The 54,323-nt window shown below is 73.1% G+C and carries 57 protein-coding genes (1 of these 57 cut by a window edge); 28 read left to right on the top strand and 29 right to left on the bottom strand.

Annotated features, from left to right (window positions below):
- On the top strand, positions 1-709 hold the 3' portion of the coding sequence (locus Ae331Ps2_RS20895; protein WP_075306925.1) for an acetamidase/formamidase family protein. 293 nt of this gene lie to the left of the window's left edge; only the last 709 of its 1,002 coding nucleotides appear in the window; its start codon lies beyond the left edge, outside the window; it ends in the stop codon at positions 707-709.
- Positions 710-724: 15 nt separating this feature from the next.
- Positions 725-1,489 (top strand): SDR family NAD(P)-dependent oxidoreductase, encoded by a 765-nt coding sequence (locus Ae331Ps2_RS20890; protein ID WP_075306927.1) that lies wholly within the window; start codon positions 725-727, stop codon positions 1,487-1,489.
- Positions 1,490-1,493: 4 nt separating this feature from the next.
- Here Ae331Ps2_RS20890 and Ae331Ps2_RS20885 read toward each other — a convergent pair whose 3' ends face one another.
- A complete protein-coding gene (locus tag Ae331Ps2_RS20885; RefSeq protein ID WP_175581804.1) occupies positions 1,494-1,856 on the bottom strand; it encodes a hypothetical protein in 363 nt (120 codons plus the stop codon).
- A 180-nt stretch (positions 1,857-2,036) separates the two neighbouring features.
- On the opposite strand from Ae331Ps2_RS20885, the gene Ae331Ps2_RS20880 reads away from it, so the two are divergent.
- The 3 genes from Ae331Ps2_RS20880 to ppk2 all read left to right on the top strand — a co-directional run bounded on the left by Ae331Ps2_RS20880 (position 2,037) and on the right by ppk2 (position 4,808).
- Positions 2,037-2,948, top strand: a complete 912-nt coding sequence (locus Ae331Ps2_RS20880; RefSeq protein WP_198932193.1) for an iron-siderophore ABC transporter substrate-binding protein — start codon at positions 2,037-2,039, stop codon at positions 2,946-2,948.
- Positions 2,945-3,778: a siderophore-interacting protein gene (locus Ae331Ps2_RS20875; RefSeq protein ID WP_075306929.1), complete on the top strand. Its 834-nt coding sequence runs from the start codon at positions 2,945-2,947 to the stop codon at positions 3,776-3,778. The genes Ae331Ps2_RS20880 and Ae331Ps2_RS20875 overlap by 4 nt, the downstream gene beginning before the upstream one ends.
- Before the next feature lie 61 nt (positions 3,779-3,839).
- On the top strand, positions 3,840-4,808 hold the full coding sequence (gene ppk2, locus Ae331Ps2_RS20870; RefSeq protein ID WP_020624198.1) for a polyphosphate kinase 2: 969 nt from the start codon (positions 3,840-3,842) through the stop codon (positions 4,806-4,808).
- Positions 4,809-4,823: 15 nt separating this feature from the next.
- Here ppk2 and Ae331Ps2_RS20865 read toward each other — a convergent pair whose 3' ends face one another.
- From Ae331Ps2_RS20865 to Ae331Ps2_RS20855, 3 genes are all read right to left on the bottom strand, one after another.
- Positions 4,824-5,870, bottom strand: a complete 1,047-nt coding sequence (locus Ae331Ps2_RS20865; RefSeq protein ID WP_075306931.1) for a class I SAM-dependent methyltransferase — start codon at positions 5,868-5,870, stop codon at positions 4,824-4,826.
- An 87-nt stretch (positions 5,871-5,957) separates the two neighbouring features.
- Complete coding sequence (locus Ae331Ps2_RS20860; RefSeq protein ID WP_075306933.1) at positions 5,958-6,188, bottom strand: DUF397 domain-containing protein; 231 nt, start codon at positions 6,186-6,188, stop codon at positions 5,958-5,960.
- A gap of 217 nt (positions 6,189-6,405) precedes the next feature.
- The gene (locus tag Ae331Ps2_RS20855) at positions 6,406-7,299 is read right to left on the bottom strand and encodes a helix-turn-helix transcriptional regulator (RefSeq protein WP_075306935.1); all 894 of its coding nucleotides are present in this window, start codon (positions 7,297-7,299) and stop codon (positions 6,406-6,408) included.
- A gap of 237 nt (positions 7,300-7,536) precedes the next feature.
- Here Ae331Ps2_RS20855 and Ae331Ps2_RS20850 point away from each other — a divergent pair, with 237 nt between their 5' ends.
- The 4 genes from Ae331Ps2_RS20850 to Ae331Ps2_RS20840 are packed head-to-tail and all read left to right on the top strand — an operon-like array spanning position 7,537 to position 9,984.
- Positions 7,537-8,361 (top strand): SAM-dependent methyltransferase, encoded by an 825-nt coding sequence (locus tag Ae331Ps2_RS20850; protein ID WP_075306937.1) that lies wholly within the window; start codon positions 7,537-7,539, stop codon positions 8,359-8,361.
- Positions 8,362-8,417: 56 nt separating this feature from the next.
- Positions 8,418-9,545 carry a serine hydrolase gene (locus Ae331Ps2_RS20845; RefSeq protein ID WP_198932194.1) on the top strand — a complete coding sequence of 376 codons (1,128 nt, stop codon included), beginning with the start codon at positions 8,418-8,420 and terminating at the stop codon, positions 9,543-9,545.
- A gap of 11 nt (positions 9,546-9,556) precedes the next feature.
- A complete protein-coding gene (locus Ae331Ps2_RS34335; RefSeq protein WP_337819510.1) occupies positions 9,557-9,688 on the top strand; it encodes a hypothetical protein in 132 nt (43 codons plus the stop codon).
- The gene (locus Ae331Ps2_RS20840; RefSeq protein WP_337819511.1) at positions 9,670-9,984 is read left to right on the top strand and encodes a VOC family protein; all 315 of its coding nucleotides are present in this window, start codon (positions 9,670-9,672) and stop codon (positions 9,982-9,984) included. Before Ae331Ps2_RS34335 ends, Ae331Ps2_RS20840 begins: the two co-directional genes overlap by 19 nt.
- 79 nt (positions 9,985-10,063) lie before the next feature.
- Here Ae331Ps2_RS20840 and Ae331Ps2_RS20835 read toward each other — a convergent pair whose 3' ends face one another.
- Positions 10,064-10,906 carry an IS5 family transposase gene (locus Ae331Ps2_RS20835; RefSeq protein ID WP_075305978.1) on the bottom strand — a complete coding sequence of 281 codons (843 nt, stop codon included), beginning with the start codon at positions 10,904-10,906 and terminating at the stop codon, positions 10,064-10,066.
- Between the two features lie 147 nt (positions 10,907-11,053).
- On the opposite strand from Ae331Ps2_RS20835, the gene Ae331Ps2_RS20830 reads away from it, so the two are divergent.
- Both Ae331Ps2_RS20830 and Ae331Ps2_RS20825 read left to right on the top strand, forming a co-directional pair.
- Positions 11,054-12,316, top strand: a complete 1,263-nt coding sequence (locus tag Ae331Ps2_RS20830) for an FAD-dependent oxidoreductase (RefSeq protein WP_075306939.1) — start codon at positions 11,054-11,056, stop codon at positions 12,314-12,316.
- A 20-nt stretch (positions 12,317-12,336) separates the two neighbouring features.
- Entirely contained in the window at positions 12,337-12,837 is a 501-nt protein-coding gene (locus Ae331Ps2_RS20825) for an Lrp/AsnC family transcriptional regulator (RefSeq protein ID WP_020626333.1), read from the top strand.
- On the opposite strand, the gene Ae331Ps2_RS20820 is transcribed toward Ae331Ps2_RS20825, so the two are convergent.
- The 5 genes from Ae331Ps2_RS20820 to Ae331Ps2_RS20800 form a co-directional block, all read right to left on the bottom strand.
- Positions 12,825-13,997 carry a DUF3500 domain-containing protein gene (locus Ae331Ps2_RS20820; RefSeq protein ID WP_075306941.1) on the bottom strand — a complete coding sequence of 391 codons (1,173 nt, stop codon included), beginning with the start codon at positions 13,995-13,997 and terminating at the stop codon, positions 12,825-12,827. The genes Ae331Ps2_RS20825 and Ae331Ps2_RS20820 overlap by 13 nt on opposite strands.
- 68 nt (positions 13,998-14,065) lie before the next feature.
- Complete coding sequence (gene acs, locus Ae331Ps2_RS20815) at positions 14,066-15,964, bottom strand: acetate--CoA ligase (protein WP_075306943.1); 1,899 nt, start codon at positions 15,962-15,964, stop codon at positions 14,066-14,068.
- A 52-nt stretch (positions 15,965-16,016) separates the two neighbouring features.
- On the bottom strand, positions 16,017-17,105 hold the full coding sequence (locus tag Ae331Ps2_RS20810; RefSeq protein ID WP_249265576.1) for a DUF3500 domain-containing protein: 1,089 nt from the start codon (positions 17,103-17,105) through the stop codon (positions 16,017-16,019).
- A 28-nt stretch (positions 17,106-17,133) separates the two neighbouring features.
- A complete protein-coding gene (locus Ae331Ps2_RS20805) occupies positions 17,134-17,829 on the bottom strand; it encodes a response regulator transcription factor (RefSeq protein ID WP_075306945.1) in 696 nt (231 codons plus the stop codon).
- On the bottom strand, positions 17,826-18,953 hold the full coding sequence (locus tag Ae331Ps2_RS20800; protein WP_075306947.1) for a sensor histidine kinase: 1,128 nt from the start codon (positions 18,951-18,953) through the stop codon (positions 17,826-17,828). The genes Ae331Ps2_RS20805 and Ae331Ps2_RS20800 overlap by 4 nt, the downstream gene beginning before the upstream one ends.
- Positions 18,954-19,185: 232 nt before the next feature.
- Between Ae331Ps2_RS20800 and Ae331Ps2_RS20795 the strand changes: the two genes are divergently transcribed.
- On the top strand, positions 19,186-19,455 hold the full coding sequence (locus tag Ae331Ps2_RS20795) for a hypothetical protein (RefSeq protein ID WP_075306949.1): 270 nt from the start codon (positions 19,186-19,188) through the stop codon (positions 19,453-19,455).
- 70 nt (positions 19,456-19,525) lie between these two features.
- On the opposite strand, the gene Ae331Ps2_RS20790 is transcribed toward Ae331Ps2_RS20795, so the two are convergent.
- From Ae331Ps2_RS20790 to Ae331Ps2_RS20775, 4 genes are read right to left on the bottom strand one after another with little or no spacing between them, the layout of a single operon-like run.
- Positions 19,526-21,877: an excinuclease ABC subunit UvrA gene (locus Ae331Ps2_RS20790; protein WP_075306951.1), complete on the bottom strand. Its 2,352-nt coding sequence runs from the start codon at positions 21,875-21,877 to the stop codon at positions 19,526-19,528.
- 23 nt (positions 21,878-21,900) lie between these two features.
- On the bottom strand, positions 21,901-22,320 hold the full coding sequence (locus tag Ae331Ps2_RS20785; protein WP_043280718.1) for a VOC family protein: 420 nt from the start codon (positions 22,318-22,320) through the stop codon (positions 21,901-21,903).
- A 5-nt stretch (positions 22,321-22,325) separates the two neighbouring features.
- Complete coding sequence (locus tag Ae331Ps2_RS20780; protein WP_139319021.1) at positions 22,326-22,727, bottom strand: helix-turn-helix transcriptional regulator; 402 nt, start codon at positions 22,725-22,727, stop codon at positions 22,326-22,328.
- A 38-nt stretch (positions 22,728-22,765) separates the two neighbouring features.
- Complete coding sequence (locus tag Ae331Ps2_RS20775) at positions 22,766-23,527, bottom strand: alpha/beta fold hydrolase (protein ID WP_075306955.1); 762 nt, start codon at positions 23,525-23,527, stop codon at positions 22,766-22,768.
- A gap of 73 nt (positions 23,528-23,600) precedes the next feature.
- Here Ae331Ps2_RS20775 and Ae331Ps2_RS20770 point away from each other — a divergent pair, with 73 nt between their 5' ends.
- The 3 genes from Ae331Ps2_RS20770 (at position 23,601) to Ae331Ps2_RS20760 (ending at position 26,224) form a co-directional block, all read left to right on the top strand.
- Positions 23,601-24,545 carry an NAD(P)/FAD-dependent oxidoreductase gene (locus tag Ae331Ps2_RS20770; protein WP_075306957.1) on the top strand — a complete coding sequence of 315 codons (945 nt, stop codon included), beginning with the start codon at positions 23,601-23,603 and terminating at the stop codon, positions 24,543-24,545.
- A 9-nt stretch (positions 24,546-24,554) separates the two neighbouring features.
- Positions 24,555-24,791, top strand: a complete 237-nt coding sequence (locus Ae331Ps2_RS20765) for a hypothetical protein (RefSeq protein ID WP_020626322.1) — start codon at positions 24,555-24,557, stop codon at positions 24,789-24,791.
- Positions 24,792-24,958: 167 nt separating this feature from the next.
- Complete coding sequence (locus Ae331Ps2_RS20760) at positions 24,959-26,224, top strand: DUF222 domain-containing protein (protein WP_075306958.1); 1,266 nt, start codon at positions 24,959-24,961, stop codon at positions 26,222-26,224.
- A 27-nt stretch (positions 26,225-26,251) separates the two neighbouring features.
- Here the strand turns inward: Ae331Ps2_RS20760 and Ae331Ps2_RS20755 are convergent, their stop codons facing one another.
- From Ae331Ps2_RS20755 to Ae331Ps2_RS20725, 7 genes are all read right to left on the bottom strand, one after another.
- Complete coding sequence (locus Ae331Ps2_RS20755) at positions 26,252-27,256, bottom strand: ABC transporter ATP-binding protein (RefSeq protein ID WP_020626320.1); 1,005 nt, start codon at positions 27,254-27,256, stop codon at positions 26,252-26,254.
- Positions 27,253-28,227, bottom strand: coding sequence for an ABC transporter ATP-binding protein (locus tag Ae331Ps2_RS20750; RefSeq protein ID WP_020626319.1), 975 nt, complete (start codon positions 28,225-28,227; stop codon positions 27,253-27,255). Before Ae331Ps2_RS20750 ends, Ae331Ps2_RS20755 begins: the two co-directional genes overlap by 4 nt.
- The gene (locus tag Ae331Ps2_RS20745) at positions 28,224-29,162 is read right to left on the bottom strand and encodes an ABC transporter permease (RefSeq protein WP_083695821.1); all 939 of its coding nucleotides are present in this window, start codon (positions 29,160-29,162) and stop codon (positions 28,224-28,226) included. The genes Ae331Ps2_RS20750 and Ae331Ps2_RS20745 overlap by 4 nt, the downstream gene beginning before the upstream one ends.
- Positions 29,155-30,081 (bottom strand): ABC transporter permease, encoded by a 927-nt coding sequence (locus Ae331Ps2_RS20740; RefSeq protein WP_075329777.1) that lies wholly within the window; start codon positions 30,079-30,081, stop codon positions 29,155-29,157. Before Ae331Ps2_RS20740 ends, Ae331Ps2_RS20745 begins: the two co-directional genes overlap by 8 nt.
- A 75-nt stretch (positions 30,082-30,156) precedes the next feature.
- Entirely contained in the window at positions 30,157-31,767 is a 1,611-nt protein-coding gene (locus Ae331Ps2_RS20735; protein WP_083695820.1) for an ABC transporter substrate-binding protein, read from the bottom strand.
- 797 nt (positions 31,768-32,564) lie between these two features.
- Positions 32,565-33,875 (bottom strand): dienelactone hydrolase family protein, encoded by a 1,311-nt coding sequence (locus tag Ae331Ps2_RS20730; protein ID WP_233147578.1) that lies wholly within the window; start codon positions 33,873-33,875, stop codon positions 32,565-32,567.
- A 189-nt stretch (positions 33,876-34,064) separates the two neighbouring features.
- Complete coding sequence (locus tag Ae331Ps2_RS20725; RefSeq protein WP_075306962.1) at positions 34,065-34,916, bottom strand: helix-turn-helix transcriptional regulator; 852 nt, start codon at positions 34,914-34,916, stop codon at positions 34,065-34,067.
- A gap of 108 nt (positions 34,917-35,024) precedes the next feature.
- Between Ae331Ps2_RS20725 and Ae331Ps2_RS20720 the strand changes: the two genes are divergently transcribed.
- Together Ae331Ps2_RS20720 and Ae331Ps2_RS20715 are read left to right on the top strand one after the other, a co-directional pair.
- Complete coding sequence (locus Ae331Ps2_RS20720; RefSeq protein ID WP_075306964.1) at positions 35,025-35,975, top strand: SDR family oxidoreductase; 951 nt, start codon at positions 35,025-35,027, stop codon at positions 35,973-35,975.
- A gap of 98 nt (positions 35,976-36,073) precedes the next feature.
- Entirely contained in the window at positions 36,074-36,997 is a 924-nt protein-coding gene (locus tag Ae331Ps2_RS20715; RefSeq protein WP_075306966.1) for an alpha/beta fold hydrolase, read from the top strand.
- Between the two features lie 7 nt (positions 36,998-37,004).
- Here Ae331Ps2_RS20715 and Ae331Ps2_RS20710 read toward each other — a convergent pair whose 3' ends face one another.
- Complete coding sequence (locus Ae331Ps2_RS20710; RefSeq protein ID WP_075306968.1) at positions 37,005-37,619, bottom strand: TetR/AcrR family transcriptional regulator; 615 nt, start codon at positions 37,617-37,619, stop codon at positions 37,005-37,007.
- Positions 37,620-37,683: 64 nt separating this feature from the next.
- Between Ae331Ps2_RS20710 and Ae331Ps2_RS33445 the strand changes: the two genes are divergently transcribed.
- From Ae331Ps2_RS33445 to Ae331Ps2_RS20695, 3 genes are read left to right on the top strand one after another with little or no spacing between them, the layout of a single operon-like run.
- Positions 37,684-38,079, top strand: coding sequence for a hypothetical protein (locus Ae331Ps2_RS33445; protein ID WP_075306970.1), 396 nt, complete (start codon positions 37,684-37,686; stop codon positions 38,077-38,079).
- Positions 38,076-38,876, top strand: coding sequence for an MBL fold metallo-hydrolase (locus Ae331Ps2_RS20700; RefSeq protein ID WP_233147579.1), 801 nt, complete (start codon positions 38,076-38,078; stop codon positions 38,874-38,876). Before Ae331Ps2_RS33445 ends, Ae331Ps2_RS20700 begins: the two co-directional genes overlap by 4 nt.
- Positions 38,873-40,096, top strand: a complete 1,224-nt coding sequence (locus tag Ae331Ps2_RS20695) for a S9 family peptidase (protein ID WP_075306972.1) — start codon at positions 38,873-38,875, stop codon at positions 40,094-40,096. Before Ae331Ps2_RS20700 ends, Ae331Ps2_RS20695 begins: the two co-directional genes overlap by 4 nt.
- Positions 40,097-40,108: 12 nt before the next feature.
- On the opposite strand, the gene Ae331Ps2_RS20690 is transcribed toward Ae331Ps2_RS20695, so the two are convergent.
- A complete protein-coding gene (locus tag Ae331Ps2_RS20690; RefSeq protein WP_075306974.1) occupies positions 40,109-41,122 on the bottom strand; it encodes a pyridoxamine 5'-phosphate oxidase family protein in 1,014 nt (337 codons plus the stop codon).
- A gap of 74 nt (positions 41,123-41,196) precedes the next feature.
- Between Ae331Ps2_RS20690 and Ae331Ps2_RS20685 the strand changes: the two genes are divergently transcribed.
- Positions 41,197-41,904 (top strand): AraC family transcriptional regulator, encoded by a 708-nt coding sequence (locus tag Ae331Ps2_RS20685; RefSeq protein WP_170917050.1) that lies wholly within the window; start codon positions 41,197-41,199, stop codon positions 41,902-41,904.
- 20 nt (positions 41,905-41,924) lie between these two features.
- Here the strand turns inward: Ae331Ps2_RS20685 and Ae331Ps2_RS20680 are convergent, their stop codons facing one another.
- Genes Ae331Ps2_RS20680 through Ae331Ps2_RS20670 form a run of 3 tightly spaced genes read right to left on the bottom strand, consistent with a single transcriptional unit; the run spans position 41,925 to position 44,846 of the window.
- Positions 41,925-42,608, bottom strand: a complete 684-nt coding sequence (locus Ae331Ps2_RS20680) for a nitroreductase family protein (RefSeq protein WP_075306976.1) — start codon at positions 42,606-42,608, stop codon at positions 41,925-41,927.
- Positions 42,601-43,971, bottom strand: a complete 1,371-nt coding sequence (locus Ae331Ps2_RS20675) for an MFS transporter (protein ID WP_075306978.1) — start codon at positions 43,969-43,971, stop codon at positions 42,601-42,603. The genes Ae331Ps2_RS20680 and Ae331Ps2_RS20675 overlap by 8 nt, the downstream gene beginning before the upstream one ends.
- Positions 43,968-44,846, bottom strand: a complete 879-nt coding sequence (locus Ae331Ps2_RS20670; protein WP_233147580.1) for an alpha/beta hydrolase — start codon at positions 44,844-44,846, stop codon at positions 43,968-43,970. Before Ae331Ps2_RS20670 ends, Ae331Ps2_RS20675 begins: the two co-directional genes overlap by 4 nt.
- An 87-nt stretch (positions 44,847-44,933) precedes the next feature.
- Between Ae331Ps2_RS20670 and Ae331Ps2_RS20665 the strand changes: the two genes are divergently transcribed.
- Entirely contained in the window at positions 44,934-45,905 is a 972-nt protein-coding gene (locus Ae331Ps2_RS20665) for a LysR family transcriptional regulator (RefSeq protein ID WP_075306980.1), read from the top strand.
- Positions 45,906-45,944: 39 nt separating this feature from the next.
- Here Ae331Ps2_RS20665 and Ae331Ps2_RS20660 read toward each other — a convergent pair whose 3' ends face one another.
- Positions 45,945-46,694: an alpha/beta hydrolase gene (locus Ae331Ps2_RS20660; RefSeq protein ID WP_075306982.1), complete on the bottom strand. Its 750-nt coding sequence runs from the start codon at positions 46,692-46,694 to the stop codon at positions 45,945-45,947.
- 187 nt (positions 46,695-46,881) lie between these two features.
- On the opposite strand from Ae331Ps2_RS20660, the gene Ae331Ps2_RS20655 reads away from it, so the two are divergent.
- The 3 genes from Ae331Ps2_RS20655 to Ae331Ps2_RS20645 all read left to right on the top strand — a co-directional run bounded on the left by Ae331Ps2_RS20655 (position 46,882) and on the right by Ae331Ps2_RS20645 (position 49,902).
- Entirely contained in the window at positions 46,882-47,463 is a 582-nt protein-coding gene (locus Ae331Ps2_RS20655) for an AAA family ATPase (RefSeq protein WP_233147581.1), read from the top strand.
- Positions 47,464-47,568: 105 nt separating this feature from the next.
- Positions 47,569-48,261, top strand: a complete 693-nt coding sequence (locus tag Ae331Ps2_RS20650; RefSeq protein ID WP_083695812.1) for an Ltp family lipoprotein — start codon at positions 47,569-47,571, stop codon at positions 48,259-48,261.
- A 246-nt stretch (positions 48,262-48,507) separates the two neighbouring features.
- The gene (locus Ae331Ps2_RS20645) at positions 48,508-49,902 is read left to right on the top strand and encodes an FAD-dependent oxidoreductase (protein ID WP_139318753.1); all 1,395 of its coding nucleotides are present in this window, start codon (positions 48,508-48,510) and stop codon (positions 49,900-49,902) included.
- A 522-nt stretch (positions 49,903-50,424) separates the two neighbouring features.
- Here the strand turns inward: Ae331Ps2_RS20645 and Ae331Ps2_RS20640 are convergent.
- Complete coding sequence (locus Ae331Ps2_RS20640; protein ID WP_075306986.1) at positions 50,425-51,018, bottom strand: TetR/AcrR family transcriptional regulator; 594 nt, start codon at positions 51,016-51,018, stop codon at positions 50,425-50,427.
- An 81-nt stretch (positions 51,019-51,099) separates the two neighbouring features.
- Between Ae331Ps2_RS20640 and Ae331Ps2_RS20635 the strand changes: the two genes are divergently transcribed.
- The 3 genes from Ae331Ps2_RS20635 to Ae331Ps2_RS20620 all read left to right on the top strand — a co-directional run bounded on the left by Ae331Ps2_RS20635 (position 51,100) and on the right by Ae331Ps2_RS20620 (position 54,043).
- On the top strand, positions 51,100-52,089 hold the full coding sequence (locus Ae331Ps2_RS20635; RefSeq protein ID WP_075306988.1) for an NADP-dependent oxidoreductase: 990 nt from the start codon (positions 51,100-51,102) through the stop codon (positions 52,087-52,089).
- 553 nt (positions 52,090-52,642) lie between these two features.
- Positions 52,643-53,182: a pyridoxamine 5'-phosphate oxidase family protein gene (locus Ae331Ps2_RS20625; protein ID WP_075306991.1), complete on the top strand. Its 540-nt coding sequence runs from the start codon at positions 52,643-52,645 to the stop codon at positions 53,180-53,182.
- Between the two features lie 168 nt (positions 53,183-53,350).
- Positions 53,351-54,043: a maleylpyruvate isomerase family mycothiol-dependent enzyme gene (locus tag Ae331Ps2_RS20620; protein ID WP_075311967.1), complete on the top strand. Its 693-nt coding sequence runs from the start codon at positions 53,351-53,353 to the stop codon at positions 54,041-54,043.
- An 8-nt stretch (positions 54,044-54,051) separates the two neighbouring features.
- Here Ae331Ps2_RS20620 and Ae331Ps2_RS32630 read toward each other — a convergent pair.
- On the bottom strand, positions 54,052-54,323 hold a 272-nt coding region (locus Ae331Ps2_RS32630; RefSeq protein ID WP_139319265.1), incomplete at its 5' end, for a transposase family protein.

The raw sequence follows: 54,323 nt of genomic DNA, 5'->3' as shown, positions 1-54,323 counted from the left end.
GCTGTTCGGGGCGCTGTCGACGACCGAGCGCACCGCGCTGCTGCACGAGCCGCTGCCCGAGCGGACCTGGATCTACCAGCTCGACCGGGCCGCGGGGACGGTGCTGTTCGAGGCGACGAGCGCGGACCTGCGTCTGGAGCTGCCGTGCAACCCGATGCTCGGCACCGTCGGCGTCGCGCCGCCCGGGCGGGAGGTGCGCAGCTCGCTGGTCCCCGACGTGTTCGGCGGGAACATGGACACCCCGGAGATGCGCGCCGGGGCCACCTGCTACCTGCAGGTCAACGTGCCCGGCGCGCTCTTCTCGGTCGGCGACGGCCACTACCGTCAGGGCGAGGGCGAGAGCTGCGGCACGGCGGTCGAGGGCGCGATGGACGTCGTGCTGATCGTCGAGCTGATCAAGAACTCCCCGGCCCCGGCCTGGCCGCGGATCGAGACCGACACCCACTACGTCGTCGTCGGGTCCGCCCGCCCGCTGGAGGACGCCTGGCGGGCCAGCCAGGTCGGGATGATCGCCTGGCTGGGCGAGCTCTACGGGCTGGACCGGCTGGACGCCTACCAGCTGCTCACCCAGGCCGCCGAGTCGCCGCTGGCCAACGTCGTCGACACCAACTACAGCGCCGTCACCAAGATCGCGAAGGCCCTGCTGCCCACGGCCGCGGCCTACGGCGGCGTCCACCGTCACCTGCGCGAGCAGGCCCGCTCCCTGTAGAGGAAGGCCCCTGTCATGGACATGCTGTTGAACGGCCGCGTCGTGCTCGTGACCGGAGGGTCGCGCGGGATCGGGCGCGCGGTCGTCGCCGGGCTGGCGGCGGAGGGCGCTCGGGTCGCGTTCTGCGCCCGCGACGCCGACGGGGTCGCCGCCGCCGAGCAGGAGCTGCGCGCCGCCGGCGCCGGTGAGGTGGCCGGGACCGCGGTGGACGTCGCCGACGGCGATGCGCTGGCCGGCTGGGTCGCCGCCGCCGCCGATCGTTTCGGTGCCGTCGACGCGGTCGTCGCGAACGTCTCGGCGCTCGCGATCGGCCCTGGCGAGCAGAACTGGCGCTCGAGCTTCGAGATCGACCTGCTGCACACGGTGCGTCTGGTGGACGCCGCGATGCCGCACCTGGAGCGCAGCGACGCCGCTTCGGTCACCGCGGTGTCGAGCGTCTCCGGTCGCGAGATCGACTTCGCCGACGGCTCCTACGGCGTCATGAAGGCCGCGCTGGTGCACTACGTCTCCGGCCTGGCCTTCGACCTCGCCCCGAAGGGCATCCGCGCCAACGCCGTCTCCCCCGGCAACGTCTACTTCCCCGGCGGGGTGTGGGCGAACGTCGAGCAGAACGACCCCGCGCTGTACGCGCACGCGATGGGGCTCAACCCGACGGGCCGGATGGGCACCCCGGAGGAGACCGCCTACGCGGTCGTCTCGCTGGTCAGCCCGCGGGCGAGCCGGATCAGCGGCACCAACCTGGTGGTCGACGGGGCGCTGACCCGCGGGGTGCAGCTCTGAGGCCTCACCCCAGCGCCTCGCGCACCACCCGCTCGACCGGGGCCGTCCCGGCCACCAGGTCGAACGCCGGCTCGCGCGCGGGTTCCAGCGGCGGCTGGGCGATCACCCGTGGCCGCCGGGCGGCCGAGGACATCGCCTGGGCGCGGTGCACGACGAACGGGTGCACCAGGTGGACGTCGCCGGCGCGGCCGGTCGCGGCGACCTCCCGACATCCCGCGGTCGCGCGGACCGCCTCGCCGCAGAACGGCAGCCAGTCCGCGCCGGCGGATCCGTGCGGTGCGAGCAGCCGGGCGACCTCGTGGTGCGAGCCGGACCGCAGCAGCGTCGGGGCGTCGTCCGGTCCGACGTCGGTGTAGAGGAACAACATCAGCAGGGACCGGCCCCGCCCGGGAGGTGCACCCAGCCGTCGCGGAGGAACTGGTCGATCATCGCCTGACAGGGTCCCCGGTCGTGCGCTCGTGGGCGACCGGATTTCCGTCGAACCGGACAGCCCATCCCCTACCGGTCTCGGGTTAGGGTCGCCTCACCTGACCGAAGGAGACCGTCCGTGACGCCGTCCCGGGCCGCGGTGGCCCTCGCCGCCCTGCTCACCCTGCTCCTCGCCGCGTGCTCCGCCACGCCCGGCGCCGACCCCACCGACGACGATGGCACCCGCACGGTCGCCACCGCACGGGGCGAGGTCACGGTCCCGGCCGCGCCGCGGCGGGTCGTCGTGCTGGAGCCGGTGCAGCTCGACACCACCGTCGCCCTCGACGCCCCGCCGGTCGGGGCCGCGGTCCTGTCCGAGGGCACCGGGGTGCCCGCCTACCTCGGCGACGCCGGCGCGCGGGTGACGGTCGTCGGGACCGTCGCCGAGCCCGACCTGGAACGGATCGCGGCCCAGCGGCCCGACCTGATCCTGGGCACCGAGTCCCGGCACGCCGCGCTGTACGACCGCCTCGCCGCGATCGCGCCGACGGCGTTCATGGCCTCGCAGGCCGACCCGTGGCAGGACAACGTCCGCTTCGTCGGCCGGGTGCTCGGCCGGGAGGCCGACACCGAGGAGCTGCTCACCCGCTACCGGGACCGGTGCGCCGAGGTCGCGCGCACGCACGACACGGCCGGGCGCACCGCGCAGATGATCCGCCCCCGCGACGGCCTCCTGACCCTCTACGGGCCGACGTCGTTCGCGGGCGGCACCCTGGAGTGCGCCGGGTTCACCATCCCTCCCCGGGACTGGGAGAACTCGATCTCGGTGGACCTGTCCCCCGAGCTGGTCCAGCAGGCCCGCGCCGACGAGGTGTTCCTGACCGCGGCCGACCCGGCGTCGCCGTCGGCGGTGCCGCCCGCCGTCGAGGCGGTGCGCGCGCAGGTCTTCCCGCGGCTGCACCCGGTCGACCAGTCGGTCTGGATCACCGGGGTCGGTCCGCTCGGCGGGCAGAAGGTGCTCGACGACATCGAGCGGACGCTGGGCCGGTGAGCCCGCTGGCGGGGTCGCCGAACGTCCTGTTCGCCGCCCGGGTTCTCGCCGTCGGCGTGCCCTCCCCCGGGTTCCGGCGGCTCGTCCTGGGCGGGCCGGAGCTGTCGCGGTTCGCCCCGCACGGCCGGGACCAGCGGATCAAGCTGCTGGTACCGACGGAGGTCGGCTATCCCGCCTCGCTCGCGTCGGGCCTGCCCGAACGCGAGTGGCGGGCCCGGCTGCGGGCGCTGCCCGCCGACACGCGGCCGGTGCCGCGCAGCTACACCCCGGTGGCGGTCCGGCCGGGGCGCGGCGAGGTCGAGCTCGACGTGTTCTGCCACGCCCGGCCGGGTCCCGCGAGCGCGTGGGCGGCGGCCGCCCGGCCCGGCGACGCCGTCCTGCTCTCCGGGCCGGACGTGCGGCGCGGCAACCCGGACCACGGCGTGCAGTGGGACCCGGGCCCCGCCACCGAGGTGCTGATCACCGGCGACGAGACGGCACTGCCCGCCGTGCGCGGCATCCTCGCCGCGCTCCCGCCGCACCATCGGGGCCGGGTGCTGGTCGAGGTCGGCGACCCGGCCGACGCCGTCGGGCTCGCCGGCGTCCATCCCGGCGTGACCGTGGAGGTCTGCCGGCGGCCGGGGCGATCGCTGCTCGACGCCGTCGCCGACTGGGTCGGGACCCACGGTGCCGCAGCCGCCCGCCTGGGCGACCGCTTCTACGCCTGGAACGCCACCGAGAGCACCCGGGTGGCGCAGGTGCGCGGCCTGCTGCACGAGGCGGGCGTCGCCCCGGACCGGGTCCACGCGCAGGGCTACTGGCACGACCGGCCCCGTCCCGCTGCCCGCTGATCACCCGGAGGTCATCCGGGTGTGGCCGGGTGGCCATGCCCGGCGCGCAGCGTTGCCGGACGTGGACGAGACCCCGGTCGAGCCTCAGGCCGACGCCCCCGCTCCCCTCATCCCGCACCCCGGTGCGGTCGACCCCGGGCACTTCCGGGTCGACGACTCCGACGACGACGACCCGACCCTCGTCGACCCCGAGGGCAGCCCGGTCGACACCTGGCGCCAGGGCTACCCCTACGACGACCGCCTGTCACGCCAGGAGTACGAGCACCAGAAGCGGCTGCTGCAGATCGAGCTGCTGAAGCTGCAGAACTGGGTCAAGGACACCGGCAACCGGATCGTCGTCCTGTTCGAGGGGCGCGACGCCGCCGGCAAGGGTGGCACGATCAAGCGGTTCACCGAGCACCTCAACCCCCGCGGCTGCCGGGTGGTGGCGCTGGAGAAGCCGACCGAGCGCGAGGCCGGCCAGTGGTACTTCCAGCGCTACGTGGCACACCTGCCCTCGGCCGGGGAGATCGTGCTGTTCGACCGGTCCTGGTACAACCGGGCCGGCGTCGAGCGGGTCATGGGCTTCACCGACCCCCGCTCCTACATGGAGTTCCTGCGGGCTACCCCGGAGCTGGAGCGGATGCTCGTCCGGTCCGGGATCCACCTGGTGAAGCTGTGGTTCTCGGTCTCGCGCGACGAGCAGCGCACCCGCTTCCTCATCCGCCAGGTCGACCCGGTGCGCCAGTGGAAGCTGTCCCCGATGGACCTGGCCTCGCTGGACAAGTGGGAGGCCTACACCGAGGCGAAGGAGGCGATGTTCTTCTACACCGACACCAAGGACGCCCCGTGGACGGTGATCAAGAGCAACGACAAGAAGCGCGCGCGGCTCGAGGCGATGCGCCACGTCCTGGGCCTGTTCGACTACCCCGGCAAGGACACCGGGGTGGCCTCCCCGCCGGACCGGCTGATCGTCGGGCCCGCCGCGGAGATGTTCGAGCAGGACGAGGGCCCGAACCGCTTCCCGCCCCTGACCGACCGGCACCACTGAGCGGCGGGGCTTTGCTCAGGCGGGCTCGGCCACCAGCGTCATGGTCAGCGAGTGACCCACGGCCAGGCCGGGGCCCGCGGCCCGTTCGAGTCCGAGCAGGGTCCCGGCGAGCCGGGCGGCCTCGGCCCCGGCGAGGGGCCCGGCCCCCCGGTACGGCTCCAGGGCGCCGTTCCACCGGTCGGCGAACCCGCGCAGCCAGGCCAGCGCCTCCTCCGGTGCTCCCCCGGTCGCCGGGGTGAACCGGAGGTCGTCGGGGTCGACCCGGGACGGGTCGCGGACCAGGTCGTTCACCAGGGCCCGGAACCGCGGCACCGACGGGTGGAAGGTGCCGGTGGCGGTGTGCCGCCCGACCAGGACCGACCGGTCGACGGCGGTGCGCGACACCAGCCGCGCGCCGCTGCCGGCCAGCGCGGCGTCGACGGTGGCGTCCAGCTCGGCACGGCCGTAGAACGTCATCGGCTCGGAGATCGCCTCGCCGCCGCCGGCGAAGAAGCTCATCGCGTAGTCCCAGCGCTCGGTGTCCCAGCGGGGCTGCCACTCCACCGAGTACCGGCCGAGGACGTCGACGACGACCGCCGCCCGTCGGCCCCGGGCCGCCACGGCGGTGAGCACCGACCCCAGCGCGGCGACGAGCTCGTCGCGGGTGAGGTGGGAGTAGGGGACGCCGCAGGACAGGTAGAGGTCGAACGCGCCGTCGGGCAGCGCGTCGCGCACGTCGCCGAGCACGAACGACGCCGACGGCGAACCGACGGTGTCCCGTGCGGTGGCGACCATCTCCGGGTCGACGTCGAGGCCGACGTAGCGCAGCCGGTCCTCCGCGACGATCGGCGCGGCGCCCGGTTCCGGGCGGGTGAGGAGGGCGAACCCGTCGGCGGTGCCGGACCCGACGTCGAGCACGGCGACGGGGGCGCCGGGCCGCAGGTGCAACGCGGCCAGCGCGTTCGCGATGACCCGCCGGGTGACCGGCTCCTCGGAACCGACCTTGACCGGGTCCCGTCGCGCCGGGGACAGGTAGTGGGCGCTGGCCCCGCGGTAGGACGGGGCCTGATCGGAACGGCTCACCGTTCCTTCCTACACCGAGAAGATCATTCTCGGCTCACCGCGGGCGGCCGGGGTCGGGCCGGCCGCCCGCGGGAGGTCGGCGGACGCTCAGGCGAGGTCGTCCAGCTCGCCGTTCCTGATCGAGGTCAGGAAGGCGGCCATCTCGGTGGCCGGGAAGGCGAGCACGGTGCCGTGCGGGTCCCGCGAGTTGCGGACGGCCACGGTCCCCCCGGTCACGACGGCGAGCTCGACGCAGTTGCCCTGGTAGCCGCTGCGCACGCTCTTGCGCCACGTCAGCGAATCGATCGCCGCGGGGCCGCTCAGGTGCATCTGGTCCATGCGAATGCTCACCTCATCTGCATATGCATTCTCCGTTGCGTCAAACGCTAGCAGTGGACAAGCGGTCCGGTCGTGCAAAACAGGACGGAACGCGCCCGGCGGTCGCCCGTCCGCGCCCGACTGCGGTGCACGGGCCGTGGGCGGTCGACGTCGGAGCGTGGTACCCGGGGCCCGAAGACGGGCGCCGCTCGTCGCCCGCGAGCGACGTCGGCGCAGGTCAGAGCTCGGCGCGCAGCTTGCTCAGTGCCTGCTTGGTCTCGGCCGGGCTGAGCGCGTCGATGGTGAGCCGGTCCATCGAACGGCCGTAGCGCTCGACGTCGGCCCGCTTGTCCAGGTAGGAGGCCCCGGTCATCTCCTCGAGGTAGACCAGGTCGGGCAGCTCGGGCTCGGCGAAGCGCAGCATGGTGAAGGCGTGCTCGGCGCCGTAGCCGGACAGATCCCAGGGCAGCAGCTGGACGACGACGTTCGGCAGCGACGACAGCTCGATGAGGTGGTCGAGCTGGGCACGGAAGACTCCCTCCCCGCCGACCGGTCGGTGCAGCACGGCCTCGTCGAGCACGGTCCAGAAGGTCGGTGCGTCCTTGCGGTGCAGCACGCGCTGGCGTCGCAGCCGCACCTCCAGGCGCTTCTCGACGTCGGCCCGCTCGACGGGCGGCAGGTCGGTGTGTCCGCCGCTGACGACCGCGCGGGCGTACTCCTCGGTCTGCAGCAGCCCCGGGACGAACAGCAGCTCGTAGGACGAGATGCGCGATGCCGAGGCCTCCAGACCCACGAAGTCCTCGAACCAGCCGGGGACGACGTCGTTGTAGCGGGCCCACCAGCCGCTGGAGTTGCTCTCCTCGGCCATCGACAGGACCTGGTCGCGCTCGGGGCCCTCGGCGACGCCGTACATCGTCAGCAGGTCGGCGACGTCGCGCTGCTTGAACCCGACCTTGCCCGACTTCAGCCTGCTCATCTTCGAGTCCGAGCCGCGGATCGCGTACGCCGCGTCGGTCCGGGAGATGCCCGCGCGCTCCCGCAGCCGGCGCAGGTGGGATCCGAGCACGATGCGCCGCGCGGTCGGGCCGCGGTCGGCACCGGGCGGGGTGGGGCTGTTCGGGCTGGGGACCACCGGGACGGGCTCCTGCGGTTGCGGGGACTGCCGATCGGGTGACCGAGCCTACACAACGGTTCCGCAGGTCGTCAGCGGTCTCGATCACGGGACACGTCCGGACGGTGACGGTGCGTGCCCAATCGGGTCGGTCCGCTACGGTGACCGCACCGGTGATCGGCGCCACGACGGGCGTCGTCCGGGCACCGACCGACGCACCGGCGCGACGCCGCCGACGACGCAGTGAGGACTCCGCCGATGGCCCAGCCGACCGAGGGTCGCGCTCCCGCGTACATCGACACGACCAAGGCCAGCATCGCCCGGGTCTACGACTACGCCCTCGGCGGCAAGGACAACTACGAGGTCGACCGGGAGACCATCGAGCGGGTTCGCAAGATCGCCCCCGAGGTCAACCTGCTCGCCGTCGACAACCGGGCGTTCCTGATCCGGGCGGCGCGCTTCGTAGCCACCCAGACCTCGATCACCCAGTACCTGGACTGCGGCTCCGGCCTGCCGACCGCGGAGAACACCCACCAGGTGGTCCAGCGGCTCCAGCCCGAGGCCCGGGTCGCCTACGTCGACAACGACCCGACCGTCATCGCGCACGGCCGGGCGCTGCTGGAGGACAACGAGTTCACCCGCTTCTCCGCCGCCGACATCCGCGAGCCGGAGTCGGTGCTGGCCGACCCGTCGGTGCAGGGCTTCCTGGACCTCGACCAGCCGGTCGCGCTGTTCCAGATCGGCACCATCCACCACTTCGACGACGCCGTGGACCCGCAGGCGATCATGGCCCGCTACGTCGAGCGGCTCGCTCCGGGCAGCGTCGTCGCGATCGCGCACTTCTTCGACCCGGAGAACGCCGACAGCGAGCTGGCCCGGCGGATGGAGCAGGTCTTCGTGCACAGCCCGATGGGCAGCGGCCGGTTCCGCACCCTCGCCGAGATCACCGGACTGTTCCCCGGCCTCGAGCTGGTCGACCCGGGCATCGTCCCCTGCTACCGGTGGTGGCCCGACGGACCACAGCTGCGCGGCGAGGACCCGGTGCAGCGGTGCATCGTGGGCGGGGTCGGCATCAAGCGATGAGTTCGCGGGGCCACCACGGTCGAGAGGGGTGAGACCCGCCGACCCCGGGAGGCCCCGTGCCCGTCACCCTGGACCCCACCGCCCAGATCCTGCGCGACGCCGTCGCCACCGGGTGCGTCCCCGGACTCGTCGCGGCCGTCGACCATCCCCGGCACGGCACCGGGGTGCACGTCCTCGGCGACGACGGCGCCGGACACCCGCTGCGCCGCGACACGATCGTGCGGATCGCCTCGGTCACCAAGCCGGTCGTCGCGGTCGCCGCGCTCGCACTCGTCGAGGACGGGATGCTCGACCTCGACGAGCCGGTCGCGGCGTGGCTGCCCGAGTTCGCCGCGCCGCGGGTGCTGCGTCACGAGGCCGCCGGGCTCGACGACACCGCCCCCGCGCGCCGGCCGATCACCCTGTACGACCTGCTGACCTACCGCTGCGGGATCGGGATGCTCCCCCGGCCCCCGGCCGAGCTGCCGGTGCAGCGCGCGACCGCAGGGCTCGGCAGCGACGGACCACCCGGGTCCTACCCGCTCCCCGACCCCGACACCTGGACCGCGCGGCTCGCCGCGGTGCCGCTCGTCGCACAGCCCGGGTCGCGCTGGCTGTACCACACCTCCGGTGACCTGCTCGGTGTCCTGCTGGCCCGCCGCTGCGGCACCGACCTCGCGACGGTGCTCGCCGAGCGGGTGTTCGCCCCGCTCGGCATGCGCGACACCGGCTTCTCGGTGCCCGCCGCCGACCGGGACCGGTTCGTCCCGCTGCTGGCCGCCGCACCCGGCGGCGGCTTCACCGTGACCGACCCGGTCGACGGCGCGTGGTCGGCCCCGCCGGTGTTCCCCTCCGGAGGCGGTGGCCTGGTCTCCACCCTGGACGACCTGCTCGCGTTCACCCGGGCCCTGCGCGCGGGCGGCAGCCCGGTCCTGTCCCCCGGCGCGGTGGCCGAGCTGACCTCCGACCGGCTGAGCACCGCGCAGCGGGCCGGTGCCGCCCCGTTCCTCGACGACGGCTGCGGCTGGGGCCTGGGCCTGGCCGTCGAGGACGGCGGACGCTACGGCTGGGACGGCGGCCTGGGCACGGGCTGGCGCTCCGACCCGTCGAGCGGTGTGATCTCCCTGCTACTGACCCAGGTGGTGTGGGACGGTCCCGAGGGCCCCGCGCTCCTGCACTCCTTCCGCGCCGCGGCGCACTCCTGAGAGGCCCCACCATGGACTGGACACTCGAGGTCGTCGTCCTGCCGGTGTCGGACCTCGACGCCGCGGTCACCTTCTACGCGACCGGGTCGGCTTCGACCTGGACCACGACACCCGCACCGAGCACATGCACATCGCCCAGCTGACGCCGCGGGGCTCGGGTTGCTCGATCGTCGTCGGCTCGCTGCCGGCACAGAACGAGATGGCGCCCGGCTCGATGCGCGGGCTGCAGCTCTGCGTCGCCGACGCCCGGGCCGCGCGCGACGAGCTCGTCGGACGCGGGGTGGAGTGCAGCGAGGTGACGGTGCTCGACGAGCGCGACGGCGGCACCTTCTTCGGCTTCGCGGACCCCGACGGCAACACCTGGGCGGTGCAGAAGCTGCGGGTCCGGGGTGAGCGGCCGCTGATCCCGGAGTCGGCCCGGGGCCGCTTCGGCGGCTGAGCACCGCCGGTCACACCGATTGCGCGACGGTCCCCGTAGGCGCATACTCGCCTTAGAGGTCGCGCGGATTGATGGATGATCATGGGCGGCGGTGTGGTCGGCTGTCCCAGCGGTGCGTGGTCCAGGCCTGCCGGATCAGGCTACGGAGTGTGATGATGGTGTCGGCGAGGTCGAAGAACGCGTCGACGACGGTTTCGCGGCGTTCGTAGCAGCGCTGCAGCCGGTTGAAGCTGTTGTGCCAGGCGTTGGTGCGCTCGATGTGCCAGCGTTGGGTGGCCTGGATCGGTGCTTTCTCGCCCTTGCGCGCGATCTCGCTGTGCAGGCCCCGTTCGGTGAGTGTGTCGCGGGTCTTACCGGAGTCATAGCCGGCGTCGAGGTGCACGGTGATGTCGTCGGGCAGCGGGCCGAGAGCGTCGAGGTGGTCGAGAGTGGGGCCCAGTAGCGGGGAGTCGTGGCGGTGTGCCCCGGCCAGGACCCGGCCCAGTGGGATGCCATGGCCCTCGACGAGCACCGATCGCTTCATGCCCTGTTTACGCCGGTCAACCGGTGACGGTCCGGCGACCTCACCGCCGCCGGGGGCCTTGGTGATGGCGCCGTCGACGGCAACGTCGTCAAGCAACAGGCCGACGATGCGGTCGTAGGCGTCCAGGGCGATCCGGCGTAGCTGGGCGAAGACCCCGAGCCGGATCCACTCGTCACGGCGATCGCGGATGGTGGTCGCCGAGCAGGTGCTGTCGGAGACGCCCTGATACGGGCAGCCGAACCGCAGCACCTGCAGGAGCTTGTCGAACACGACCCGATCCGCGATCCGGCGGCGGTGACAGCCCCACGGATGAGTGGGATCGAACTCGCCCCGGGGCGGCAGCAGCGCGGCGAACTGGTCCCACAACGGCTCGGTCAACCATGATGGCAGGGCGGGCACGCGGCCTCCAGACGATCACGAAGAGTCAACAACTTCATGATCGACAGGCCCGTGCCCGCCCCTCACCATCGACACCCGGCCGCGACCCAGCTGTGATCAATCCGCGCGACCTCTTAATTCAACGCTGGTTGAAATGAGGTGGGCGTGATGTCGGAGCGGACGACGTGCTGTGTGGTCGGGGGCGGCCCGGCCGGGATGATGCTGGGCCTGCTGCTGGCCCGGGCCGGGGTCGAGGTGACCGTGCTGGAGAAGCACGGCGACTTCCTGCGGGACTTCCGCGGGGACACCGTGCACCCCACCACCCTGGACCTGCTCGACGACCTGGGGCTGGGCGAGCGGTTCGCCGCGCTGCCGCAGAGCCGGGTCGAGGAGGTCGTGATCCCCGAGGGGCGGGGCGGCGCGCAGCGGATCGGGAACCTGTCGCTGCTGCGCCGGATCGGGGTCCGCCACCCCTACATCGCGCTCGTCCCGCAGTGGGACCTGCTGAACCTGCTCGCCGACGTCGCCGCCGACGAACCCGCCTTCGATCTCCGGCTCGACACCCGCGCCACCTCGCCGGTCCGGGAGAACGGGCGGGTCGTCGGCGTCCGGTACGTGACGACGACCGCGCCCGGCGAGGAGACCACCGGCGAGATCCGGGCCGACCTCACGGTCGCCTGCGACGGCAGGCACTCGGTCCTGCGGGACGGTTCCGGCCTGCCCGTCACGGAGTTCGACGTCCCGTTCGACACCTGGTGGTTCCGGCTGCCGCGCCGCCCCGAGGAGCTGCACGCCACCCTCCGCCCGCGGATCGGGAACGGGCGCTTCGCGGTCGTCATCCCGCGCGAGGGCTACTACCAGATCGGTTACATGGCGCCCAAGGGCGCCGACGCGCGGCTGCGCGCCGCGGGGATCGAGGCGTTCCGGGCCGACCTCGCCGAGCTGATGCCGGAGTACGCCGACCGGGTCGGCGACATCGCCTCGATGGACGAGGTGAAGCACCTCGACGTGAAGCTCAACCGGCTGCGCCGCTGGCACGTCGACGGGCTGCTCTGCATCGGCGACGCCGCGCACGCGATGTCCCCGATCGGCGGCGTCGGGATCAACCTCGCGATCCAGGACGCAGTGGCCGCCGCCACCCTGCTGGCCGCGCCGCTGCAACGGGGCGCCCCCACCCAGCGGGACCTCGGCCGGGTCCGCAACCGCAGACTGCTCCCGACGGTGCTGGTCCAGGGCCTCCAGCGGATCATGCACCGCACCATGGCCGGCCCGGCGCTGACGGGGCGGCGCGACGGTCCCCCGGTTCCGCTGCTGCGGCTGATGCATCGCGTCCCGGCGCTGCAGATCCTGCCCGCCTACCTCGTCGGTGTGGGGTTCCGTCCGGAGCGGGCCCCGGACTTCGCCCGCCGCGAGCCCGTCCCGGCCGCCTGAGCCGCGGCTAGGCTCGTCGGGTGCTGTCCCTGGACGCCCTCGACGTCGACCTGCTCACCGCGCTGCGCGACCGGCCGCGGGCCGGGGTGCTGGAGCTCTCGCGCACGCTGCGGGTCGCCCGCGGGACGGTGCAGGCACGGCTGGACCGGCTGGAACGTGCCGGGGTCGTCACCGGGTACGGCCCGGACGTCGACCTCCCGGCCGCCGGGTACGGCGTGCAGGCGTTCGTGACCCTGGAGATCGCGCAGGGCGAGCTGGGCGACGTCGCCGCCGAGCTCGCCGCGCTGCCCGCGGTCACCGAGGCGTACGCGACGACCGGCTCGTCGGACGTGATGTGCCGGCTCGCGGCGTCGTCGCACGAGGACCTGCAGGACACCCTGCTCGCGCTCGGCCGATCCCCCCTGGTGGCCCGCTCCACCAGCGTGGTGGTGCTGTCCACCCTGGTCGCGCCGCGCTGGCGGCCGCTGCTGGAGCGTGACCACCGGGAGGGCCCGAGCCGGGCACCCGCCTACCGGGACTGACCGCCTCGGCCGAGGTGGTGCGCCGTCCGGTGCGCGCCGAGCACGTCGAGCCCGAAATCCGCCGACGGGTCGCGCCACACGGAATGGGCGTGGTTGGCGTCGCGCTGGGTGTTGTCCCACTCGATGAGCAGCCGTGGGCCCTGGACGCGGTAGTAGTTCGGGGCGCCGTCCTCCAGCGGTCCCGCCCAGGCGAGGTGCACGGCGTCGAGCGCGGCGTCGTCGTCGTAGCGGGAGATCGGCTGCAGCGGCTCGGCGACCCGCTCCAGGTAGGTGCCCAGCAACGCGCGCAGCATCTCACGGCCCTCGGCGTCCAGGTCGGACGCCGGCACGCCGGCCGGGGTTCGCGACAGCGCGACGGCCTCCTTCTGCGCGTCGGTGAACGCGGCGCGCTCTTCGATGGCCTCGCTCATGTCGTCGAGCGTGCGCTGCTGCTCGGGGTCGGCGAACGACCGGGTGCGCCAGATCCCGGCCAGCGGGATCCAGTTGTCGCCCTCCTGCGGGTCGGTGCGGTTGGCCGCGACGAGGTCGGGCGGTGCCTTGTCGAGCAGCACCGCCCGCTCGCGCAGTTCGGTCGGCAGCGCGCGGACCAGGTCGCGGGCGAGGTCCTCGACCCGGCCCAGCGGGCGGAGCACGGCGTCGCCGAGGAGCTCGGAGGTCGCCGGGTCGGCACCCAGGAAGCACGGGGTGGAGGCGACCACCACCCCGTCGACGACCAGCATGTTGATCGACACGTGGTGCCCGCCGAAACGCCAGCCCCAGGTCCCGGTGTCCCCCGGCTCGCCGAACACCCGCAGGTAGTACATCTGCGGGTCGCGGCCGCGGGTGCGGTCGAACAGCGTCACGAAGCCCTCGGTGTGGTCGAGGACGTTCTCCAGCCCCATCACCGTCGAGACGGTCACGTACGCCGCCCGCGACAGCCCCGTGCCGACGAGCTTCATCGCGGCCCGCTGCTGCGGCGGGAGCTGGTCGTGGAAGGTCAGTCCACCGTGGTCGGTGGGGGTGTAGAACCAGCGGCGGCGCTCGGCGTCGGCGTCGTCGTCACCGGTCGGGGCGTGCCCGACGGCCGTCTCCCGCCGGCCCGGGTCGAGGGTGTCGAGCCAGGCACGCGCGGCCTCGGCCATCGCGGTCGCCGTCTCGCGGGTGTCCGCAGCACCGATCATGCCGCGAGACGCTAGCGACTCCGGGCAGACTCCACCGGGGAGGACGGCTACGTCGACCACGGCCTGACTCAGGTCCGGCGGTACCCGGCCGCCAGCTCCACGAAGGCGGCCGGGTCCACCAGCGACGTCGTGTCGCCGGGCTCGCGCCCGGCGGTCACGTCGAGCAGCAGCCGCCGCATGATCTTGCCCGACCGGGTCTTCGGCAGCTCAGCGACGAGGACGACCTCGCGGGGCCGGGCGACCGGCCCCAGCTCCCGGGCCACGTGCGCCCGCAGCTGTTCGGTCAGCCCGTCGGTCGGGCCGTCGGTGACGGTCACGAACGCGACCACGGCCTGCCCGGTCGTCGGGTCCGGCGCCCCGACCACGCCCGCCTCGGCGACCCGTGGGTGGCTCACCAGCGCGGACTCCAGCTCGATCGAGCCGAGCCGGTGACCCGAGACGTTCATGACGTCGTCGATGCGGCCCTGCAGCGTCACGTAGCCGTGCTCGTCGATCACCGCGCCGTCGCCCGCCTTGTACCAGCCCTGCTCGGCGTAGTCGGCGAAGTAGGACGCGCGGAACCGCTCGGGGTCGCCCCAGACCGTGCGCGCTATCGACGGCCACGGCCGGTCGATCACCAGGATGCCGCCCTCGCCCGGGGCGCAGGTGCGCCCGTCACGGTCGACCACCCGCACCGACAGGCCCGGCAGCGGCCGGGTCGCCGAGCCCGGCACCAGCGGTGTCACGCCGGGCAGCGGCGCGCAGATCGCCGCGCCGGTCTCGGACTGCCACCAGGTGTCGACGATCGGGCAGCGGCCGCCGCCGATCACCTCGTGGAACCACCGCCAGGCCTCGGGGTTGATCGCCTCGCCGACGCTGCCGAGCAGGCGTAGCGAGGACAGGTCGTGGCGCGCGGGCACCTCCGGACCCCACTTCATGTACGTCCGGACCAGGGTCGGCGCGGTGTAGTACACGGTGACGCCGTACCGGGCGATGATCTCGAAGTGCCGGCCCGGCTCGGGGGTGTCCGGGGTGCCCTCGTAGATCACCTGCGTGACACCGTTGGACAGCGGTCCGTAGACCTCGTAAGTGTGCGCGGTGACCCAGGCGAGGTCGGCGGTGCACCAGTAGACGTCGTCGGGCTTGTGGTCGAAGCAGGCCCACGCCGTCCAGGACGCCTGGGGGAGGTAGCCACCCATGGTGTGCAGCAGGCCCTTGGGGGTGCCGGTGGTGCCCGAGGTGTAGACGAGCATCAGCGGGCTCTCGGCCGGGTGCGCCTGCGCCTCGTGGACCTCGGGTGCGGTGTCGACGACGTCGTGCCACCACACGTCGCGGCCGGGGGTCCAGTCGACCTCCGAGCCGGTCCGCCGGATGACCAGCACATGCTCCAGCGAGTCCACCCCGGACGCGGCCTCGTCGGCGTTGGCCTTGACCGGGACGGCCTTCCCGCGGCGGTACTGGCCGTCGGTGGTGACGAGCAGCTTCGCGGCGCCGTCGGTGATCCGGAACCGCAGCGCGGACGGGGAGAACCCGCCGAAGACCAACGAGTGGACCGCCCCGATCCGGGCGCAGGCCAGCATCACGACGACGGTCTCGACCAGCACCGGCAGGTAGACGACGACCACGTCCCCGCGCCCGACCCCGAGCGCGGTGAGCGCGTGCGCACAGCGGGCGACCTCGCGCTGCAGGTCGGCGTAGGTGACGGTGCGCCGGTCCCCCGGCTCGCCCTCCCAGTACAGCGCGACCTTGTCCCCCGCACCGGCCTCGACGTGCCGGTCGACGCAGTTGCGCGCGACGTTCAAGGTGCCGTCGGCGAACCAGGTGACCTCGGGCCACCTGCTGCCGTCGTAGCCCTGCTCGGGCACGCGGTCCCACTCCAGCCGGCGGGCCTGCGCACACCAGAACGCCTCGGGGTCGGCGGCCGCCTGGTCGTAGGCGGCGGCGGTGACGTTGGCGTGCGCGGCGAGCTCGGGCGGGGGCGGGTACATGCCCCGATCCTCACCGCCGGGCCCCCCGCGGCGCAGGCCGTCGTGAGGGGACTCACCGGTGGGCGAACGCCCGGTGGTGGTCGTCGAGCAGGTCCACGCCGAAGTCGTTCTCCGGGTCGCGCCACACCGAGTGGGCGTGGTCCGCGCCGCCCTGGGTGTTGTCCCACTCCAGCAGCAGCCGCGGACCCTGCAGCCGGTGGTAGTGCGGCTCCCCCGCCTCCAGCGACCCCGCCCAGGCCAGGTGCACCTCGTCGAGGGCGGCGTCGTCGTCGTAGCGGCCGGCGGGTGAGACCCCGGCCGGCGCCCGGTCGAGGTAGGCCGAGAGCAGTCGGCGCAGCAGGGCACGGCCACGGTCGTCGAGCGCGTTCGCCGGGAGCCCGCGCGGCACACCGGTCAGCGCGACGGCCTCGGTCCCCTCGACCGGGTCCACCGGGCCGGGCGGGCTCTCCCGTCGGATCGCCGAGGTCGGCAGCGGCCGGTCGCCCGGCGCGACCAGCGGCCGGTTCGCCGTCACCAGGTCCGGTGGGGCCCCGCCGGGCAGGACGACGGTCTCCAGGAGCTCGGGTGGCAGGCCGCGGACGATCTCCCGCGCCAGGTCCTCGGTCGGTCCGAGCGGGCGCGCCACCCCTCCGCCGAGCAGCGGCGTCGTCGCCGGGTTCGCGCCGAGGAAGCACGGCGTGGCCGCGGCCACCCGCCCGTCCACGACGAGTGCGTTCACCGACACGTGGTGGCCGCCGAAGCGCCAGCCCCAGGTGCGTCCGCCCGGGTCGCCGAACACCCGCAGGTAGTAGAGCGCCGGGTCCCGGAACCGCTCCCGGTACGGGCGGGTCGACCAGTCCTGCGCCCGGTCCAGGACGTTCTCCAGCCCCATGACCGTCGCCACGGTGGCGTAGCCGGCCTCGGACAGTCCCGACGCGACCAGCCGCATCGCGCGCTGCTGCTGGACTGCGGTCTGGGCCGCGAGAGGCAGTCCGCCGTGGTCGGTGGGGGTGTAGAACCAGCGACGGCGCTCGACGTCGGCCCCCGCGTCACCGGTCGGGCCGGCGCCCCGGGCGGGGCCGAGCCGGTCGTCGTCCAGGGTGTCCAGCCAGGCCGCGGCCGCGTCCGCCATCGCCCCGGCGACCGTCTCGCTCGTCGTCACCCCGGCCACGCTAGTGGGCCGGGCGGGGTCAGTCCGTCGCGTCGCGGACGAGCAGCGCGATCTGCACCCGGTTGTCCAGGCCCAGCTCGCGCAGCAACCGGGAGACGTAGGACTTCACCGTCGCCACCGACATGTGCAGCTCGGCGGCGATGTCGGCGTTGGAGCCACCCCGGGCGACGGCCTCGGCGACGTCGCGCTCCCGGTCGGCGAGCCGGTCGAGCCGGGCCCTGGCGGCGCGCCGGCGGTCGACCGACCCGGCGCCGCCGCCGCGGACGATGCCGATCAGCCGCCGGATGATCGCCGGGGGCAGCACGGCGTCGCCGTCGGCGGCGGCGCGGACGGCGTCGACGATCCCCTCGGGCGCGGCGTCCTTGAGCAGGAAACCGCTCGCCCCGGCGCGCAACGCCCGTACGACGTGCTCGTCGGCGTCGAACGTGGTCAGCACGACGACGGTCGGGGCGTCGGGCCGCGACGTCACCTCCCGGGTCGCAGCGACGCCGTCGACGCGGCGCATCCGCAGGTCCATCAGCACCACGTGCGGCCGCCCCGCGGCGACGGCGGCGGGCACCTCGTCGCCGTCGCCGGCGTCGCCGACCACCTGGATGCGCCGCACCGGTCCGGTGCCGTCGCCGGGCAGTGCGTGCCCGTCGAGCATCACCCGCAGGCCGGAGCGGACGAGCGGGTCGTCGTCGACGAGCAGCACCCGGATCGCGGTCGCGGTCATCGTGTCTCCTCCCGCCACGGCAGCACCGCGCGCAGCTGGTGGCCCGACGGCGTCGGGCCGTGGGTCAGCGTCCCGCCGGCGAGGGTCTCGACCCGCTCGCGCAGCCCGACCAGGCCGGTCCCGGCGCCCTCGGGTGTCGTCCCCGCGGCGGACTCCCCGGAGGTGACGGTGACGGTGAGGTCCCGGCCGGGCCGCCCGTCGAGGGCGACCTCGACCCGGGTCCCGGGCGCGTGCCGGGCCGCGTTGGTCAGGCCCTCGCGGACCACCCGGTGCACGACCCCGGCCAGCGGGCGCCCTGGCGGGCACACCGTCAGCAGCGCCGTCGACCGGAGACGGACGTCCGCACCGACCGCGCGGGCCTCGGCGACGAGCTCCTCGACCGCACCGAGGTCCTCGATCTCGTCGGGTACGTCGCCGGTGGGCTCGTGCAGCACCTGCACGATCGTGCGGAGGTCCTCCATCGCGCGGTGCGTGGTGTCGCGCAGCACCCTCGCGGTCTCGCGCACGGTGCTGGCGGGCAGGTCCCCGCGCAGTGCCAGTGCCCCGGCGTGCACCGACAGCAGCGACAGCCGGTGCCCCAGCCGGTCGTGCATCTCCCCGGCGATCCGGCGACGCTCGTCGGCGCGGGCCTGCTCCTCGCGCACCGCCCGATCGGCCTCGGCGCGGGCGAGCCGCTCGCGCAGGTCGTCGACCATCGCGCGGCGGATCCCGGTCAGCAGGCCCGCGGTCGCCGAGATGCCCTGGAACGCGACGGCCCCGCCGAGCAGCACGAGCGCCGTGGCACCGTCGGGAGCGTCGCGGTACAGCGTGATCGCGGCCGTCCCGACCGCCAGGGCCAGCACCAGCAGTGTCTCCACCGCACGGCGTCGGGTCGCGATCACGAAGACCCCGACCAGCGGCAGGTAGGTGGCGACCGGCGACACCAGCGGCCCGAGCACGGCCACCACCGCGAACACCCGCGGCAGGCGGTAGCGCACCGCGATCGAGCCGATCATCAGCAGGCCGACGACGAGCAGCGACCACTGCAGGGCCCCGGCGATGGCGTACGTCCCGACGACGGTGAGACCCCCGGCGAGCACCGCGACCATCAGCACGGCGGAGATCACGGCGGGGCGGACCGGCACACGACGACCATAGGGGGCGGACCGGCGCCGTCCAGCAGGTTTCCGCTCGAACGGGACGGCCACCGGTCCACTCCTGTCTCCCGACCCCCCGGGATCGACGGTCAGCGTGCCGAGCTGCGCGCCGGCGGCGCACCCGCCGAAGGTCGCGCCCACCGCGACCGAAGTCGCCGGGCCGCGTCACCCGGAGTCACGTCGCCCGGAACGGGTCACCCGGAATGAGTACGATTCGGACATGCCGGAACCGCACAGCCACCGCGAGAGCGGGCAGCACGTCATCGAGCACGCGCTCGACCTCCTCGAGGCGGCCGACAAGGCGCAGGACTACCCCCAGGCGACCGACGGCCACACCGCCGCCACCGCCTACGCGGTGAGCGCGCTCTATCAGGAGATGCGCCACGGCGACGACCAGCTCGCGGTGCTCATCTCCGCGGTGCAGGAGCAGACCGCGGTGCTGCGCGAGATCCCGGACTCGTTGCGGGACGGGAGCCGCACCGGAGAGTGACCGGAGAGCGACGGCCCCGCCCGCGATCCGGTCCGGCCGGGCGCCGCGGACCTCGTGCCGGGGGCCGTCCTCAGGCGCCGACGTAGGCCGCCAGGTGCTCCCCGGTCAACGTGGACCGGTCCGCGACCAGCTCGGCCGGGCTCCCCTCGAACACCACGGTGCCGCCGTCGTGCCCGGCGCCGGGGCCCAGGTCGATGATCCGGTCGGCGTGTGCCATCACGGCCTGGTGGTGCTCGATGACGATCACCGAGCGGCCGCCGTCGACGATCCGGTCGAGCAGCGCGAGCAGCTGCTCGACGTCGGCCAGGTGCAGCCCGGTCGTCGGCTCGTCGAGCACGAAGGTCCCCCCGGACTCCCCCAGGTGCACCGCCAGCTTGAGTCGCTGGCGCTCCCCGCCGGACAGCGTCGTCAGCGGCTGGCCCAGGGTGAGGTAGCCGAGCCCGACGTCGGCGAGGCGCTCCAGGATCCTGTGCGCGGCCGGCGTGCGGGCCTCGCTGGCCCCGAAGAACTTCTCCGCCTCGGCGACCGGCATGGCGAGGACCTCGCTGATGTCGCGCCCACCGAAGGTGTAGCCGAGCACCGAGGCGTCGAAGCGGCGGCCGTCGCAGACGTCGCAGGTGGTGGCGACCCCGGCCATCATCGCGAGGTCGGTGTAGACGACGCCGGCGCCGTTGCAGTTCGGGCAGGCGCCCTCGGAGTTGGCGCTGAACAGCGCGGGCTTGACGCCGTTGGCCTTCGCGAACGCCTTGCGGATCGGCTCCAGCAGCCCGGTGTAGGTGGCCGGGTTGCTGCGCCGCGACCCCTTGATCGCGCCCTGGTCGACGACGACCACCCCGTCGCGCCCGGCGACCGACCCGTGGATCAGCGAGCTCTTGCCCGACCCGGCCACCCCGGTGACGACGGTGAGCACGCCCAGCGGCACGTCGACGTCGACGTCCCGCAGGTTGTGCCGGTTCGCCCGGCGGATCTCCAGATACCCCGACGGGGTCCGGACGGTCGGCTTGAGCGTCGCCCGGTACTCCAGGTGTCGCCCGGTGAGCGTGCCGGAGCGGCGGAGCCCGTCGAGGTCGCCGGTGTAGACGACGTGGCCGCCGTCGGAGCCGGCCCGCGGCCCGAGATCGACGACGTGGTCGGCGATCGCGATCGTCTCTGGCTTGTGCTCGACGACGAGCACGGTGTTGCCCTTGTCGCGCAGCCGCAGCAGCAGGTCGTTCATCCGGGCGATGTCGTGCGGGTGCAGCCCGATGGTGGGCTCGTCGAAGACGTAGGTGACGTCGGTCAGCGACGACCCGAGATGCTTGATCATCTTGGTGCGCTGGGCCTCGCCGCCGGACAGCGACCCGGACGGCCGGTCCAGCGACAGGTAGCCGAGCCCGATCTCGACGAACGAGTCCAGGGTCGCGCGCAGCGAGGACAGCAGCGGGGCCAGGGGGGGCTCGTCGAGGCCGCCGACCCAGTCGGCGAGGTCGGAGATCTGCATGGCGCAGGCATCCGCGGTGGAGATCCCCCGGATCTTCGACGACCGGGCGAGCTCGGAGAGCCGGGTGCCGTCGCAGTCCGGGCAGGTGCGGAACACGATGGCCCGGTCGACGAACGCCCTGATGTGCGGCTGCATCGCCTCGCGTTCCTTGGCCAGGAACGACTTCTGGATCCGCGGGATCAGGCCCTCGAAGGTGACGTTGACGCCGTCGACCTTGATCCGGGTGGCCTCCTTGTAGAGCAGGGCGTCGCGCTGGGGCTTGGTGAAGCTGCTGATCGGCTTGTCGCCGGGGAAGAAGCCGGAGTTGGCGAAGATCCGGCCGTACCAGCCGTCGACGGAGTAGTTCGGGATCGTCAGGGCGCCCTCGACGATCGACTTCGACTCGTCGAACAGGGCGGTGAGGTCGAAGTCGGACACCGAGCCGCGGCCCTCGCAGCGCGGGCAGGCGCCGCCGACGATCTCGAACTCGCGGCGCTGTTTGACCTGCTGGCCGTTCTTCCGGACGGTCACCGCACCCGAGCCGCTGATCGTCGCGACGTTGAAGGAGAACGCCTTGGCCGGGCCGGCGTAGGGCTTGCCGAGGCGGCTGAACAGGATCCGCAGCAGCGCCCCGACGTCGGTGGCAGTGCCGACGGTGGAGCGCACGTCGCCGCCCATCCGCTCCTGGTCGACGATGATCGCTGTGGTGAGGCCGTCGAGGACGTCGACGTCGGGGCGGCCCAGGTTCGGCATGAAGCCCTGGACGAACGCGCTGTAGGTCTCGTTGATCATCCGCTGCGACTCGGCGGCGATGGTCGAGAACACCAGGGAGCTCTTGCCCGAGCCGGACACCCCGGTGAACACCGTGAGCCGGCGCTTGGGCAGCTCGACGGAGATGTCGCGGAGGTTGTTCTCGCGCGCACCGTGCACGCGGATGAGGTCGTGACTGTCGGCTGCGTGCATGGTGGATCCCCCGTCCGGCCCGTTCAGGGCCGCTGCTGGATGCGGACCATCGTGCCCGCGGGGTCGCGGAAGGCACAGTCGCGCACCCCGTACGGCTGGTCGACCGGCTCCTGGACGACCTCGGCCCCGCTCGCCTGGAGCCTGTCGAACGCCGCGTCCAGGTCGTTACTGGCGAGCAGCACGGCGGTGTAGGTGCCCTTGGCCATCATCTCGGTGACGGTGCGGCGTTCCTCGTCGGTGATGCCGGGGTCGGCGGCGGGCGGGGCGAGGACGAGCGAGACGTCGGGCTGCCCGGGCGGGCCGACGGTGAGCCAGCGCATCGTGCCCTGGCCGACGTCGAGGCGGACCTCGAAGCCGAGCGCGTCGCGGTAGAAGGCCAGCGACGCCTCCGGGTCGGTGTGCGGGAGGAAGCCGGCGTGGATCGTGATGGCGGGTGCGGTCATGGCGTTCACGCTAGGGAGGTCGGCGCCACCGTGGCTTCTCGATTCCTGACCGGTCGGGTGACCTGCTTCGCCACGCAGGCCGGGAGCCCCGCGGTCCCGTCGCGCACGGCGTCGCGGTACGCGCTCGGCGGCATTCCGACGAGCTCGGTGAACCGGGTGCTGAACGTGCCGAGGGAGGAGCCGCCGACCGCGAAGCACACCTCGGTGACGGTGAGGTCGCCGCGGCGCAGCAGGGCCATGGCGCGCTCGATGCGCCGGGTCATCAGGTAGCTGTAGGGCGACTCGCCGTAGGCCGCCCGGAACGCCCGCGACAGGTGCCCCGCCGAGACGTGCTCGGCGCGGGCGAGCTCGGTGACGTCCAGCGGGCGGGCGTACTCCCGGTCGATGCGGTCGCGCACCCGGCGCATCCGGACGAGCTCGCGCAGGCGCCCGTCCTCGCGGTCGCTCACCGCAGGTGCTCCGCCAGCAGCGCCGCGACCTCGTCGGGGCGTTCGAGGTAGACCATGTGTCCGGTGTCGACGGGGGCGACGGTGAGGTCGTCGCCGAGCGCGCTGCGGCAGGCGGCCAGCCAGTCGTCGGTGACGAAGTCGGCCCGCAGGGCGGGCACGACCAGTGTCGGGAGGCCGGCCCGTGGGATGGCGGCGGGGCGGGCCATCTCCGACCAGGCGGCGACGACGGCCGCCCGGCTGTAGCGCCAGCGCCAGGCGCCGTCGCGCTGTTCCAGGTGCTCGGCGACCTCGGCGTCGACCAGCGGTGCGGGCACACCGGTCCAGGACGCGGCCTTGGCGGCGCGGGCGTCGTCACGGGTCGCGAACCCCTCGTCGGCACGGCCGGCCTCGGCGGAGGCCAGCATGTCCTGCGGGTCCAGCCCGTGCGCCGGGTCGAGCAGCGCGAGGCGGGTGACGCGCTCGGGTGCGGTCCGCGCCAGCCGGGCCGCGACCGCTCCGCCGAAGGAGTGCCCGACCACGGCGACCCGCTCGACGTGCTCGGCGTCGAGGACCTCGAGGACGTCCTCGACGTGCTGCTCGAGGTTCCACGGCGGGACCCACGGCGAACGACCGTGCCCGCGCAGGTCGACGGAGATCCAGCGCAGGGTGGGCAGCGCGGCGAACAGCGGCGCGAAACGCAGGCCGTGGCCGGTGACACCGTGCACCGCGAGCACCGGCTTGCCTGCCGGGTCACCGGCGTGGTGGACGTGCAGGGGCATGCATCCATTCTGCACTTTGCTATTTCGGCAACGATGTTTGCCGTCCTGTCCGGCCCTTCGTCAGGCTGGGCACATGGACACAGCACAGCGCCACGACGTCGTCGTGATCGGCGGCGGCCCGGCCGGACTCAACGGGGCCATGATGCTCGCCCGCTCCCTGCGGTCGGTGGTCGTCGTCGACTCCGGCCTGCCCCGCAACGCACCGGCCACCGCCGCGCACGGCCTGTTCGCCCGCGACGGCGTCGCCCCGGCCGAGCTGCTCGCGACCGGCCGGGAGGAGGTCCGCCGCTACGGCGGGACGGTCGTCGACGGCGAGGTCGTCGGCGCCCGGCGCACCGACGACGGTTTCACGGTGACCCTCGCCGACGACACCACCCTCGACGCCCGGCGACTGCTCGTCACCACCGGACTGGTCGACGTGCTGCCGGAGATTCCGGGACTCGCGCAGGGGTGGGGCGCCGATGTCGTCCACTGCCCGTACTGCCACGGCTACGAGGTGCGCGACCGCCCGATCGCCGTCCTCGGGACCGCCCCCGGCTCCGCACACCACGCACTGCTGTTCCGACAGCTCAGCGCGGACGTGGTCTACGTGTCGCACACGGTGGAGCCGACCGCGGAACAGTCGGAACGCTTCGCCGCGCTCGGCATCGTCGTCGTCGACGGGCCGGTGAGCGAGGTGGTGCGAGAGGACGGCGCGATCACCGGGCTGGTCACGCCGCCCGGCGTGCTGGCGCGCGAGGTCGTCGCCGTGGCGACCCGGATGGAGGCCCGCGCCGGATTCCTCGCCGAGCTGGGCCTGGTCCCGGTCGAGCACCCGAGCGGGGCGGGGCAGCACCTCGTCGCCGACCCGACGGGCCGCAGCACGGTCGAGGGCGTGTGGCTCGCGGGCAACGTCACCGATCTGAGCGCGCAAGTGGGGGCCGCGGGGGCCGCGGGAGCGTTCGCGGGCGCCGCGATCAACGCCGACCTCGTCGAGGCCGGGGCGCTCGCCGCACTGCGGGAGCTCGCACGCCCCTAGCCTGGGGACGTGCTGGTCATCTTCGGGCTGTCGGGCAAGGAGCGCCCACTGGGCCTGGTCGCGCTGGGCTGCGGCACCTGCGGTCACCCGGGGCCGCAGCCCGCGGTGCACCGGCGGACCCGGTTCACGCTGTTCTTCGTCCCGGTCCTGCCGCTGCGCAGCCGCTACGAGATGCGCTGCCCCGTGTGCGGGGCGGGGCGGACGCTCTCCCGCGACGATGCCCGCCGGTACGGCGCACGGGTCTGAGCAACGCGCTCGTCCAGCACGGGGGGCTCCCCAGCTCCTGCCACCTGACGGATCGGCCGGGCGCCACCGAGGCTACAGCTCGCTGCGGTACCACTCCCGCAGGTAGGGAGTTCGCGATCGCGAACGGAAACTAGCGATCGAACACATGTTCGACTAGCATCGGCGGTGTGACCGCGCCCCAGGAGCCACCCGCCCACGCCACCGGCGTGGGCTCCGGCAGGTTCCGCTCCGGCGACCTCGCCCTGATCCAGCTCCTGATCGACCAGACGATCGGCGACGACACCACACTGCTCGCCGAGGCCGACCTGATCGACCAGATCCAGCAGATCGAGTCCGTCCAGGCCTCCCTCGCCGCGCTCCAGTCCACCCGCATCCGGGCGTTCGCTCAGACACACGTCGAGAACCGCCTCACCGACGATCGGACCGACCCCGAGCGGCTCCACCGCAGTGTCGTAGCTCAGGTCCAGCTCGCCTGCCGGGTCTCCACCGCCGAGGCCCGCACCCGCGTGGCCAACGCCCGCGACCTGCACACCGGACTCGACCACGTCCGCGGCCTGCACAACGACGGACAACTCAGCGCCGCCAAAGTCACCGCGATCGCCGTCGAGTGCCGCGACCTCGACCCACGCCAGCGCAGGCAGGTCGACACCCGCCTCGCCGCACACGACCTCACCCGCTACGGCATCGGCCGCCTCCGCGCCCTCACCCGCCGACTCGTCGCCGAAATCGCGCCCGAACGCTTCCGAGCCCGCGTCCACACCGCCACAGCCGAACGCCGAGTCACCCTGCGCCCGGCACCGGACGCGATGAGCTACCTCACCGCCTACGTCCCGGTCGCACAGGGCGCCGCCTGCCTCGCCGCACTGCAGAAGGCCTTCGTGCAGGCCCAGGTCGACCCGGCACCGTTGACCCGCAGCCGCGGACAGGTACTGGCCGACACATTGGTCGAACGCCTCACCGGACAAGCCACCGCGACCGCGGTCAACCTGGAGGTCCAGGTCACCGTCCCCGTCCAGGCCCTGCTCGACCCCACCTCCCCGCTCCCCGCGGAGATCCCCGGACTCGGACCCGTCCCGGTCGAGCTGCTCGCGACCAGCGACGGCACCGCGTCACTGCGGCGGCTGCTCACCGACCAGGGCCTGGTCATCGGCGGCGACTCACGCCAACGCACCTTCACCGGACTCCTCTCCACCCTCGTCAAGGCCCGCGCGGGGAACCGGTGCACCGAGCCCTACTGCGACGCACCCCTCCGCCACATCGACCACATCCACCGCGCCACCGACGGCGGACACACCGAACTCGACAACGGACGCGGACTGTGCGAGTTCCACAACCACATCCGCGAACAACCCGGATGGCACACCGCCCGAACACCCGACGGGACCGTCCTCACGACCACACCCACCGGACACACCTACCGCGGACCGGACTGACCGCGGTGGGCCCGGGCACGGGCACCCTCAGGTCGGCAGCAGGTACTCCTCACTGGCGTGGTGGCAGGCGCTCGGGTGGTGTCCACCTGGCCGCGTCACCAGCGGCGGCTCCTCGGTGGCGCAGATGTCGGTGGCCTTCCAGCAGCGCGTCCGGAACCGGCAGCCGCTCGGCGGGTCCACCGGGCTCGGGACGTCACCGGTCAACCGGATCCGCGTCCGCCCCGCGCGCACCGACGGGTCCGGCACCGGCACCGCCGAGAGCAGCGCCTGGGTGTACGGGTGCGACGCCCGGGTGTAGATCTCGTCCTCGGTCCCGAGCTCCACCATCTTGCCCAGGTACATCACGCCGACCCGGTCGGACAGGTGCCGCACGACGGACAGGTCGTGGGCGATGAAGATGTAGGACAGCCCGAACTCGCGCTGCAGGCTCCCGAGCAGGTTCATCACCTGCGCCTGGATGGACACGTCGAGCGCGGAGACCGGCTCGTCGCACACGATGATCTCCGGGCGCAGCGCGAGCGCACGGGCGATCCCGATGCGCTGACGCTGCCCGCCGGAGAACTGGTGCGGGTAGCGGTTGACGAAGTCCGGGTTGAGCCCGACGACGTCGAGCAGCTCCTGCACCTTCGCCCGTCGCTCCCCCTTCGGCGCGACCTCCGGGTGGATCTCGAACGGCTCCCCGACGATGTCGGCGACCGTCATCCTCGGGTTCAGCGACGTGTACGGGTCCTGCAGCACGATCTGCATCTGCCGGCGCAGCGCGCGCAGCTCCGCCCCGCGGCGGGCGAAGATGTCCTCGCCGTGGAAGCGCACCGAGCCCGACGTCGGCGGCTCCAGCCGCATCAGCACCTGGGCCAGGGTCGACTTCCCGCAGCCGGACTCGCCGACGATGCCCAGCGTCTCGCCCTTGTTCAGCGAGAACGAGACGCCGTCGACGGCACGCACGTGGCCGACGGTGCGTTTGACGACCGCACCGACCTTCACCGGGAAGTGCTTGACGAGGTCGGTGACCTCCAGAACGGGCTCGCTCATACGAGGTCCTCCGCGAACAGGCACGCCGACGCCCGCGCTCCGGGCAGGGGGATCAGCGGCGGATCGGTACCGAGGCAGCTCTCCACCGCACGCGGGCAGCGCGGGTGGAACGGGCAGCCGTCGGGGATGGCGGTGAGCGTCGGCGGGAGCCCGGTGATCGCCCGCAGCTCGGTGCCCTTGCTGTCCAGCCGCGGGATCGACGCGAGCAGCGCCTCGGTGTACGGGTGGGCCGGGTTCGCGAAGAGCTGGTGCACGTCGCCCTGTTCGACGATCCGGCCCGCGTACATCACCGCGATCCGGTCGGCGACCTCCGCGACGACACCCAGGTCGTGGGTGATGAGGACCAGCGCCATCTCCCGTTCGCGCTGGATCTCGGCGAGCAGGTCCATGATCTGGGCCTGCACGGTGACGTCGAGCGCGGTCGTCGGCTCGTCGGCGATGAGCACGTCGGGGTCGAGCGCCAGCGACATGGCGATCATGACGCGCTGGCGCATCCCCCCGGAGAACTCGTGCGGGAAGTTCGTGACCCGCTGCTTGGCCCCCGGGATGCCGACCAGGTCGAGCAGCTCGACGGCGCGGGTGCGGGCGTCGCGCCTGCTCATCCCGCGCCGCGTCCGCAGCTGCTCGCCGATCTGGAACCCGACGGTGAACACCGGGTTCAGCGCGGACAGCGCGTCCTGGAAGATCATCGCGATGTTCTCGCCACGCAGCTCCCGGCGCCGCTCCTCGGTTGCGGTGAGCAGCTCCTCGCCGCGGTAGCGCACCGAGCCCGCGGTGACGGTCGCGGGCGGGGTCGGCAGGATCCCCATCACCGTGTTCGCGGTGACCGACTTGCCGGAGCCGGACTCCCCCAGGACGGCGAGGGTCTCCCCCGCCCGCACCTGGTAGCCGACGCCGTTCAGCACCCGGGCGACGCCGTCGCGGGTACTGAACTCGACGTGCAGGCCCTCCACCTCGAGCAGCGGGGTCATGACCGGCCCTTCGGGTCGAACGCGTCGCGCACGGCGTCGCCGAGCAGCACGAAGGCCAGCACGGTGACGACGAGGAACGCGCCGGGGAACAGGAGCAGGTGCGGCGAGGTCCGCAGGTAGCTCTGCGCCTCGCTGATCATCACGCCCCAGGAGACGACGGGGTCGCGCAGACCGACACCGAGGAACGACAGCGTGGCCTCCGCCCCGATGAACGCGCCGAGCGCGATCGTCGCGTACACCATCACCGGGGCGATGGTGTTGGGCAGCATGTGCCGCCAGATGATCCGCCACGGGCTCGCGCCGAGCGCGCGGGCGGCCTTGACGTAGTCCTGGCTCCGGGCGGCGATCGCGGCGGACCGCATGATCCGCATGACGATCGGCCAGGACAGCAGCCCGATCGTGCCGATCACCAGGCCGCTGATGCCGATCACGCTCTGTCCGACCGACGCGCGGAAGGTGGAGAGCACGACGATCGCGCCGAGGACGAACGGCACCCCGAAGAAGACGTCGGCGACGCGGGCGAGCAGCGAGTCGACCCAGCCGCCGGCGAACCCGGCGATCAGGCCCATGACGGAGCCGACCAGCACGACCGCCGTCGTCGCCAGCACCCCGACGACGATCGAGACGCGGGTGCCGTGGACGGTGCGTGCGTAGACGTCGCGGCCGAGGTGGTCGTAGCCGAACCAGGCCTGGGCCGACGGGTCCTGCCGGGCCCGGGACAGGTCGCCCGCGGTCGGGTCGACCGAGGTGAACAGCTGCGGGAACGCGGCCATGACCAGCAGGAACGCGATGAGGCCCGCCGCGACGAGGAACAGCGGCCGTCGGCGCAGGTCGTGCCAGGCGTCGCCGCTGAGGCTGCGGGTGCGGGCCGACACCTCGGCGCGGCCGTCGGTGGCGACGGGCTTGTCGGCGGTGGCGGTGGTGGGGTCAGTCAAGGCGGATCCTCGGGTCGAGCAGCGCGTAGGTGACGTCCACGACGAGGTTCGCGAGCAGGTAGACGATCACCAGCAGGACGACGACGCCGGTCACGACCACCCCGTCGAGCCGCTGGATGGAGCCGAAGATCAGCCCACCGATGCCGCGGATGTTGAAGATGCCCTCGGTGACGATCGCCCCGCCCATGAGCGTGCCGAAGTCGGCGCCGAGGAAGGTGATCACCGGGATCGCCGAGTTGCGGGTCAGGTGGACGCCGACGACACGGCGCCGGGTCAGGCCCTTCGCGGTCGCGGTGCGGACATAGTCGGCGCGCAGGTTCTCCGCGATCGACGTCCGGGTCAGCCGCGCGACGTAGGCCAGCGACAGGCTGCCGAGCACGTAGCCGGGCACGACCAGGTCCAGGAACCCCGGGTCGGCCGGGACGGTCGGCGGGACCAGGCCCAGCCGCAGCCCGAGGACGGACTGCAGCACGTAGCCGGTCACGAACACCGACACCGCGACCAGGAACAGCGTCGCGGTGAGCACGACGTTGTCGAGGAAACCGCCGGGCCGCAGCCCGGTGAGCACGCCCGCGGTCAGGCCGATGACCGCCTGGATGACCAGCGCGACGATCGCGAGCTTGATCGTGACCGGGTAGGCGTTCGCGATCAGCGTCGCGACCTCCTGGCCACGGAAGTTCTCGCCGAAGTCGCCCCGCAGCAGGTTGCCGAGATAGGTGAAGTACTGGACGACGATCGAGCGGTCGAGCCCGTACTCCTCCCGCATGCGCTCGATGAACGCGGGCGGGCAGGCCTGGTCGCCGCACTTGCCGGCGAGCGGGTCGCCGGGCAGCGCCCAGACCATGAAGTAGATGAGGAACGTGGTGCCGAGGAACACCGGCACCAGTTGCAGGAGTCGTCGCAGGACATAGCGCCCCACGGGTCACCTCCGGGTACGTGCGCCGGCGGCCGGGGATCGCCCGGCCGCCGGTGCGTGTGGTGGGGTGGGGCGGGATCAGCCCTGGACGGTCACGGTCTCCAGGTCGAGCTCACGGCCGTAGGTCATCTCGACGTTCTGCAGCCGTGGGGACCAGCCGAACTGCGCGGACTGGTCGTTGATCGCGACGGCCGGCATGTCCTGGATCAGGATCCGCTCGGCCTCGGCCCACAGCGCGTAGGCCTCCTCGGCGGTGGCCGCGGTCGAGCCCTGCTGGACCAGCGCGTCGAAGCGCGGGTTGGTGTAGCCGCTGTTGTTGTTCGCCGCACCCGTCGTGTACTGCGGCCGCAGCACGTACTCCATGGTCGGGGTCGAGGCGACCCAGCCGGAGCGGAAGATGCCGGTCAGGTTCTCCGCCCGGCGCTGCTCCAGGAACTCCGAGAAGGTCGGGACCGGGACGAAGTTGCAGGGCACGCCCAGGGTGTTGCTGATGCTGACGCAGGCGGCCTGCATCCACTCGCGGTTGATCGCGGAGTCCACGTTGGAGATCAGCTCGATCGGGCCGGTGAAGCCGGACGCGTCGAACTGCTGCTTGGCCCGCTGCGGGGAGAAGGTGCACAGCTCGCCGCACTGGTCGTCGACCTTGCCGGGCACACCCTCGGGGATGAAACCGGTGGCCGGCTTCACGAGTCCGTTGTAGACGTTGGCGATGATCGCCTCGCGGTCGACTGCCATCGAGATCGCCTGCCGCAGCTGCGGGTTCGCGTAGCGCTGGTCGTAGATCGGGAAGGTCATCGTGTTGATGCCGGCGTAGGGCTGGTTGCCGTTCCGGTCGGCCAGATCCTGCTGGTACAGGTTGTCGATCAGGAACGAGCCGGGGATGGTCTCGAGGAAGTCCAGGTTCCCGCTGACGACGTCCTGGTAGGCGGCCTCGCTGTCGGCGTAGAAGCGGAACTCGACGCCACCGACGGCGACCGGCTGCTCGCCGCCCCACTCGTCGTAGCGGGTCACGGTCACGTTCTGGTCCGGCACCCGGGACTCGAAGCGGAACGGGCCGTTGCCGACCGGGTTGGCCTCGAACGCGGCCGGGTCAGCGAAGAAGGACTCCGGCATCGGGTAGAACGCCACGTCGCCGAGGGTGTTGACGAAGATCGGCGACGGCGCGGACAGCGCCACGGTGAAGGTTCGCTCGTCGACGACGCGCAGCCCCGACATCGTCTGTGCGGTGGGTTCGCCCTCGTCCGGGTTGACCTGGTCGAACCCGGCGATGTTGGAGAAGAACTCCGCGCTGGACTGGGCGTTGGTCTTCAGCGCCACGTAGTTCCACGCGTCGACGAAGCTCTTCGCGGTGACGGGCGTGCCGTCGTGGAAGGTCCAACCGTCCTTGATCCGGATGGTCCAGTTCCGCGAGTCGGTCGACTCGATCGACTCGGCGACCTTGTTCTCCGGCTCGCCCTGCTGGTTGTAGTCGACCAGCCCGGACCACAGGGCGTCCAGGATCTTGCTACCGCCGGTCTCGCGGGTGTTGCCCGGCAGCAGCGCGTTCTCCGGCTCGGTGCCGAAGACCGAGATCGTGGGGGCGCCCTGGGCGTCGCCCGTGGTGCCGCCTCCCCCGCCGCCACAGGCGCTGAGCACCAGCGCGGAGGTCAGGGAGAGCGCGAGCAGCGCCGCGACTCGAGGTGATCGCATCAGAGTCCTGTCTGTCCGGGACGGCCGCGCCCTGCGTGGTGCGCAGGCGGCCGGTGCGGTTCGGTGGTGGGTCGCACGGTAACCACAGCATCCCGGTTCTCTGGTTACGAATCTATTGCGTCCGCCGTCATTGCACCGAGCAACACGGAATTGCGCACGACGGTCGGTGACCGGATCGCGACAGCACGCCCGGAGCGGTCAGTCTCGAAAAGGCATCGGCGCAGGTCGGACGCATTCCCTACATTCTTCCGTCGCGCAACATTGCATTGCGCATCGCAATGTCTCTGCGCTTCATGTGACCAGTGCCACAGATATCGACAGAGCTCGAGCCTGTGAGCAGCGAGGGCAGGTAAGACCGACAGCCCGAGGGCGACCGCTGTCCCATCACATGGAATCCACCCGTCGCGACGCGGGACCAGCCGCACTGCCCCATCTCGCCTTCCCAGCGCATTCACCGAAACGTTCTCCGGTGACCGTCGAACGATTATCGACATTGCCGTGGCGGCGATTCTCCGATGCCTGTACCGCTTCCCGCCGACACCGCGGCGGCGCGTGTACGACGGCCGACGGGAATTGCCGGAACCACCCACGGAATCACCCACGCGATCACTCACGGAACCGACCGCGGACATCGCCGGCGCGTGCTCCACCTGCAGGACCGCGGGATCGGAGCCGGCCCGACCCCGGCTCCGCGGACGACGACGCCCTTCCGCTGGACGTCAAACGCTCGACGTATACGTTTCAGGAAAGATCACCCGAAACGGTCATTCGAGTACGGTCGTACCAATCGTGCGCGGTCAGCGCGGCGACGCCTGCGTGAACAGATCGCCCTTCAGGTAGATGTTCCAATCGGCCGCCTTGAGCCCGTGCCCGCCGGAGCGCAGGTGGTAGCTCATCGCCGGGCCGGAGAAGGCCTTGTCGGTGGCGGGCTCCCAGCCCGTCGTGCCCAGGCCGTTGTCGCCGAGGCCGTACAGGGCGTAGATCTCGGTCGCCGCCTTGTAGGCGAGGAACTCGCCCTCCGGGTCGGCGTTGGAGTCGTCGCTGGCGCTGGCGATCACCAGCTTGCGCGGTGCGACCAGCCCCATCAGCTCGTGCTGGTCGACGGGCAGCTCGTCGACCTTGTCGCCGTAGTTCTTGTAGGTCTGCGGGAACCAGTGCGGGAAGGAGCTGTTGACCCGTGACACCGTCTCGGCGCCCACTCCCCCGTCGCCGCGCCGGGCGAGCTTCGCACCCGTCGAGCCGGAGTTGTTGGAGATGACCGCGGCGAAGCGCGGGTCCTGGGCACCGGCCCAGAGCGCGGCCTTGCCGGAGCGGGAGTGCCCGATGACCGCGATCTTCGACGGATCGATGTCCTTGTCGGTCTGCAGGTAGTCCATCGCCCGGCTCGCACCCCAGGCCCAGGCGGCGATGGCCCGCCCGGCGTCGTCGGGCAGGTCGCTCCCGGACGGGTAGAACAGGTTGATCATCTTGCTGCGGTAGCTGCCGCTGTCGTCCGGCGCGATCTGGTCGGCGTCGATCTGGGCGAAGGCGTACCCCGCCTTCGTGATCGTCGAGACCGGTGCGTAGTCCGAGGACTGACCCGGGTCGTCGGAGACCGAGCCCCGGTGGTCGATCATCAGGAAGGTGCCGCGCGGGGTCTGCCCCTTCGGCACGAACAGCCGCAGCGTGAAGGACCCGGTGCCCTCCGGGCCGGTGATGCCGATCGTGACCTTCTTGAGGACGACGTCGCCGTCGTCGCTGGTCCGGACGTCGAAGGTCTGCTTGGTCGGCTTGGGCAGCGGCTGGCCGTAGACGTTCTCGCGGAACGCCGCCAGCAGCTCCGCGCGGCGGGTGCCCTCCCACTGGGCGACGTCGGTGACGCCGGTCCCGTCGACCATGCGCAGCGGGTTCGGATACGGCGTGCCGTCGATCGTCACCGTCGCCGCGACGGACAGACCCGCCGTGGGGATCGAGGCGTAGGCGGCGGGGGTGACCGCCGCGGACGTGCCGCCCGCCACGCCCACGCACCCGGCCGCGGCGACCGCACCGACGACGAACAGCGACGTCGCCGTCCTCGCGACGGTGTGCAGGACGCGACGACGGCTGCGCGGACTGATCGGAGTGGACACGGACCGCACGCTACCGAGATGGGAACCCTCTGCAACCGCCGTTGCCGGTATCACGTCGTTCGGGGGATGTGATCACACTCCTACCGTGTGACTCCTGTCGCCACGGGTGTCGCCGCAGGTGACGAACGGGTACGGCGGAACCGCCCGGGCACCCGGAGGAAGCCCGCCGGCGTTCGCGGGTGCGAACCGTCAGGGCCGCGGCGCGGCGTCCTGGGGATCGCCGACGACCGACAGCAGCCGCAGCTTCTCGTAGCTCTCGCTGCCGGGGACGGCGGTGTAGACGAACAGCAGGTGCGCCTGGTCGGGGTCGACCAGGGTCTGGCAGTTCAGCTCCAGCACCCCGAGCTCGGGATGGACGAGCCGTTTCGGGTCCGGCGGTCGCAGACCCACCTCGTGGCGGTCCCACAGCGCGCGGAACTCGGCGCTGCGCCCCAGCAGGTCCTCGGCCAGCGCGGCGGCCCGCGACCCCGGCCCGCGCAGCCCGACGAGCCCGCGCAGCCCCGACGCGTACAGGCGCGACAGGAGCCCGTGGTCCTCGGCGACGTACAGCCCCCGGGCGGCGGGGTCGGTGAACCATCGGTAGCCGAGGCTGCGGGCCGCTCCGGTGTGGACGGTCGAGTCGCCGGTCAACGCGACGCCCGTCGGCGTCTGCCGCAGGGTCTCGCCCAGCTCGGTGACGATCTCGGCGGGGGTGTCGGCGAGCCGGTCGAGGATCCGCAGCAGACCCGGGGCGACGTGTGCGCTGTCGGCGCCCCGTGCGGGCGGGCGCCGCCCGGCGAGCCGGAAGAGGTGGTCGCGCTCGTCGAGGGACAGGTGCAGGCCCTGCGCGATCGCCACCAGCATCTGCTCCGACGGGTGCGGCCCGCGTTCCTGCTCCAGACGGGCGACGTAGTCGGCCGACATGTGGCACAGCGCCGCGACCTCCTCCCGGCGCAGCCCTCCGGTCCGACGACGGCGCCCGCGCGGCAGCCCGACGTCCTCCGGCTGCAGCGCGGAGCGGCGGTGCCGCAGGAACTCCGCCAGTCCGGCCCGGTCGACCATGCACACCCCTCCTCGTGTCCTGCAGCCATTCCTACCGCGCGGGCCGCCACCGCAGCCACGGATCGACGATCAGTGGCTACCGGGCCGCGCCCCGGACAGGCTGATCCCATGACACGCACCCCAGACCTGACCCTTCCCGACCTGACCGGGCGCCGCGCCGTCGTCACCGGCGGCAGCGACGGTGTCGGCATCGGCATCGCCGACCGGCTCGCCGCCGCCGGTGCCGAGGTCGTGCTCCCCGTCCGCAACGCGGCCAAGGGCGCCGCCGCCGCCGACCGCATCCGGGACCGGCACCCCGGCGCGACCGTCTCGCTCCGCGAGCTCGACCTGTCCTCGCTGGCATCGGTCGCCGCGCTCGGGGAGACCCTGCGGGCGGAGGGACGGCCCGTCCATCTGCTGATCAACAACGCCGGCGTCATGACCCCGCCGGAGCGCCGCACCACCGCCGACCGGTTCGAGCTGCAGTTCGGCACCAACCATCTGGGCCACGTCGCGCTCGTCGCGCACCTGCTGCCGCTGCTGCGCGAGGGCCGGGCCCGGGTGGTCTGCCAGATCAGCGTCGCTGCGGCCCGCGGCCCGGTCCTGTGGGACGACCCGGACTCCGAGCGCTCCTACGACGGCATGGCCGCCTACCGGCACTCGAAGATCGCGTTCGGATTGTTCGGCCTGGAGCTGGACCGGCGCAGCCGCGCGGCGGGCTGGGGCATCACCGCGAACCTGTCCCACCCGGGCGTCGCGCCGACCAACCTGCTGGCCGCCCGCCCCGACCTGGGCCGGGAGCGACAGACCTTCGGACGACGGGTGCTCGGCGCGATGTCCCGGGCCGGCCTGCTGATCGGGACCGCCGACTCGGCCGGGCTGCCCGCGCTGCTCGCCGCGACCGCACCGGACGCCGGGCACGCCGTGCTGTACGGGCCGAAGGGGCCGGGGCGGGTGGGTGGGCCGCCCGCCGAGCAGGAGCTGTACCGGCCGCTGCGCGACGCCGACGCCGCCCGCCGGATGTGGGACCTGTCGCAGGAACGGGCCGGTGTCACCCTCGACGGCGCCGCCACCCCCTGACAGCCCCCCTCGCCGACGCCTCCGGAACACCGGCGGGCCCCACCGCCGCGGACCCGCCCGGAGAGGATCATGGAGTCGTCGACGTACGGAGGTGCCCAGTGGACGACCAGTCCCCTCAGGAGCGCGAGATCCTGCTGCACGGACAGCGCGTGAGCTACCGCGAGACCGGTCGCGGAGAGGGCCCGACGGTCCTGCTCGTGCACGGTCTCGCCGCCAGCTCGCGGACCTGGGCCCCGGTGTTCGACGCCCTGGGCGGCGGCCTGCACGTGATCGCGCCGGATCTGCTCGGGCACGGCGCCAGCGAGGCACCGCGCAGCGGTGACTACTCCCTCGGCGGCTACGCGACCGGGCTGCGGGACCTGCTGGCCGCACTCGACGTCGAGCGGGCGACGATCGTCGGGCACTCGTTCGGCGGCGGCGTCGCGATGCAGTTCGCGCACCAGTTCCCCGAGTTCACCGAGCGGGTCGTGCTCGTGTCCTCCGGTGGTCTCGGCCACGACCTGACCCTCGCGCTGCGGGCGGCGAGCCTGCCGGGCACCGAGCTGGTGCTGCGGTCGGCGGCGTCGCTGACCGCGCCGTGGATGCGTCGCGCCGCCCACCGGCTCGCCCACCGCGTCGGCCGGGTGCCGCGCTCGGACATCGACGGTGTGCACACCGCGCTGGAGACCTTCGCCGACCGCGGCACCCGCGGCGCGTTCGTCCAGACCGCGCGGGGCGCGCTGGAGCCGTCCGGCCAGCGGCTCGACGGGGCGCAGCGCCTGCACCTGCTCGAGGAGGTGCCCGTGCTGCTCGTCGGCGGGAACCGCGACCGGGTCATCCCGCCGGCCCACACCCTCGCCGCGCACGACCGGCTGCCCGACAGCCGCCTGGAGGTGTTCGACGGCGCGGGGCACTTCCCGCACGCCGAACAGCCGGCCCGGTTCGTGGCGCTGCTGCAGGACTTCGTCGACGGGACGGCACCGGCCGAGGGCGACCGGGACGCACTGCGCCGCCGGATCCTGGGACTCCCCCGGGTCGGCTGACCCGTCGTCAGCCGGTCGGCGTCCCGTGGCCGCTCGCGCGGAGCGCCCCGGTCAGCGTGTCCGCGCAGAGCTCACGCACCGCGGCCCGGTCGAGGACCGGGTTCTCCAGCCAGTCGAGACAGACGGCGACGAGGAACGACAGCCAGCCGCGCACGGCCAGCCGCACCGGTTCCGGCGTGGGGCCGGAGCCGACCACGGCCCGCAGCACCCGCTCCTGCTGGCGGGCCAGGTTCCCGTCCACGATGGACCGGATGGCCGTGTCGGCTCCGAGCGCGCCCCGGAACAGGGCGCGGTAGCCGTGCGGGTGGGCCTCGACGTAGTCCAGGTAGGCGTCGAGCACGGCCCGCAGCCGCTCCGCCGGTGGCAGGCGGTCGTCGGGTTCGGTGACGGCGAGGAGCGTCGCGGCCTCCTGCTCGACGACGGCGGACAGGAAACCGCGCTTGCTCCCGAAGTAGTGGTAGAGCAGCCCGCGGCTGATCCCCGCCGCCCGGGCGACGTCGTCGACCCAGACCTCGTCGTAGGGCTGCGTCGCGAACAGCGACGCCCCGGCCGCGAGCAGCTGCCGGCGACGGGTCTCGGTGTCCAGCCGCCGGAACGCCGGCCCGGACGGGCTGTTTGACATGGGAGTGGCAGCTTACTAGCGTCGGCCCTTGTTGTACGTGGGTTCAACAAGCGGGGGTACGACGATGCGCAGGCCGTCGGTCCGCACCGCGCGGAACGTGTGGATCGCGGGCTTCTCACTCGCCGCGGTCCTGCAGGGGGTCTTCGGCCGCCGGTTCGCCCGGGGCGCCGCGTGGGGCCGCAACGCCGGATGGCAGCGCGAGATCGCCGTCTGGAACGTCGGGACCCTCGTGACCGCGGCCGGGCTGGCCGGGCTGGGACCCGAGGCCGACCGCGCGCAGGTCCGCGGCTTCGCGGTGCTGTCGACCCTGTTCGGGCTCAACCACCTCGCCGCCGCCCTGCGGTCACCGCGCAGTGGGAGCAACTGGTTCGGGGCGGGGCTGAACGCGGTCGGGATCACCGCCGGCGTCGCGGCCCTGGCCGCACCGCGGCCCGCCCCTCGCGGCCCCGACGAGCGGTGAGACCGCGACCGGCCGGGCCGCCGCTGGTGGAGCAGGTGGACCGGGGCACCGTCCTCGTGACGGGGACCGACGTCAACTGGGTCCTGCTCCGCGAGGGCGACGCCCTCACCCTGGTCGACGGCGGCTACCCCGGGGACGTGGCGGCCGTCGAGTTCTCCATCGCGACCCTCGGCCTCCGTCCGCAGGACGTGGTCGCCATCCTGGTGACCCACGCCCACGTCGACCACCTCGGCGCGGTCAACCCCTTCCACGCCCGGTACGGCACCCCGGTCCTCCTGCACCCGGTCGAGGTGGCGCACGCCCGTCGCGAGCGCCGGGAACAGCTGACTCCCGCGCGGGTGGTCGCCGGGCTCTGGCGGCCGGCCGTCCTGCCGTGGGCGGTGCGCGTCGCCCGGGCCGGGGCGGGCCGGGACGTCGCCGCCGCTCATGCGCAGCCGTTCCCGACCAGCGGCGCCCTCGACCTCCCCGGGTCTCCCGTACCGGTGCCGACCGGAGGTCACACGTCCGGCCACACCGCCTTCCACCTCCCGGCCTCGGGTGCCGTGATCACCGGCGACAGCCTCGTCACCGGGCACGCACTCTCCCCGGCGACCGGGCCACAGCTGCTCCCGGCGTGGTTCAACCACGGGACCGACGAGGAGATGCGGGCGGCGCTGGGCGCTCTGGCCGGCGTGGACGCCGACCTGCTGCTGCCCGGGCACGGCCCGGCACACCGCGGACCGCTGCGCGCCGCCGTGGACCGGGCGGCCGGTGCCCCGCCGGGTGGCGGCCCGCGCACGACGAGAGGACGACGATGACCCGAGGACGGGGACCACGGCGGTTCCGGGAACAGCGGTGGCTGGTCGACGAGGCCCTGCGGGTCCGCGACGTCGAGTTCGACCAGCCCCGGCTGGGCTACCACCTGGGTGCCGTCGGCGACGAGCTCGCGCCGGCCGAGACGGCCGCGCTCCGGGCGGGGATCAACAAGCTCGCGGACTTCGTCCCGGTGGTGCGGTCGTTCGCCGAGCGACGCGCGCGCCGGGCCGAGGACGCCGAGCGGCGCGGCCACCCGGACAGCGCCGCGGTGCACCACTTCGCCGCGGCCCAGATGTGGTCGCTCGCCTGCTGGCCGGTCTGGGAGGACGACGGGCTGGCCCGTGAGCTCGATGAGCGCAAGAACGCCGCCTACCTGGCGTGGGCCCGCCGCGCCGCACACCGTGTCGAACGGGTCGACGTCCCGTTCGGTGACGCCGCACTGCCCGGATGGCTCCATCTCCCCCGCGGCGCCGAGGGTCCGCTGCCCACGGTGCTGGCCATCGGGGGCATGGACGCACCCCGCGAGATGCTGGTCGCCCGCACCGGCAGCCCGTGGCTCGCCCGCGGCGTCGCCGTGCTCGCTCTGGACGGCCCCGGCCAGGGCGAGGCGGCGATCCGTGGTGTCCACGTCACCCCCACCGCCTGGGCCGAGGCCGGCGACGCCGTGATGGGCTGGATCCGCGGCCGTCACGACCTCGACGCCACCCGCGTCGTGGCGTCGGGCACCAGCTTCGGGTCGTTCTGGATGTCCCAGCTCGCGTCCGGGCAACCCGATCTGCTCGGCTGCTCGGTGGCGCTGCCCTGCTTCGAACCGGGCGCCCACACGATCTTCGAGGAGGCCCCGCCGACGTTCAAGGCGCGCCACATGTGGATGGCCGGGCTCTACGACGACGAGGACGCCTTCGACGCGATGGCCGCCCGGTACGACCTGCGACCCCACGCCGAGACGATGCCGGTGCCGTGGCAGATCGTCGGCGGCGCGGCGGACGACCTGTCCCCCTCCTCGTGGGTCCACGAGATGACGCGACGCTGCACCTCCCCGACCTCGGTCACCCTCTACGCGGGCGCCCGGCACTCGATGACCGAGGCCTCGTCGGTCGCGTTCGGGCCCGGCTGGCGGGCCCTGCAGGTCGAATGGCTGCACGACCGCCTCCGCGGCCGTACCCCGACGACGGAGAACCTGCTCGTCCTGCCCTCGGGGGAGGTCACCCTCGCCGGGTGAGAACGGGGGTCCCTACTCGTAGCCCTCGTCGCGCAGTGCGGAGCGGTAGCTCGCATCCAGCGCGCGTCGGGTGAGCCCGCTCGTGGCGGTGGCCAGCCCGCGGGCGACCACTCGTGCGGCGCGTCCACCCCGGGCGGCCAGGTGCGCGGCGCCGATCGCGGTGAGGTCCGGGCCGTTCACCGCCGGCCCGGCCCAGAGGGCGTCGACGGCAGGACTGCGCACGAGATCGGCGGTCGCGACCTCCACCACGACGGCGGCGTCGGGCGCCCTGTCCCGCAGCGCCATCGTCGCGAGCAGCGCCGGCTCCACGCTCACCCGCGCCGTACCGGTGAGCCGGACGACGTCGCCGCGACCGGGTACGACGGCGAGCAGCGAGACCTCGGGGCAGCTCATGAGGTTGTGCAGGGTGTCGGCCCGCCGGTTGCCGCGGCGCTCGGGGAACGCGACCGTGTGCCCGTCGAGCAGCCGCAGCAGGGTCGGCCGGTCCCCCCGCGGGCTGGTGTCGTGACGGCCGTCGCTGTCGTGTGAGGTGATGACCAGGAACGGGGTCATCGCGAGGAACTCCGCGACCCCCGGCTCGGCGAGCGGGCCGCTCGCGGGCGGGGTCACGCGAACCGGGTCCGGCACCGCCGTCCACAGCTCGGACCGCAGCACGCAGCGCGCGCAGTGCACGTAGCCCTCCTCCAGCCGGACCTCGACCCGGCCGTCGCGGGTCCCCTCCGCGACGCCGTTGCACCGGAAGGTCTCGCCGAGGCCGGGGATCAGGAACAGCATCGACACCCCCGTCCCGGGCGCGGGCACGTCGTCCAGCGGCACCGACAGCAGCGTGGCGGACTCGGCGCGGACGACACCGGGCCACCCGCCGGCGAGCACGGTGCCGGCCCGGGTGCCGACGGCGACGACCGGGGCGGCGGCGAAGATCTCGCGGCAGCCGTCGTCGAGCACCGCTGTCGACTTGAGCACCACCGGTCTCGGCGGGGTGCCGATGAGGGCGTCGACCTCGTCGGTCGTCCTGAGCGTCTGCATGTCGTCGACGCTAGGATGGCGCTCGTGCGGTAGGTGGCCGATCATGGCCGTGAGACGGCCAACCGGAGGTGCGCGTGTCCGGGACCGTGCTCGCGACCGCGCGGACTCGGTTCGACGACGGGTTCTCCTTCGACCTGCACACGCACGACTTCCATCTGCTCAGCTGGTCGGCGTCCGCGACGGTCACCCACCACACGTCCGAACGCGACTGGCTCGTGCCCCCCACGCATGCGTTGTGGATGCCCGCCGGGGTGCCGCACGCGATCGAGGTGGTCAGCGGCGGACTCGGCTACGGCGTGATCCTCACCGGGACCACACCGTGGACCGAACCGACCGGAGTGCTGGTCACCCCCTTGATCCGGGAGCTCATCGTGCACCTGGGCACCCCCGGCACCGCCGCGCGGGACCGGGCCGAGCAGCTGCTCGTCACGTTGCTCGAACCCGTCCCGAGCACCACCTTCACCCTGCCGGTCCCCGACGACCCACGGCTGCGGACCATCACCGACGCCCTGGTCGCCGACCCCGCGGACGACCGTGATCTGGCTGCCTGGGCCGACCACGTCGCCGCCGGCGTCCGCACGCCGACCCGGCTGTTCCGAGCCGAGACGGGCATGACCTTCGCCCAGTGGCGCACCCACGCCCGCGTCCGTGCGGCGCTGGTCCTGCTCGCACGCGGCACGTCGGTCGGGGCGACGGCCCGGGCGGTCGGCTACCGCAAGCCCGGTGCGTTCGCCGAGGCGTTCCGACGAGTGACCGGCCGGGCCCCGAGCGACCTCGGTTGACACGCAGCGCGGGACCCGCTCTACCACCGGTCCCAGTGCACGACCTCGTCCACCGGGATGCGCGTCGCCGGGCGGAACTCCGTGCCGACGGTGTACGCGACCGGGATCAACGCCGCCTGCATCACCGACTCGTAGGGGATGCCGAGCAGGGCGGCCGCGTCGCGCTCGACGGCCATGGTGCCGGTGGTCAGGACGGTGCCGAGCCCGTGCAGACGTGCGGCCAGCATGAAGCTCCACACCGCGGGGAACAGCGACCCCCACCGGGATGCCTGCCGGTCCGCCCCGAGGCCGTCGGTACGGCCTTCGATGCAGGGGATCACCAGTGCCGGGACCCGGTCCAGGTTCTGGGACAGGTGGCCGAGCCCGTCCCACACCTTCTCCATCGCACCCGGGCGGACGTGGGCGCGGCGCAGCTCCTCGGTCGACATCGGGCTGTCACCGCGGCCGATGCCCGCACGCCAGAGGTCGGCGAGCCGGGTGCGCACCGACGGGTCGGTGACGACCACGAAGTGCCAGCCCTGCTCGTGCCGACCGGTGGGCGCCTGGGTGGCGATCTCGATGCAGCGCCGCAGCAGGGCGGGATCGACCGGCCTGTCCAGATCCAGCCGCCGCCGCACCGACCGCGTCGTGGTGAGCAGCTCCTCGGCCGACAGGTCCAGGACCTGGTGGTCGGCCGCCGTCGTACCGGCCGTGTCCTCATCCATGACGGGCCTCCAACTCGGGGGCGGTGCGCGAACGGGTCGCGCGGGTGAGGGCCACGGCGACGGCCGCGGCGAGCAGGAACACCGTGACCTGGTAGGCGCCGGCACGCCCGAACGACGGCACGGCCCCGGCGGTGTAGGCAGCGCCGCAGAGCGCCACCCCGATCGTCCCGCCCAGCTGCTGCGCCGTGGGCAGCAGCCCGGACACCGTGCCCACCGCTCCGGCCGGCACCTCGGCCAGGACGAGGGTGAAGGCCGAGGCGGTGAACGCGCCGAACGCGATCCCGCCCAGGGCCAGCACGGTCCAGAGCGCGGGGCCGGGGTGGTCGACCACGACGACGGTCGCACCGCACACCGCGGCGAGCACGAGCGATGCGCCGGCGAGCATCGACACGTCCCGCCGCCGCGCGAGCGGCTCGGCGAGCGCGCTCCCGGCGAGCGCCCCGACGGCGTAGGTCGCGATCGTCCCGGCCGTGCGCAGCGGACCGAACCCGACGGGCCCCTGCAGGTGCAGCGACAGCAGCAGGACGAAGGACGGCACCCCCGCGTTGAACACCAGCACGACCCCGATGCCGAGGCGGGCGGTGGCGGTGCCCAGCGCTGCCGGCTGGACCAGCGGATACGCGGCGCGACGCTGCTGGACGACCAGGGCCGACAGCAGGACCACCGCCGCCGCGAACGACACCCGGGTCCACATCGGCCACCCCTGTTCCCCGCCGAGCGCCAGGGGGAGCACGACGGCGGACAGACCCGTCACGCTGAGCAGGGCCCCGGCGACGTCGAGCGGGACCCGGTCGGCGACCCCTCCCCCGGTCCGCGGGAGCACGGGCCACAGGACCAGCGCGGCCACCCCCACCGGGACGGTCACGGCCAGGGCCGCACGCCATCCGGCGCCGAGCGGGTCGAGCTCGAGCAGCACCCCACCGAGCACCGGGCCGGCCAACGAGGCGACGGCCATCGTCGCGCCGAACCAGGACAGCGCCCGGGCCCGCCGCCCGGGGTCCACCGACCGCTGGATGATCGACAGGACCTGCGGCGCGACCAACCCGCTGCCGATGCCCTGCACCAGCCGTGCGACGACGAGGACGTCGGCGTCGGGGGCGAGCGCGCCGGTGGCGGCGGCCGCGGTGAAGATCGCGGTCCCGACGACGAACAGGCGACGGTGCCCCCAGCGGTCGCCCAGGCGCGCGGCGGTGATCAGGGTGCAGGCGAAGGTCAGGGTGTAGCCGGCGACGACCAGCTGACCGGCGCCCGCGCCCGCAGCCAGGTCAGCGCGGACGTCGGGCACGACGATCTGCATCACCGTGACGCTCATGAGCTGCACGAACGTGCCCGAGAGCAGGACGGGCAGCGCGAGGCGCCTCATCGCCGGGTGGCGAGGTCGGCGAGCAGCCCGCCGAGCTCGTCGGGACGGGTCAGGAAGGGCGAGTGGCCGCCGGGCAACGAGTGCACCTCGAACCCGCGGCCGGGAGCGGCCCGGTCGGCCTCGGCGATCATCAGGTCCTGGGTCGCCACGGGGAGGGCGCGGTCGTCGGTGAGCCGGACGTAGCTGCGGGGCACGGTGCCCCACCGGCCGGCGGTGACGGCGAACGGGTCGGAGAGGATCGCCGTCGTCTCGTCGGGCTGCAGCAGCGACCGCCAGGCGGGCCGCCCGGCCGGCCAGTCGTGCAGGAACGAGGTGCGGATCGCCTCGACCTCGGCGGGGTCGTGGGACAGGGGATTGATCCGCATCGCGCCGATCCGGTCCGGGTCACCGATCCGGGGTGCGTGCGTGGCGTGGGCGTTCTCCGGCGCGCCGATGTAGTCGGTGAACCGGGGACGGCCCGCGGGGACGAACGCCGACAGGTACACGACGTGGTCGACGAGGCCCGGCTCCTGTTCGAGGACGGCGGACGCGGGCCCGCCACCGGCACTGTGGGCGACCAGCACCAGCCGGGCGGTGCGCCGCCGGATGTCCGCGAGCTGCCCCAGCAGGTCCTTCACGACGACGTCGGGGGTGAGGTCGGCCAGCCCGGAACGCTCCGTCGTGAGCCCCGGCTGCCCCGGGAGGAGGTAGCCCGACGGGTACGGGGCGTCGAGGCCGTGCCCCGGCATCTCGAGGGCGTGGCTCGTCAGCCCGTGCCGGGCCAGCACCGTCCGCACCGGGCCCCAGTGCAGCGAGGAGTGCCAGGCACCGTGCAGGAGCACGACGGAGGTGCCGGTGGCGGGATGGTTCAGGGAGGTCTTCGGTTCTGCGGACACGCCCCCACCACACCGGCACCGGCCGGTGTCATCCACCTTCATATCTCACGTACGGCAGCACGATACCTCCGAGCTATCGTGGCGCGGGTGGAAGCACGTCATCTGCGGTACGCGCAGGCGCTCGCCGAGCACCGGCACTTCGGCCGGGCGGCCGCGTCGCTGGGGATCGCACAGCCGCCGCTGTCCTCCCAGATCGCCGCCCTCGAACGCGAGGTCGGCGAGCGGCTGTTCGACCGCACGCCGAAGGGGGTGTTCCCGACCGCGGCCGGCACGGCGTTCCTCGCGCGCGCCCGGAGCGCGCTCGACGAGATGGGCGGAGCCGTCGTGGACGCCGGACGAGCCGCACGCGGGGAGACCGGGCGGCTCCGGCTGGGTTTCATCGGCTCGGCGCTGCTCGCACCGCTGCCCGGGGTGCTCGGCAGGTTCCAGCGCGCCCGGCCGGACTTCCGGCTCGAGGCACTCGAGACGGGAACCCCGGCGGGCGTCGCGGGTCTGCTCGCGGGCGAGCTCGACGTCGCCGTCGGCCGCGGGGCACCCCGGGGCCCGGGGGCCGAGGAGCTCGTCACGGTGCCCATCGGCACCGACGACCTCGTCGCCGCCGTCGCCGTGACGCACCCCTTCGCGGGGACGAGGTCGGTCACCATCGAACAGCTCGCCGGCGAGCGGCTCGTCGTGTCCGGCAGAGCCGACGAGCCGGGGGTCGGGGCCTGGCTGCAGACCGTCTTCGCGGACGCACCGAAGACCGTCTTCGCGGACGCACCGACGGCACTGGACGGCGCCGCGACCGCCCGTGACATCCACACGATCGTCGGCCTCGCCGCGTGCGGCGTCGGTGTGGGGCTGGGGCCGTCGCGGATGCGGCTGCTGGCCCGCGACGACGTCCGGTTCTGCGACGTCACACCGGCCGTCCGCCTTCCCGACCTGCAGCTGTCGTTCCGGGCGTCGGACGACTCGCCCGTCCTCGCGGCCTTCCTGGACGTCGTGCGGCTCAACTGCGACGAGGTCGGGTCGCGGCTGGACCGGATCCTCTCCCACCACCCCGGCGTCGGGGCCCTCTGACGACGGCCTCGTCCGATTCGGCCGGCCACGGGCACCGGGTCATCCGGACCGGCCCCGGCACCGCAGGTGCCGGGCGAGGAACCGGGCCGCGTCGCCACCCTCGAACGCGGGAACGCCGGTGTGCCCGCCGGTGTTGGCGTGCAACGTCTTCTCAGTCCTGCCGAGCGCGTCACTGCCGAGCGCGTCGAACAGGTCGAGAGCCTGCCGGCGGTCGTTGCCCTCGTCGTCCCACTGCAGCAGCATCAGCAGCGGGACGGTGACCCGCCGGGCCTCGTCCAGGGTCGCGCGCGGCAGCCGGCTACCGGCGAACAGCAGCGCCGCCGCGATCCGCGGCTCCAGCGCCATCCGGACACCGATCGCGGTGATCCCGCCCGACCAGGCGACCGGGTCGTGCCCGGGCAGCGCGTCGAGCAGCGTCCGCCACTCCGGGACCGACGCCTCGACCAGCGGTGTGACCAGCCGTTCGACGACGGCGTCGGGAACGGGTTCGCCCGCCCGGACCGCCCGGCGCAGCTCGGCGCGGGCGGCGTCGACGGCGGGCAGGCGGGGTCGTCCGCCGGCACCGGGCAGCTCCAGGGTCGCGGCGGTGTACCCGTCGGCGACGCAGGAGCGGGCCCGCCCGAGCAGCCTCGGGTGCATGCGTGCCAGGTCGCCGGGGTGGCCCAGCAGGACCAGCGGGGTCGGGCCGCCGGTCGTGCGGGGTGACCAGAGAACGCCGGGGACACCGTCGAGGGTGAACCGGTGTTCGGTCAGGTGGTCGTCGAGGTGCTCGGTGCTGATGACATGCATGGTCGTGCCTTCCGGGAGTGCTCGCGGCGCTCCGGGACGGCCTGCCGTCCGGGTGGGAGCGCCCGTGTCGGTACCGCGGTCACGGGACTCACCTCCTCGGGTCGGTGCACGGTCGGTCGCACGCTAGCCGCGATCCGCGCCCTCGTCGCACGGATTTCCCGTCGCATTCCGGCCGTACGGTGTAGGGGTGCTGCGCTGGGACGACCCGTTGCCCACCCGGCCGCGCCGCATCCTCGTCGCAGGGGTCTCCGGATCCGGGAAGACGACGCTCGCCGCCCGCCTCGCCACGGTGACGGGCGGTCCGCACACCGACATCGACGCGCTGTTCCACGGCCCCGGCTGGACGCCGCGCCCGTCCTTCCTCGACGACGTCGACCGGTTCACCGCCGCCGACACGTGGGTCACCGAGTGGCAGTACGGCACGGCGCGCCCGCGCCTGGCGGCCCGCGCGGACCTGCTCGTCTGGCTCGACCTGCCGTTCTGGACCGTCACGTTCCCCCGTGTGCTGCGGCGGACGTGGCGGCGCAGCCGCCGCCGTGAGGTGCTGTGGAACGGCAACGTCGAGCCTCCGCTGCGCCGGCTGCTCGTCGACCGGGAGAACATCGTGCGCTGGGCCGTCGCGACCCGGCACAAGTACCGGGAGCTGGTACCCGCGGTCGCCCGGGAGCACCCGGCGCTGACGGTGGTACGGCTGCGGTCACCGCGCGAGGTCGACGACTGGGTCGCCGGGCCGCTCCAGCACTCACTGCGCGGGACCGGGCTCTCCTGACAGGGGCACCAGGGAAGCCACCGGCTTCACGACACCCCTTCCCCAATTCTGGGGATCCGCCGCCGCACCCGGCAACACTCGGTCGTCTCGCGCGACATAGGGGCCATGACGACCCCGCAGACCCCACAGGGCCCCTCCTGGAGCACCACCCCGGCCGGCCACGGCGTGCCGCCCGGCCAGTACCCGCCGCCGGGCCGGATCCCGCAGCAGCGGAACCTCCCGACCGCACCCTGGGCGCAGCAACCGCCCCTTCACCCGGCTCCGGCTCCGGCTCGACGACGGAAGTGGCCGTTCGTCGTCGGCGGGCTCGCCGTGGTGATCGTCGCCGCCGCAGCTGCCGTAGGCTCGGGCGACGGAGACGCGGCGTCCCCCATCGCTGCGGCCCCGTCCACCGCACCCGTCGTCGTGCCGTCCACCGTGGCCGCCGCGCCGCCGGCGGTGATCGCCCCGGCACCGAGCAGCGCGGCGTCCGCTCCCGAGACCTACGCCGCCCCGGCCGTGCCCGCGCTGTCGGTGAGCCGACAGAACGCCGTCGAGTCGGCCGAGGGCTACCTCGACTTCAGCTCGTTCTCGCGGACGGGTCTCATCAAGCAGCTCGAGTTCGAGCACTTCTCCAGCGCCGACGCGACGTATGCCGTCGACCACGTGACCGTCGACTGGGACGAGCAGGCGGCACGGTCCGCGAAGAGCTACATGGAGTTCAGCTCGTTCTCCCGGCAGGGTCTGATCGACCAGCTGAAGTTCGAGGGCTTCACCGCTGCGCAGGCCAAGCACGGCGCGGACGCGGTCGGGCTCTGACCTTCGACGTCGAGCAGTCCTCGTCCTCGGACGCACGGGGACGGGCGATGGACGACATCCACGATGGACCTTCTCGAACACCCTCTCCGGTGTCGTTCCCGTCCGTGCCGTTCGGGCTGCCCGCTCCTGCACATCGATCTGTGACACCGGGGGAACCGACCCCGCCCCGTCGTCACACCGGGGAACGGACGGGGCGACGTAGGCTCGGTCCTCAGACCGGACCCACCGATCCCCTGGAGGCCGTCCGTGCCCCGCCCCCCGGCCCGCGTGTTCGCCGAGATCGCCACCGCAGACCCACCACGGGGACCACGGACCGTCATGGGCCGCGCCGTGGTGCTCGGGGCGAGCATCGCCGGGATGCTCGCTGCGCGCGTGCTCGCCGACCACGCCGAGGAGGTCCTGCTCGTCGACCCCGACGGTGACCCGACCGGCCCGGAGCCCCGGCCCGGCGTCCCGCAGGGCGGGCAGGTGCACGCGCTGCTGCCCGCCGGGCAGGTCCAGCTCGAACGCTGGTTCCCCGGCATCACCGCGACCGCGATCCGCGAGGGCGCAGTGCCGCCCGACCCCGCCACGGTGGAGCTCTGGGTCAACGGCCGCCTCCGCCCGCTCCCCGCCACGCCGCAGGACGAGCCGACCCTGGTGACGACCCGCCCCTTCCTCGAGAACCTGGTCCGGCGGGCCACCACCGCCGTCCCCGGGATCCGTGTGGTCGCAGGTCGTGCCGAGGGGCTGGTGTTCGACGGCGCGCGGGTGTCCGGGGCCCGGGTGCGGGTCGGGGACGAGGTCGTGACCGAGCCCGCGGATCTGGTCGTCGACGCCACCGGCCGGTCGAGCAGGCTCGCCGAGTGGCTGGGCCAGGGTGGTCATCCGCGTCCGACCTGGCAGCGGATGCCGATCAGGCTGAACTACGCCAGCGCCCTGTTCGAGCGTGACCCTGCGATCAGCGATGCCGGCGTCGTGATCGCGACCTCCGACGCCGACGACGGCCGGGTCGCCCGTCAGGCCGGGATCCAGGCGGTCGAGAACGACCGGTGGATCGTCCTGGTCGCCGGCTACGGCGACGACCGGCCCACTCGCGACCCCGCAGACTTCCGCGAGCGCTGCAGCCGGGATTTCCCGGCGGCCTTCGGCGACATCGCCACCGGCGCCCGGATGATCGGCGACGTCGTCACCTACCACCAGGCCGACAGTCGTCGCCGCGACACCGCATCTCTTCGACAGCTGCCCGCCGGCATCATCCCCATCGGTGACGCGATCGCCTCGTTCAACCCCGTCTACGGGCAGGGCATGACCTCCGCCGCGCTGCACGCCTCCTGCCTGTCGGCCTATCTCCGCTCCGCTCCGTCATTGGCGGAGCCCGCCCGTGGCTACCTCGACGACGTGCAGGTCGTCGTCGACGCCGCCTGGAGCATCTCGACCCTGGCCGACCTGCGGCTGCCGCACGTCGACGGTCCCTACCCGCGCGGGTACCCGGTCGCGTCCTGGTTCGGACGACGACTGCAGGCCGCGTCGTTCACCGATCCTGAGCTGAACCGGCGCCTGTCCGCGGTCACGATGATGCACGAGCACCCCAGCGTGCTCGCCCGCCCCGGCACGGTGGCTCGGGTGCTGCGGGGCGGGCGCGGGAGGCCGGTCGGCTGAGCCCCCCTGCACCGGGGCCGCCGCCACGGGCCGCCTCGTAGCATGTGTCAGCGCTGCTCGGTAGTGGCGCCGTTCAACTCGGGCCGCCTTTCACCACCGACCACACGAACCCGATAGAAGACCCCGACGTTCTGATGCTCGGCGCCAGCGAGTTCGGGCGCACTGACGTACCTGATGGTCAAGCATGGCGACGGGTGGCGGATCGCTTTCGCCCAGACGACACCCGTCCTCGGCACGTCCCCGTCCCAATGAGACTGACCACTCCGACGCCTCACCGGACACTGGCTCCGCATCCGACTCTGCGCCTCCCTCGACCCGAAACAGCGCGTCCATCGATGGGACGACGCGCTTCGGATGAGCACCAACGCGGTGGGATTCGCCCATCTGATGCCCACCCGGAACGCCGATCAGGATCCCCCGGACCTTCATCGGGCGGGATGTCCGGGGGCCGTTCGTTGATCACCGCCGGCTCACTCCGGCGCGCAGGGCCACCTCTCGTGGTTCCCGGCGACGCGGAGGGAGTCACGGCGGAGCAGGTGGGGCGGATGCCGGCTTGAGTGCGCCGACGAGGCACGACAGTTCCTCCGCGGCATGCTCGAGAAGCGCCGAGAGATCGAGCTCTGGGGCGCCTTCCCAGGCGAGTGCGGCGTACCCGAAGACCGCGGCGCCCACTCGTGACGCCAGGAGCGCTGTCGCTTCGGGGATCTGACGGTCCGTCAGGGCGACGCACACGGCTGACGTGAGCGCTGCGGACTTGGCGTGCGCTCGTTCCTGCAGCGCCGCCGACGTCGCGATGACGCGCGCCCTCCGCTCGGCAACCGGGCGACCCGTGACGAACAGGGGGATCGCTGCGCGGTACGCCTCCAGAACCAGATCCAGTGGTGACGGCGTGCCCGGGGCCGACCTGATGGCGCCGGCCATGATGTCGCGCAGCTCCGTCTCGCCGTCGAACAGCACCTCGCGCTTGTCCGCGAAGTGGCGGAAGTAGGTCCGCTCGGTCACTCCCGCGCGCGCAGCGATCTCCGCGGTCGTCGTGGCTTCGTATCCCCTCTCCGCGTAGAGATCAAGGGCTGCCTCCTGCAACCTCGCCCGCGCTTGAGCGCCGCTCCTCGGCATCGCACCATGCTAGCGAATGTCAGTCACTGACACTTCGTGGTAGCGTCAGTGACTGACACAAACCGACGAGAGGATCGGGCCATGTCCCCTGTCTCAGCCTTGGCCATCCGTTTCCACAAGACCGGGGAGCCCTTCGACGTGCTGCGAGAGGAGCGCGTCGAGGTCGCTGACCCGCCGAGCGGCAGGGTGCGGGTGCGCGTCCTCGCCGCGGGGCTCAACCCCGCGGACTGGGAACTCTGCCGCGGGTTCATGCCCGGCCGGCTGCCGCGCGGCATCGGGTTCGACGTCGCCGGTGTCGTCGACGCGGTCGGCCCCGACATCGTCGACCACGAGTCTGCGCTGGTCCGCCCCGGTGATGTCGTGTTCGGCACGGCCGACTTCACGGCGCAGCCCAGCGCCGGCGCGGCTGAGTACAGCATCATCAACAGCTGGTCCCCGGTGCCGGAAGGGCTCGATCCGCTGCAGGCGGCAGTCCTGCCGATGGCCGTGCAGACAGCGGCCTGGACGCTCGAGCTCACCGACGTCCAGCCCGGTGCGACGCTGCTCGTCCACGGTGCCGGCGGCATGGTCGGGTACGCCGCCGTGCAGATCGCGCTGCGCCGCGGCGCACGCGTGATCGCGACAGCCGGCCCCACCTTCACCGCGGACCTGGAAGGCTTCGGTGCGCGCGTCACCTCCTACGGGGACGGGATGCCTGAGCGCGTGCGCGCGCTCACCGACGGAGCCGACGTCGACGTGGTGATCGACACCGCTCGCCCCGCCCCCGGAACGCTGCGCGACCTCATCGAACTGGCCGGGAACGATCCGCGCCGCGTGATGACGATCAGCAATCACGACGAGGCACGAGAGCTCGGAGCGCGGGTCAACATCGACGAGTTCCGACCGGGTCTGACCCCTCTCGCAGAACTGCTCCCGACGTACGCGGCGCTCGCCGCGCGAGGCGAGTTCCACCTCCCCATCGCCCGGTCCTACCCGCTCGCCGAATGGCGCGACGCCGTGGCGCTGAGCCTGCTGGGCAACCCGCACGGCAAGGTCGTACTCGAGCCTGGACACCCTCGGCCATCTGCCTGACGGCGTGTGGCAGGCCATGGGACGGAGCTGCGGGACGCCCCGGTCCCAGGCGGAGGTCAGCAACGCCGTCTCCGGCCCGGGCAGGGCCTGCGCGGACCGTGAGCGAGGTGAGGTCGTCACGGGCGACGACACCGCAGCAGTACGGTGCGGGCGGACCTCACCCGCGCGACTGTGTGACCGCCGAAGCATCCTCCGGGCAGCGCCCGTTCAGGATGCCGCGGTGTCGTTCAGCCAGTTTGAGGTAGCGGGAGAAGCGTTCGCGCCGTGGCCCGGGATCTCCGGCATCACGGCGACCTGGTCGTCCATCACCGACGTCTCCGGGGTGACCAGGACGACCTCGCGCAGCCGAAGGAGGTCGCCCTGGTGCGGCCGGCGATCGAGAGGTTCGCGACGTCGGCCGTCAGGCCGGCGCAGGCCTGCCCGTCCACCCGACATGGTCCGCCCGGGTATGCGGCGCTCTGCGACGGTAGGCATCGGACCGGACCCATCGCGACGACCGAGCCCGACTCCGCGCTGAGCCGACGATGTCGGTGGGAGCTGATGAGCTAGCCGGGTGTTCGAAACCCGGAACGAGCTCCGCGACCTCCAGACCCTGCTCGACACGTCGTGGGCCGCCTCCAGCGACCATCTGAAGTCGATCGTGCGGCCAGGCGAGAGCACCTTGGACGCCGAGCAGGTCGTCCAGATCTGCCGAGGCATGTGCACACTGGCCATCGCCACGGTCACCCAGCGCGGCGAGCCACGCATCAGCGGCGCCGACGGACACCTCCTGCACGGCCGCTGGATCATCGGCACCCACCGCCGAGCCGCCAAAGCCCGTCACCTCGCGGCGCGGCCCGCCATCAGCGCGACCTTCATGCGCGGCGAGCAGGTCGGCATCTTCACCCACGGAAACGCTGTGCCGCTGAACCCCGAAGGAACGAGCAGCGACCCGACCTGGCCCACCGTCCGCGACTACCTCGTCGACCACTACGACGACGACCCCGCCAAACCGTTCTGGGACGAGAACGTGTGGTTCCGCATCGATCCGCACTGGATGGTCGCCTACAGCGGCGATCCTGTCGGCTTGCTCGATCGAGATCCGCCGATCTGATGCGAGTTCGCGGGCCTGCGCGCCGAGCTCGGCCACGATCACGGCGTGGTGAAGCGGGTGGCCGAGCAACTCGGCTACTACCAGGCCGACCTCATCCCGCTCCCCCACTGTCGGTGTGCCACGACTCATCACATACTGCGCCACCAACGCCACAGAAGGACTGAACCCATGCCCGAGTCGACGTCGAGCGAGCAGCCCGACGGCAAGCCCAACGCTGCAGACGACGAGGTGTTCGCCGCGATCCGCCGAGCTCGGCTGGGTCTCGCCGACCTGGTCGCAGGCCTGGACTCCGACCAGCTCGCCACCCCCAGCTTGTGTGCCGGCTGGTCGGTGCGCGACGTCGTCGGACATCTCGTGCTGGCGTCGGATCCCCCGAAGGCGCGGCTGTTCGCCGCAGTCGTTCGTGCGAGGGGCAGCTACGACCGGGCCATGGACAGGCTCTCGCGAGCCGAGGCCACCCGGCCGTTCCCAGATCTGGTCGCGAACCTGCGGGCGAACGCGGACAGCCGTTTCGCCGTCGCCGGAGTCGGGCCGCGCGGTCCGTTGACCGACGTGCTGGTGCACACCGTCGACATCGCGGTCCCCCTGAGGCTCTCCTGGAGCGCCCCGCCCGACGCGGTCCGGGCCAGCCTGGAGTTCGCAACGAGCAGCCGAGCCAGAGCTTTCGTTCCCCGTGGTCGGCTGAGCGGCCTACGTCTTCACGCTTCTGATCTCGGCTTCACCTGGGGACAAGGCGCAACAGTGAACGGGTCCGGGATCGACCTGCTCGCCGTTCTCTGTGGCCGCGCCGCGCTACTCGAGCGTCTCGACGGTCCCGGGGCAGATGTACTGGAGTCTCGGACATTGAGGTGTTCTCAGTAGCGGGTTGATCATGTCGTGCGGTCGTACTCGGTGTGGAGTAGTACGAGCGCAGCTGCGGTGATCGCGCCGGTGCGCCAGGGACATAGCGTGACTCGCCGCAACGCGGCGAAGGTGGTCTTGAGCAGGGCGTTTCCGCGTTCGGCCAGAGCACGAAGGGCTGAGTGCAGGGTGTTGACGGTGCGCTGGTTGACCGTCTGCCCGCGGCCGGGGGCGAGTTTGATGGGCACGGTGAGCCGGTCGGCTTCGCCTTCGTAGCCGAGGTCGCCCAGCGCGGCGTGGA

It is taken from the genome of Pseudonocardia sp. Ae331_Ps2 (genome assembly GCF_001932405.1).
GTDB lineage: Bacteria > Actinomycetota > Actinomycetes > Mycobacteriales > Pseudonocardiaceae > Pseudonocardia.
The sequence above is the reverse complement of the archived record's forward strand: the minus strand, read 5'-3'. Positions and strand labels throughout refer to the sequence as shown.

Bases quoted from the DNA above. Each gene is read 5' to 3' on its own strand.
- Ae331Ps2_RS20890 (WP_075306927.1), top strand. From the start codon at position 725: ATGGACATGCTGTTGAACGGCCGCGTCGTGCTCGTGACCGGAGGGTCG.
- Ae331Ps2_RS20885 (WP_175581804.1), bottom strand. From the start codon at position 1,856: ATGTTGTTCCTCTACACCGACGTCGGACCGGACGACGCCCCGACGCTG.
- Ae331Ps2_RS20860 (WP_075306933.1), bottom strand. From the start codon at position 6,188: ATGGACCAGATGCACCTGAGCGGCCCCGCGGCGATCGATTCGCTGACG.
- Ae331Ps2_RS20850 (WP_075306937.1), top strand. From the start codon at position 7,537: ATGGCCCAGCCGACCGAGGGTCGCGCTCCCGCGTACATCGACACGACC.
- Ae331Ps2_RS34335 (WP_337819510.1), top strand. From the start codon at position 9,557: ATGGACTGGACACTCGAGGTCGTCGTCCTGCCGGTGTCGGACCTCGAC.
- Ae331Ps2_RS20840 (WP_337819511.1), top strand. From the start codon at position 9,670: ATGCACATCGCCCAGCTGACGCCGCGGGGCTCGGGTTGCTCGATCGTC.
- Ae331Ps2_RS20830 (WP_075306939.1), top strand. From the start codon at position 11,054: ATGTCGGAGCGGACGACGTGCTGTGTGGTCGGGGGCGGCCCGGCCGGG.
- Ae331Ps2_RS20820 (WP_075306941.1), bottom strand. From the start codon at position 13,997: ATGATCGGTGCTGCGGACACCCGCGAGACGGCGACCGCGATGGCCGAG.
- acs (WP_075306943.1), bottom strand. From the start codon at position 15,964: ATGTACCCGCCCCCGCCCGAGCTCGCCGCGCACGCCAACGTCACCGCC.
- Ae331Ps2_RS20805 (WP_075306945.1), bottom strand. From the start codon at position 17,829: ATGACCGCGACCGCGATCCGGGTGCTGCTCGTCGACGACGACCCGCTC.
- Ae331Ps2_RS20795 (WP_075306949.1), top strand. From the start codon at position 19,186: ATGCCGGAACCGCACAGCCACCGCGAGAGCGGGCAGCACGTCATCGAG.
- Ae331Ps2_RS20790 (WP_075306951.1), bottom strand. From the start codon at position 21,877: ATGCACGCAGCCGACAGTCACGACCTCATCCGCGTGCACGGTGCGCGC.
- Ae331Ps2_RS20785 (WP_043280718.1), bottom strand. From the start codon at position 22,320: ATGACCGCACCCGCCATCACGATCCACGCCGGCTTCCTCCCGCACACC.
- Ae331Ps2_RS20780 (WP_139319021.1), bottom strand. From the start codon at position 22,727: ATGCGCCGGGTGCGCGACCGCATCGACCGGGAGTACGCCCGCCCGCTG.
- Ae331Ps2_RS20775 (WP_075306955.1), bottom strand. From the start codon at position 23,527: ATGCCCCTGCACGTCCACCACGCCGGTGACCCGGCAGGCAAGCCGGTG.
- Ae331Ps2_RS20770 (WP_075306957.1), top strand. From the start codon at position 23,601: ATGGACACAGCACAGCGCCACGACGTCGTCGTGATCGGCGGCGGCCCG.
- Ae331Ps2_RS20755 (WP_020626320.1), bottom strand. From the start codon at position 27,256: ATGAGCGAGCCCGTTCTGGAGGTCACCGACCTCGTCAAGCACTTCCCG.
- Ae331Ps2_RS20750 (WP_020626319.1), bottom strand. From the start codon at position 28,227: ATGACCCCGCTGCTCGAGGTGGAGGGCCTGCACGTCGAGTTCAGTACC.
- Ae331Ps2_RS20735 (WP_083695820.1), bottom strand. From the start codon at position 31,767: ATGCGATCACCTCGAGTCGCGGCGCTGCTCGCGCTCTCCCTGACCTCC.
- Ae331Ps2_RS20725 (WP_075306962.1), bottom strand. From the start codon at position 34,916: ATGGTCGACCGGGCCGGACTGGCGGAGTTCCTGCGGCACCGCCGCTCC.
- Ae331Ps2_RS20720 (WP_075306964.1), top strand. From the start codon at position 35,025: ATGACACGCACCCCAGACCTGACCCTTCCCGACCTGACCGGGCGCCGC.
- Ae331Ps2_RS20710 (WP_075306968.1), bottom strand. From the start codon at position 37,619: ATGTCAAACAGCCCGTCCGGGCCGGCGTTCCGGCGGCTGGACACCGAG.
- Ae331Ps2_RS33445 (WP_075306970.1), top strand. From the start codon at position 37,684: ATGCGCAGGCCGTCGGTCCGCACCGCGCGGAACGTGTGGATCGCGGGC.
- Ae331Ps2_RS20695 (WP_075306972.1), top strand. From the start codon at position 38,873: ATGACCCGAGGACGGGGACCACGGCGGTTCCGGGAACAGCGGTGGCTG.
- Ae331Ps2_RS20690 (WP_075306974.1), bottom strand. From the start codon at position 41,122: ATGCAGACGCTCAGGACGACCGACGAGGTCGACGCCCTCATCGGCACC.
- Ae331Ps2_RS20680 (WP_075306976.1), bottom strand. From the start codon at position 42,608: ATGGATGAGGACACGGCCGGTACGACGGCGGCCGACCACCAGGTCCTG.
- Ae331Ps2_RS20675 (WP_075306978.1), bottom strand. From the start codon at position 43,971: ATGAGGCGCCTCGCGCTGCCCGTCCTGCTCTCGGGCACGTTCGTGCAG.
- Ae331Ps2_RS20660 (WP_075306982.1), bottom strand. From the start codon at position 46,694: ATGCATGTCATCAGCACCGAGCACCTCGACGACCACCTGACCGAACAC.
- Ae331Ps2_RS20650 (WP_083695812.1), top strand. From the start codon at position 47,569: ATGACGACCCCGCAGACCCCACAGGGCCCCTCCTGGAGCACCACCCCG.
- Ae331Ps2_RS20640 (WP_075306986.1), bottom strand. From the start codon at position 51,018: ATGCCGAGGAGCGGCGCTCAAGCGCGGGCGAGGTTGCAGGAGGCAGCC.
- Ae331Ps2_RS20635 (WP_075306988.1), top strand. From the start codon at position 51,100: ATGTCCCCTGTCTCAGCCTTGGCCATCCGTTTCCACAAGACCGGGGAG.
- Ae331Ps2_RS20620 (WP_075311967.1), top strand. From the start codon at position 53,351: ATGCCCGAGTCGACGTCGAGCGAGCAGCCCGACGGCAAGCCCAACGCT.